We start from the raw sequence: 57671 nt of genomic DNA, 5'->3' as shown, positions 1-57671 counted from the left end.
CTTCCGCCTGCTGGTAAGCGGCGAGCCACTGACGGAGCGAGTTGGCTGCGAGCCGATGCTCAACATCCGTCACGTCGGGCATGAGTCGGGAGAGACTCGCAAGCACATCGATTGCGGGGAAGTGGCTCTGTTGAGCCAGTTTTCGGGACAGTACGATATGACCGTCCAACGTACCACGGACTGTATCGGAAATCGGTTCGTTGTGGTCATCCCCCTCAACAAGGACGGTGTAGAAACCGGTGATACTGCCCGTTTCCGTCCGGCCTGTTCGTTCGAGCAGTTTTGCCAGATGAGAAAAGACACTGGGCGGATATCCCCGGTTCGCCGGAGGCTCGCCGGCAGCCAGCCCAATCTCTCGATGAGCCAGCGCAAACCGCGTCACGCTATCCATCATCAGCAGGACGTCGCGCCCCGAATCGCGAAAGTATTCGGCGATTGCTGTTCCCAGGTAAGCTGCACGAAGCCTGAGGACCACAGGATCGTCGCCCGTAGCAACAACGACGACACTGCGTGCTGCCCCTTCGGGACCCAGGTCACGCTCGATGAACTCGCGCACTTCGCGCCCTCGTTCGCCGATGAGAACGACGACATTCACGTCGGCAGAAGTCGAACGGGCGATCTGCCCCAGCAACGTGCTCTTTCCCACACCGCTACCGGCAAAAATCCCCAGTCGTTGACCTTTCGCACACGTTATCAGCCCATCAACCGATCGAACTCCCGTCGCCAACGGTTGATCAATTCGTGGACGGCTCATCGGTGAGATGGGAGTTGCCTGAAGTCGAGCGTGGCACGGCAGAATCGCGGGGGGAAGCCCGTCGATAAAGTCGCCTCGGCCATTCACGATTCTTCCCAGCAGAGCATCTCCCACGCGGGCAATTTGAACCGACTGTCCCAGCACGGCTCGCGTTCCACGACGTATCCCCTGAGGATCCCCGTAGGGCAGCAAGAGTGTCTCTTCGCCAGAAAAGCCGATCACTTCCGCTTCCAGCGTGCTGCCGGCTTCAGTCTCGAGCTTTGCAATTGCCCCCAGAGGGGCGGGGAACCCGGAAACGGAGAGCGTCAGACCGACGATCCGGGTGACACGGCCGGTGAGGCTGATCGGCAGGATCGATCTCAGGTGGTCCTCGAGAGCCAGCATACGTGGTCCTGTTTACTGAGACAGTCAGTGCTCGACGAGTTCTTCGGCGATGCGATGCAGCATGGTTTCCACGCGTGCATCGATTTCACCATGGCGCGTTTCGATCCGGCAACTGCCTCGCATCGAAGTGGAGTCGGGGACGAGGACCGTGTCTGCGCAGGCCGTCAGCGAACGGACAATTTCCGAAGCTCGATCTCCCCACGCGGACAGGTCATCGGGGTGCAGATAGATGGTCAGTTGAGGTTGTCCCGCAGCCAGCCGCAAGGCATTCGTGATCATTTCCGTTGCACATTCCGGACGAGTTGCGATCTGACGCTGCATCAGCTTTTCTGCAATCGCAACACCCAGTCGGACAGCTGTCTGTTCCCATCTGACCAGCCAACGGTCTCGCTCGGCCTGCAGTGACTCGGCCGCGGAGAGCAGGGCGGGGAGGGCTGTTTTCAGTTGTTCAGAAATTCGCTGCTCTGAGATTTCGACCGCTTTTCGAGTGATTTCAGCCTCTGCTTCTCGAAGTCCTTCAGCAAGACCTCCCTCTCGGGCAGATGCCACAATAGCCTCGCGCAACTGATTTGCTTCCTGTTGTGCTGTGGTGACAATCCGTTCGGCTTCCGTTCGCGCAGCAACGATCATGCCCTCAGCCTGCTGTTTCAGGTCGACGAAATTAAACGTTTCGGCCTGAGACAGGCTGGACGTCGCAGTTGATTTGATGATGCGAACAGACATGACATCACTGAATTGCGGATTATTGACGGATCTAACAGTGGGTACCCAGATGCTCCATGAGGAGTGATCGCTACTGTTTCATGGGTTTACGGGTTCTTATGGAGGATTTCTCTGTAGCGGCTGCTTTGCTCGGAAGAACAATGTCTCCCTCTGCGGCGAGTGCGTGGATTGATCTCAAAATTTCCTGTTGAGCGGCGGTAATTTCACTGAGCCGTAATGGGCCCAGTGACTGAATGTCGCGGGCCAACCCTTTTCCCTGTGGAGCAGGCAGAGCCCGCACGACTCGTTGTCGCAGTTTGTCTGAGCAGCCTTTCAACGCGAGTGCCCAGGAACAATTCCTCGTCTCGTGCAGGATGATCGTGAGAGAGTCATCTTCGATGTCGATAAGGTCAGTGAAAGCGAACATCGATTCACGAAGCGATCCTGCCAGGCCCGTGTCTTTCTGATCAAGCGACTGAAGCAGATCACGTGAGACCGCCGGTGGCGATTCACGCAGAATCGCCGCCGCGGCGGAAATTCCTCCCAATCGTAGCGGCGCCTGGCCGATTCTCACTTTCAGAATAAAAGCAATTTCATCCAGCAGTTCGGCGTCCGTGGGGCCGAGTCGCGCCATACGCCCCAGCACGTCGACTCGTAAGCTCGGCTCCAGTCCAGCCAGTACCTGAGAGGCAAGCAACGAGGGAAGCTTTGTCGCAATCACCGCAATCGCTTGGGGATGTTCGGTCTCAATCAGTTTGCGGATGTCGTCAGGATGACGCGAATGCAGGAAAGCGAACGGACCGGCGTGAACTCGTTCCTCCAGTCGCTCCTGGATCGGTTCAATTTCATTCTGGTCGATCGAGCGTTCCAGCAGTTCACGAGCCGTTTCCGAGCCGGCCGGTTGCATGAGAGGACGCGACTCAAAAGCGGTTTTGAATTCACTCAAGACCGCTTCCTGTTGTTCTCGCGTCACAGTCCCCGCATTGGCGATGGCCAGGGCGATCCGCTCGACCTGATCGCGAGGTAACCGGCCAAGCAGATCTGCTGCCATCGCCTGATCCAGGCTGAGCAGCAGGATGGCCGTCTTCTGCGTTCCATCCAGAGATTCGTGATTCATTGGGGCATCTCGCTCAACCACTTGCCGATCAATTCTGCCGATGCAGCAGGATCACTGGCGACCAGCGATCGAATCTCGTCCCGAAGATGAGCCATCCGGTCGAGGGAGGTGATGCGCGTTTCATGCGATTCGAGGACGGGCGCGAGGGGCGCCGGAGCAAAATCCTCGACTTGTCGTTGATCAGCGGACTCCCCGGCTGGTTTGACCGACGTCATCACATACTGGCAAGCCCAGATCCCCGCCAGGCCAGCGAGCGTCAGTGCCAGCGACCCCGCATTCTCCTGACAGAACTTGGCAAGTGTTGATTCCGCGATGACGGATTCGGGAATCGGGTTTCTTTCGGGCAACTCGTCGCTGAGTGTCACTGAAACTCCGGACAGGTTCGAATCCAGAGGCAGCAGTGAGGCCACCGTATTTTCCACTTTTGCGAGGACTTCTTCTTCGATTTCCGCGGGGCTGAGCGTTCGGTCACCGCTCATTTCCCGCTGTTTCGCAATTCTCTGCAGGTATTCACGCGGGATTGATACGCTGATCTGGACAGCGGAAGGAATGGCCTCGTGCATATCCTCTTCGCTGGGCTCGCGGGTTGAATCACTGACCAGTTCGGTAGAACCTCGGAAAGCGGTCGCATGCGTATCGCGGGTCTGGATAGCGGCAGGCCGATTTGCGAGTTGGACGATCTCTGGGCGTGACCGCAGATTTCGGCTTCTCACCATCGCCGACTTGACTTGGTCCGCCTCGACCTGAACGAGGATTTCGACATGGGGAATGTAGGCCAGGGCCTTCTGAAGCCGTTGCTCGTAGTAAGCCGTGGCTTCCCGGATTTTCTGGGTGAGGAGACTCTCGCCTGACTCGTGAATTGTCTCACCGGAATAGGCCCGTCCCCGCGTCACGTCAAAGATGGTCACGTCCTGCGGGTCGAGGTCTGGCACCATACTCGCCACAACCTGCCGTAAAGAATTGACGAGACTCGGAGAAACGTCCCGCCCCTCACGAGGCTTGAGCATGACGTTGGCCGTTGCACGGGATTTTCTGTTCCAGGTTTGTTTCCGCTCGGGCGAGGCGATGGCCACCCGGGCATCTTCAATGTCGGGAACGGCCTTAATCATTCGTCGCAATTCCTGAAGCATCAAAGCTTCTTTCATCTGCGATCGCTGGCGATCGGTCGTGAAAGGGCTTTGCGATTCGAGTTGCTTGAGCATCTGTGCCCCCAGGTCAGCGGGCAGAGCATCCGTTTCGAGCAGAACCCCGTTGTAACGATCGAGTTCGCTGACGGGGGCGAGCAATTGGTGACCATCGCGGCGAAATTGCCGCAGTCCTGCCGCTTTCAAAGCCTTTTCAGCAGAGGTGAGTTCCTCTGTCGTGAAGGTCTTACCGAAGGAGACAGGCTGAAATGCCTGCTTCTGATTAACCATTATCAGCCCGCCGAATCCCGCGCAGACGACAAAAATCAATCCGATCGAAAACACCCTCTGAATCAAAGGCATCTGACGGAACTGATCAAAAAGCTGTCCGGTGAATCGCGGCAATACGTCCATGTAAAGCGAGCCGTCGAAAAGTAGACGAATCAAGCCAACGCACGGCGCGTCTTATACTTGCGACCGGCAATTCGACGCAATCCAAATCGTGGGCACTTCGCTTGTCCTGAAGAAAGTCACTGCATCCGTCATATCCCCTCTCACCGTAACTCCGTTCAGACATTGCTCATCAGCCCTAAAGCGTAAACCATCGGAGGGTCCGGTTACGGTACTGGCAACTGTATTGACTCGGTCTATAGTTTCAGGACAATGCAATATCGACAAAGTTGTCTCTCCGCAGCCCGTTGGCAATTTTGGAGCCTGTCGGACGATTGGTTGGCTGGTATGGAACGACGAAGTCTGAGTCTTAACTTCTGAAAGCGGTGTCAATGCGTGCACATTTAATCCCGCTTAAGGGAGGTGGAGCTCCAATTCAGATTACACGGGATATCACACTCGTCGGTCGACAGGATGACCTGTGTGACATCTGCCTGGAAACGACCAGTGTCTCCAAGATGCATTGTCTGATCATCCGAACCGACGGCCTGCTTTTCATTCGCGATCTGGGCAGCACGAACGGCACGAAAGTGAACGGACAGCGAGTCCTGCGAGGGGCATTGTTGCCCGGTGACGAACTCGCCTTCGCAGGCGAAAAATTCCGCGTGGAGATGGGCCCTGGTGAGCCGGATATCGAACCCGATCCAGAATCCCAAGATGCCCACACGGAAGAGATCACGATTCCTCCACAGCAATTGGTCGAATACTTTGCACCGTATGTCCCCGAAAAGGGAGACGACGGCAGCAGTGACAGTGACGTCCGGTTTCTCGACGATGAGGAATAGCGCCGCCGAATCTTGAGCCAGAAGCACCAGAGACTGTTCCCGAAGGAACATCTGACGGATGCCGCTCGGTGTAGCTCGATCCAGGGCGATACGAATACGCATTTTCGGTTCCTTCGATCCCTCACGGTAACCTGGCGACGGCGAGCATCGAGCGTTTTTGTTCCCGGGCTAAGTGTTTAACACACAAGACTTAAAGACAGCATGGCGTTCGCTGCTGAATTGCATTTCTCAGATGCCCCCAATACACTTCGGGCACTCTGCGGACGATGTTCAACGCGCCCTAGTTCGTCGTGCTGCCCAGACGAATGTGCCTGTCACAGTCAGACGATCAACTTGTTCCCCATTCTGCCGTTTCCGCATGAACGTCGATCTGGGTTCTTGAGCTTCGTCGGTGCGTTTTGACATAATCACGATGCCGTACGGACTCGTCACCAATGATTGTGGCTTCTGTAGCCCGATTGCGAAATTGTCGAGGAGGAACTGACTTTTGTCTTCGCAAAATGATAGCGCACCGAAAACCCTCGCCGGTTGGCAGTCAGACTCCTTTGTTAAGAACAACCTCGACTTCTGCAGATTCTGGTTAGCGGTTCTCGTGATTTTCTCGCACTCGTACGCACTGGCGGAAGGGCATGAAGAAAACGAACCCCTGGGACTTTTCACGCACGGGCAGCTTAATTCAGGTCCGTTCGCTGTCTGCTGCTTCTTCATCATCAGCGGATTTCTGATCACACATAGCTGGTTGCGTTCAAAGTCAGCGGTCGATTACCTGAAGAAACGGGCCTTCCGTATTTATCCCGGATTCATTGTTGTCGTTCTTCTGGGTGTGTTCGTCATCGCTCCATTCGTTTCAGAAAACCTTCATTTCGGAGTCAAAAGACTCCTCACGATCCCAATCTCGCTGCTGGCGTTGAGAAACGTCGACCTGCGTGAGGCATTCGTCAATAACCCTTACCCCGGCACGATGAACGGATCTCTCTGGTCAATTCCCTATGAATTCAAGTGCTACCTGGCGGTCATGGCGATTGGAGCCGCTGGCATGCTGACCAGGCGTCGCGGATTGGTTCCGTGGCTGTTCCTCGTCACGCTGATTGCCGGGGCCCTCTATCCGTTCTTCCCTGTTCCGGCGCTCGATAAAGGTCCATTTGCTGCGATCGTCGGCAGTGCCGAAGCGTGGAGCCGGGTGTTTCCCTACTTCATCGCCGGATTGGCGTTTTACGTCTACCGCAAGAGCATTCCGTTTTCGACGCCGCTGTTCGTAGCTTCGGTCATCGCCTTCGTCGCGGCATCTTTTGCACCACCGGCCGGCCGGTTCGTCTTTCCGTTCGCCATCACTTATGCCCTGTTCTGGTTCTCGTTCCATCCTGCCATTCATTTCGAGAACTGGTCACGTTACGGCGACTTCTCGTATGGGATCTACTTGTACGCGTTTCCCATTCAGCAATTGATTGCTTTGTCGATGCCCGGTGTCTCCGCGATCACAATGTTCTTCATCGCGACCCCATTGTCGATCCTTGCCGGGGCCATCAGTTGGCACCTCGTCGAAAAGCACTTCCTCAAGATGAAGCACCGACCGGCAAAGCCTGTGGAAGTGAAGCAGCCCGCCGTTATCGACAATGCTGCGACATTGAAGAGCGAGGCGACCAATCTCGGCAGCGGTGTCGTTGCCAAGTAGTCAACGCGGACTCGTCGGCCGCGTGCTCTACGAACGAGTCCCAATCGGCCCAGTCCGGGCGCGGAGTTTGGTCACTGGCCTGACGACTGCTGAAGCGTCGTTACTTGAAGAACGATTCGTGCACACAGCGCCGAGCGTGATTGTGGAACACCTGAAGACAAAGAAACCGCACACCGTGTGGGGCCAAGACTTCCACACGGCGATGCGATCTCTTCACTCGACTCAGGCGTAGAAGAAGACTTTTTCTGCCGTCTTACGCAGCAGCCACTCCCGATCGTCTTTCGATGTGAAGCTGAGACGGTCCCGCACCAGGCTGATCGAGGCCTTGTAGTTGTTCTCCCCCTCGATCTGGTACGGCGAGTCGCTTGCCCACATTAACCGCTGGGGACCGAAGGCCTCGTACAGTCGCTTGATCATGGGAATCAACTCGTCATGCGGTGGTTTCTTCTTGCCGAGCGCGTAAAAGGCAGAAATCTTAACGTGACAATTCTTATGACGAGCCAACCGACTGAGGTTAGCCACGTCCGCGTCGCGGACCTGTCCATCAACGCCGATACGTGCGAAGTGATCAATGACGACCGGCGTGTCGGGATGTTGCTCACACATGCGGTCCGTCGCCGGCAAGTCAGAGGCATCAATGAGCAGGCACATTGCCTGTCGCGTCTTGGCCCCCGTTTTCCACATTTCGATCATGCCGGGCGTTTCCAGCCACTTGGAACGCTCTTCTTCCTTACGCACGAAGGGAGTGATACGAAATCCGGTGACCCCGTGCGGCAAGAGGGCTTTCATAGCTTCTCCGGGCTTCGGCTGGTGGTCGTCGACCATTCCCTGAATCCGGAACAACTTTGGATGCCGCTTTACCGCGTCGATCAGGTATGAGTTGTCGAACAGGTGATAGACCGAATGCTGGATTAACACGACTCGACCCACCCCTTCAGGTCGTGCCACAGCCATCAGTTCGTCATCCGTGAAACTGGCAGGCTTGAGATCCGCTTTGGTGAGTCCTGGAACGAGCGGATATTTGTCGGTTTCGGCTGGCCAGATGTGCGAGTGCGCATCGATCCAGGGAAGGTCGGCATCAGCGGCAAAAGATGACTTGGTCATCAATCCTCCCATTACGGCAAGACTTCTCGACACGAACTGGCGTCGGCTCACGCGGAGACGTTGGGGCATTTGAGTTCCTGGGATTGGTACTTGAGATTGTCGGTCAAAGCGAGCCTCGATTTCTCTCGACACTTGGCCGAATGTATCAAGAAATGCTGGTTTGAACTACGAAGTGCAAAGGGAGCGCAGCAGAGATATCGGAAACAGGAACGTACCGGTCGACCGCAGGTAAGTGCAGACCAGCCGTGATCCGCGAGTTCCCTATCAGCAGGAGACCGAAGGGGGAGGACGGAGATTGCCGAGCCTGACCAGCTCTGCCCCACCTCAACGAGTTTCCGCTGCCAAGCATGCCGGAGGGAATATGGGGAATCGAAGGGGTTAGCTTTCTTGTCTACGGCTTCGTGCAATGTGTACTGGAAATGGATATAGTTTTCCGAAGCGAGTTCTCGCTTCCGGCAGCACAGGCGTCCAAACTTCCCTTCGGCGATGATATGAAAATCGTAACGATTTGTGATCAGCTCAGTGGCTCCACGGCCCGAATTCTGCCCGAACTGGGATTCAACTGCTTTGAGTTTCGAGCGTCTGTCGAGGGGACCATGGTCGATGTGCTCGACGCGGTCCCCGGATTCGAACAGGGACAGCAAAAGCCTAGCGGAAGTGGCATTCCCATCTTGTTCCCGTTTCCCAATCGGATCCGCGCAGGACGTTTCAACTGGAAGGGCAAAGAATATGTCCTGCCAGGAACAGACAAATGGGGTAACGCGATCCACGGCCTGTGCATGGACCGCCCATGGCGCGTCGTCCGGCAGGAAGCGAATTCCGTGACAGGGCAGTTTCACCTGAGTGTGGACGCTCCCGATCGACTTCCTCTGTGGCCGGGGGATTTCATCATTGAACTCGTGTACGAACTAGTTCGAGCCCGATTACTGTCGCGATTCCGCATCTTTAATCCCACCAGCGATCCTCTACCGTGGGGACTCGGGACACATCCTTATTTCAAACTCCCGCTCACCTCGACCAGCCGCTACGAAGACTGCCTCGTCGAGGTACCGGCCCGCGAGCGATGGGAACTCATCGACTGTCTGCCGACCGGAAAGCGATTGGCCGTTGACGAGTCGACAGACCTTCGGGACGGAGCCTATCTCAGTACACTTAAGCTGGACGATGTTTACACCGGCATTGACTGTCATGGCCCTCAGTTCGAATGCCTGGTGATGGACGAGAGTGCCGGTCTGCAAGTCACCCTGACCGTCCCACCTGTGTTTCGTGAAATTGTGGCGTTTACTCCTCCGAATCGTTCGGCTGTTTGCCTTGAACCGTATACATGTCCAACTGATGCGGTAAACTTGCAGACGACAGGATTGGATGTCGGCTGGCGGGTGCTGGGACCGGGCCAGGAATTTCATACGTGGATCGACTTGTCGGTGGGAACCGTCATCGTATGAGGAAATGAGAACACTCATGTCGAAATGCAGCTTGCGAACGATCGTTGCCGTAACCGCTTGCGTCGGTTTTTTCGCCGGAATCGCCGGTCCTTTCCACTCCAGCATCGCGATTGCTCAGCAGACGCAACCGAAGACAGAGCCCTCGACCAATCCAGAGGAATTCCGAGCCCTGGTCGAACGGATCAGCAAGCTGGAATCGGAAGTTGAGCGACTGAAAAAGGGGACGCCAGTTGCTGCCGGGACAGATGCGCAGGTTCTGGCCATGCTCGACGTGGCACACCTGGGTCTGTTCTACTCTGGCAACGGCCAGACCCGTTTTCTGGCGTTGCACGTCCTGCTCGCCAATACGACCCGAAATTCCTATACCATCGCTCGGGACCAGATTATTGCCGAGATCGACGGAGAAGAACGGAAACTAGTCGATCTGCCTCAGCAACTGCAGAACTACACCGTCCAATCCGGCAAGCAGCATTTTCAAATCTCGGCCATGAAACCCCAGAAGGAGTGGAAACTCCCTTCAGGCGGTCAGACCGGGATCTGGCTCGTCTACGCTGACTTACCGCTGGGCCCCAACGTCCCCAAGTGTCTCATTAAAGTGAAGCTGGGAGACGACACTAAAGAAATCAACGTCAACGAATTACAACGGGCTCAACTGAGTCTTGAGGTAGAGCGGATTGGTCCGCGTGAGTCACTGGCCCTGATGACCATTGGCGGGGCGATCAACAGTTTCAATGCTGGCACATTCGTCGATGAACTCGACAAACTCGTCGCTCAGAAAGTCGCTCGCGTCGTCGTCCGCTGGATTGATGGTGCGAGTCCGCCCGACCCACAGTTGATGAATTGGCTTCAGTCCGCCGCCGCCGGCAACGCAGGCAATCCGAACGCCAACCAGATGTTTCCCATGATCCCGTCAGCGATCCGTGAGTTTCACCTGACGGAGTTTCCTGTCAGTGATGAGATAGCAAGTCGAGGGGGATCAGGATACGGATTGAGGTCCACTGGTCAGGTACGTCTCCACAAATCATCGGCGGAAGCCGTCGGTGCCGCGCTCAGGACAGCATACCTCGCACTCCCCAGAGACGAACTGCTCAACGAAATTCGTACTGGTAACCCGCTCTCCCGAGCGGCCGCACTGGCCTACGGCGGTGGACGGTTGAGTGTCGAAAATCTGCCGCAGATCTTTGAATGGGCCGAAGACAAAGATCCGGAGTTGCAGAAGGCCGCCCTCCAGGCGCTCAGTCACTTCGGCGAGCCTGAAGCGATTGAGAAACTGGTTCTCTACGCCAAGCGAAATGTCGACCCGTTGTCGATTTCGGCGATTGAAAGTCTTGCAGGTTCGCGTTTCGGTGCCGCGCACGATGCACTTCTGGTGCTATTGAAAAATGAACCCGCTGAGTCTCGCAAGAAAATCGTGCAAGTGCTGGCGAAGTACCCACGTCCGATCTGGTCTGATGCGCTCTATGAATTCGTGACGAACGCACCGGCCAATATGGATGTGGAATCATTAAAAGCCCTGGTCCAGGTTGGACACCCCCAACTGGTCGAAGTGCTGGAGCGGGCCCTGCGGTCGCCAGACAAGCAAATTCGAGATCTGGCATTCCAGACCCTGTCGCAACGGAACGATCAACGCAGCGAAACACTCGCGATCGACTATGCGCTCAAAGTCTTGGATCAAGGACCTCCCGATTCGAACGTCGTTCAGTTGCTGTCACGCACACGGGATGTCCGAGCGGTCCCATTGCTGCTGAAGCAACTAGATTCAGGAAACGATCGGGTCACGACCATCAACCTGCTATTGCAGTTGGGTGATCAGGACGTCGCTGACAAGCTGGTCGCCAAGTACCCCTCGTTGAACAACAACGAGAAAGTCCAGGTTCTACAGGGACTGAAGCTGTTTCGGCATTCGAAGTTCCGTGACCTTTGCGGCGAGGCCCTGCTTTCAAACGACAATCAGCTTGTCTCAACCGCCGCAACCGCTTTGACACTCGACGGGCATCCGGACGGAGAAAAACTGCTGATCAGTGCGGTGGAAAAGCAGCGCATGAATCACCTGCTGGGCAATATCATGAACGCGCTGGCGAACTTCGGAACGCCAACCGCTCGTGCGGCACTCATCAAGGCACGCGATTCAGGCGAAACCAACAAGCGGAACTACGCCAATTCGGCACTGCTCACGCTTCGTCAACGCTCTCCCGGATTTCAATATTCCGCCCAAGGGGACATGTTCAGCAAGAATCAGCAGGAAAAAGAGGCGATGGAAGCATACGACCTCGCCCTGCAACTCGACTCGGAACTTCCGGAAGCCTATCTCGGGCGCGGCCAGTTGCTGCTGAAGAAAGAGAAATTTGCGGAAGCATGCAAAGATTTCGAGAAGGTCATTGAGCTGAAGCACGAGCCTCTCTTTCCGGGCGAATTTGTGACCAGTCTCGCGATTGCCCGCATCGGCGATGGGCGCGTTGAGGAAGGTCTGACTTACCTCGAAGAACATCGCCCCTCGGAAGAAGTCCGTGACCCCAATCGGAAAGCACTTCGCGCACTGTTCCTTTACAACGCCGCGTGTGCCTATTCGCGAGCGTTCGAGCAGGCCGAAAAGCGAACCGACCTGCCCGACCGGGACACTCTTCGCGAAAAGTATCGTACACAGGCGGTGAAGGACCTCCGTGAGTCCATCAAGAACGGCTTCGACGACTTCGCCTGGATGGCCAAAGATCCTGACTTCAAGCCAATTCACGAAGATCCCGAGTTCAAGAAAATTCTGGCCGAAAAGCCGCAGGACAAGACGGAAAAGAAAGAAGCGGAGTAACTCGCGAGCGGATCCCGCAAGTGTCTTATACGGATCCTAATTTGAAAGAGCGCGATCGAGCCAAGGTGCGGCGCAGACAGTTTTCATCAGTTCAGGATCGAGAACGCTTGCTCTCCAAGCCTCTTGGGACGCCGCTTCTAACGCCGGGTAGTCGGGGTAGGCCCGATTGCTCCAGTGGTGTGACTTCAAATAATGCCACAGGTTCTCAATCGGGTTCAGTTCAGGGCTGTAGGCCGGTAGCCGGATCAACGTGATATTTTGTGGAACCCGCAGGGTTCCACTGCGATGAAAACCGGCGCCGTCCCAGATCATCACCGCGTGTTCGTCCTTCGGGATGCGCGTAGAAAACTGCTTCAGAAACACGTTGATGACAGCGGTGTTCAATCGCGGACTGAGCAATCCTTCAGCGTGCCCCGTCTGGGGACAGACTGTTCCCAATACCCATAAATATTGGTACTCGGTCTGACGGACGACCTGAGGACGTGATCCTGTGGGAGCCCACACATTTGTCGTGGTCCCCTGTTGACCGAACCTCGCTTCATCCTGGAAATAGATCCGCAACTTTTTGTCTGGCTGCGCAGCTTGAATCTGCTGTATCTGCTCCTTGAGACCCGTCTGAAACTCCTGCATCACCTGCGGGTTGGCTTTGTAGTGCTTTGGACGAGGACGCAGATAGGAATACCCGAGCCGGTGCAGCAGCCAATAGATACTGGAGAGTGACCGCACGCAGCCAAATTCCTGCTGAAGTATTCGCTGCAGATCCTTTCCTCGGAGGGAACAGACCTGATCTTCGGGTTTCGGCCCCGCATCAAGTCGCTGTCGTAACTGTTGCTGTGCTTCCTCGCTGAGCGGGACACCCGGAGTCCGTCCACGTCGATCATCCAGCCCCGGCAAGCCGAGTTCGTTGTACTGATAGACCCATCTCTGACAGACGCGCCGTGTGAAACCCACCGCCATGGCAATCGCGGGAGCAGTCCACCCCTGCATGGCAAGAACCACAATCCGCAGTCGCTTGGCCCGGGCGGCATCCTTCTCCTGGCGTTCGAGGGCCTGTAATTGCTCCAACGAATGGTGTCTGCTGCTGACCTCCATTGAGACCTCTCTGTAAATGAGTGTCTCGATAGTATGATAGGTGGTCTGGGAGGGCGCAAGGGAATGCGCGCTATCTCACGTTGGGATCCGTATTAGTGGCGCATTAATATCGGCGATCCATGTTTCCGCAGTATCCAAAGGGCGGGGGGATCGACGGGGCACTGTGAGTCTGTTCGTTGCATGGAATTTGGACAAGAAACATGCTTGCCGAGATCTTGAAGAAGTTCCCCCTGCATTCGTCGGAAGGTTCTTTCGCGTAGTCAAGAACCGCGATTGACTGCCTTTCGACGGATAACCGGCAGTCAATCGCAGCAGTTGCTAGGTATTTGCATCACTCAGCGGGCTTCGTCGCCGGCTCCGTCTTGAGGAATGCCAGCGAAAATGTTTCACCCGACTTGATCGTTCCCGGTTTGATCAAGCCAATCTCTCCCATCTGGTCGGTCAAGGTCTGCCAGCGTTCGGCTGTCATCATGCCGAGCTGAGTCTCGTCAAAACCCGTTGGCAGACACAGCGGCCGCAATGCGTTAACCCCATAGGCGAGGATCTCCATTCCCATTTCCGGATTTTGCTCGTGAATGTACTTGTTCGTCTGGTCGGGTTCAGCGAGGTACTTTTTCCAGCCCTTGATGGAAGCCCGCGTCATTCTGGCTACCAGATCAGGTTTCTGGCTTACGGCCTCTTGACGGGCAATCAGCAGGCTGGTGTAGGCGTTAAAGCCGATGTCCGAGAGCATCAGACACAGCGGATCACTCTTCTCACGTTCAGCCAGAAAGGGTTCACTGAAACTATACGCCTGCTGGCCATAGTCGGTCTGTTCAAGAAATTGCGCTACGTTGCCCGGATAGTTAACAACCTGCACACCATCCAGGTTGACGACCTTTTTGAGGTATTGTGCGAAGGGCTGTCCCGAATTCATCGCGAGGGTGAATGACTTTTTCTGGGCCAGATCTTCGAGCTTCGTCAGTCCGCTCGACTTATGGACCATGATACAACGGGGACTGTTCTGAAGCGGGCTCATGACGGCTACCACTTCCGCCTGTTGCGCCCGTAACAGCAGCAGTTTGTCCGCGTTGTCGACTCCGAAATCAACCTTTCCTTCCGCAACGTCCGAAATCACCGGCACCTTGGGGCCACCCGGTCGAATCGTGACTCGCAACCCTTCTTCCTCGTAGTAGCCATGTACGAGCGCCGCGTAGTAGCCACCGTGCTCGGCTTCAGGGAACCAGTTTAGTGCGAGCGAAACGTCAATCAATTGGCTCTGGCCCGACGAGCCATCGTCGCCCCGGTCCGATAGAGAAGTTGGCTTCTCGGCCTGGCAGCCGATTGCCAGACACAGAGCGACTGTCAGCCATCCGCGTGAGACGTTCATTCGTGGTCCTTGTTCGTGAAGAAGAATCCCGCAATTGAAGTGGCGAACCAGCCCACTGCGACTGAGCTGATTGAAATCGACTGGCAACCCTCGGATCGACTCCATTCCGACATCGTTCACTCTACCTGTTCTCAGACATGCCACAGGCACAGGAGAATCCCGCCGCAGTCCCAGTCATAACACAGCGCCAGCAAGTCTAACTATTTTCGATCCTCAACGGGACCGTCATACCAGCGACGCAAGATTGTCACACTGATCAGGTTCACCATTCCAAATATGGCGATGCCGAAGAGAGTTGATGTCAGGACGGCGGCAAACAGTCGGTCTATCTGCAACTGATCGTTGGTCGTATTGATCAGGTACCCAAGGCCGAACCGCTTCGAACCGTACCCAACGAAAAATTCTCCGACGATCGCCCCGACGACCGCCATCCCACTGGATGTTCTTGCTCCGGCAAGAAGCCCCGGAACCGCGCTGGGGAATCGCAATTTGATCAGCGTCTGCCAACGAGAAGCATTGTTTAACCGGAACAGGTCGAGCAGATTCGGATCGATCTCCAAGAGCCCCTGAGTGCCGTTGGACAGGATCGGAAACAGACTCAGGATCAGTGCGACCAGGACCACACTTTGAAAGCCGTTACCACACCAGCGAACAATCAGCGGAGCAATTGCGACAATGGGGACCGTTTGCAAGAAGATAAAATACGGATATCCGCTGGACCGGATACGCCGCGACTGGGCAAACACAAACGCGATCAATGTCCCCAGCACCAGACTCGCCAGAAAGCCGCTCAGTGCTGCCGTCCCAGTATAAAGAACTGCTCGCCCCAGGATGGCGGCATCATTGTAGAGTGCTCTTCCCACTGCCAGGGGGGACGGAAGCAGATAAGGCTTCAGTCGAAATGCGATGACGCACCAGTGCCATACCGCGACGACGAGGGCGAACAGGACAAGCGGTGGAAGAACGACGTCGACCAGCCAGGACTTCAGCCGTTTCAGAATCATCGTGCCGCCTCCCGTACCCGCTGGCTCAGTTCTCCGCACAGTCGAGCAAAATCACGGTCGGCACGTAGTTCAGGACCGCGCGGAAAGTCAAACGGAATTCGCACCTCATCAATGATTCTGCCGGGCCGTTTACTCATGACGAACACCCGTTGAGAGAGAAAGACCGCTTCGGCCACGTTGTGAGTCACGAAAACTCCCGTCCAGCGACGACGCATCCAGATTTCGACGAGGTCTTCATTCAATTGCTGTCTGAGAACGTCGTCCAGCGCCGCAAATGGTTCATCCAGCAGCAGCAGTTCCGGGTCTGTCACGAGGGCTCGAGCAAGTGACACGCGCATCCGCATCCCTCCCGAGAGACTACGAGGAGGCTTTTGCGCGTCATCGTCCGTGAGGCCAATCAGCCGCAACGAATTTTGAATGAGTTCGGCGTGTTCGGCTCGCGGAACACCGAGTAATTCCAGTGGAAGGCGAATGTTTTCTGTGACTGAGCGCCAGGGGAGCAGATGAGCTTCCTGAAAGACAAACGCCACGCGGCACTTCGTCCGGCGGGCATCCTCAGGAGTCAGACCCGCGACGGTGATCTGCCCCGAGGTCGGTGAAATCAACCCCGCAAACAGCCTCAGCAAAGTTGACTTACCGCACCCTGACGGTCCCAGCAGCGAAACAAACTCACCCCGCTGCACGGCACAATGGATTCCCGTGATGGCCAGCCGCGACTCACTGAATGCCATCGCAACGTCATGGGCTTGGATCAGGTTCGGCGGCTGTTCTGTCACTTCCACAATTCTCGCGTCGAGTCATTCGGGGGGGAACGGGCGGAGGGACAGGATTTGACGCCATTCCAGGCGATCTGTCCAGAAGGTGCCAATCTTTTCTACATTGTTAATATCAGATCCGCTTTCGACCATATCGAACGGTCGATTCTTCTGCCGAATCTCTCAGTCACGGTACTCACGGGATTCCCCAGATCGCCCGGTTCAAAAATTGGCTATGCAGGCTCGCCTTGAAAAGAGAGTCCTGCGTTGTGACGCTGCTCGCTTGTTCCTGCTTAATGTCGGAGTTTGTTGAATGTCCTTTCCGCTGCTGGCCATTGAAGCAGGAAACAGTCGACTCAAGTTTGGGTTCTTCATTCCTTCGCAGACTACGTTTTACCGAAAACTCGATGGACGAGTTGTCAAAACAAAGAGAGTCGAGGGGGACTGGCCACACTGCCACCGCTTTCTGGCGATTCCCGTCGGCGAGGCAATCCCCTGGCAGACACTGATGAGCTGGAATCCGGACGGGGCAATCATTGCTGGATCAAATCCTCGTGCCGTCGATCGCGTGCTCAGCGATTGGTACCAGACCGGGCTAAAGCCCCCGATAATGGTCCGGGAACGATCCTCGATCCCCGTTGAACTGGACGTCGATTCCCCCGATACGGTCGGTCTGGACAGGCTCTTGAACGCGGTCGCTGCCAACGCACTTCGTCCCGCTTCAAGGTCGGCGATCGTCATTGATTCGGGAACAGCGACGACCGTGAATTACGTATCACAGGCCGGAACGTTCTGCGGCGGAGCCATCCTGCCGGGACTCGAAATGTCCGCGAAAGCGCTGAATTACTACACAGCAGCACTTCCACTGCTACCCGTTCAGGATCTGGGGGGAGACGTTCCCGTAGCCCCCGGTCGCAATACTCGAGAGGCAATTCGTAACGGGTTGTTCTGGGGGCAGGTGGGCGCCATCCGGGAACTGGTAAATCAGATTTGCCAGCAGAAGAAACTGGCCGTCCCTGATTTTGGGGGGGCGATTGATTCGCCCAATGCTCCCTGGATGATTTTGACCGGAGGAGGGGGACCGATTCTTTCCCCGCAATTCCCCGGTGTACTCGCCGTTCCCTCGCTTGGAATGCACGGTCTCGTCCTGACCGCATGGACGCATCACGTCTAGTTTGGCATTCGCACCATTCGTTGACTCATGTCCTTACTCGAGTGCCGCGATCGGGTTCAGAAAGGTTCCTGGTCACAGCGGGGGAACTGTCAGTCCAAACCAAGGTGGAATGGGACGGAGGATCCCCTCGAAATTGACTTACGATAACGCAAAGCTGTGGCGTACCTGCTCTGCTGCGCCGGCTCACCTTGATGCATTCCGGAGCTCCCGATTCGTGATGTTTCTGTCAGAATTAACCGCCATGAAGCGGTTTCTATTCCACTTCTGCGCGGACCTGCAAAATCGTTAACAAACTTACAATTCCGTCGGGTTTGCACTTGTCTAACGCAAAAACCGCCGTTAATTTCTCGAACGCACTCATTTCTCTTAATAACTCAGTTTCAAATCGCAACTGACGTTCTTTTGGGAACTCGCCGGCATGATGCCCCGCAGTGACTTATTCCAATTCTGGAATGAGCCGTTCGACATTCTTTTCGCGAAGGAGCTCAAGGATGAGCCGACTCAGCGTGTATTGGCCTGAAGAGGCGAATTTGTCTGATCATTCCGCTGACGAGCCACGGATCATTCCGTTTCGGCGATCGAGTCAAACGGCGGAATCTGAGCCACGTACTCTGGATGTCGTGACCCGCGCTCGATTGCTCTTTTCGAATCGCCGATGTCAGGACTGCAGCTATCCGGTTGTCGAGCCCATCGAACTCGCTGATTCCGTCAAAAATCGAAACGGTCTGGCAATCCCCGGCACGGCGACTCTCGTCGGCTTCCGCTGCTGCGGTTGCAAAAGCGAATGGTCAGTTTAAACATCTGACATCGCGCCTGATCCCCCCGGTTCAGTCGAGAATGTGCCTGCCATCCCAGACGTTGTGCCACCATTAGCAACATCCGATGCTTGCAAGGCCAAGGACAATTCACGAGGTGATCACCTCGTGAATTGTTTGCTTGTTCTCCTCTGATTTCCGGGACCGATCGTGAAAAGTCTGGCGACACTTCTCAATACCATTCCGCAAGTCGGAACGCTCTGCTGGATCGGACTACGAACTGAGCGGCAGGGCCCCATCAACATTGTGGCCGAGGCTGAACTCGTCGCTGACCGAGGGCTGAAAGGCGATCGGCGCTTTACGGGCAGACCGGGCGTAAAGCGCCAGGTCACGCTGATTCAATCCGAACACCTTCCCGCGGTGGCTTCTTTACTTCATCGAACAGAGATTCCTCCGGAACTGTTGCGGAGGAATCTTGTCGTTTCCGGTGTGAACCTGCTTGCCCTCAAAGGAAGGCGTTTCTCCATCGGGGATTCCCTGCTCGAATTCAGCGGTCCATGTGAACCCTGTTCGAAAATGGAAATCGCACTCGGCCCTGGCGGGTTCAATGCCATGCGAGGGCATGGCGGAATCACCGCAATGGTGCTGCGGGGTGGAATCATTCGTCTGGGCGATGCCGTGCAGGTCATCCCCCAGAACGAATCCCAAGATTAACCAAGCGACTTTCTGAGTCGTTCGAGGTGATACTGAAGCCGTTGTTCGGACGTCATTTTCGCGAAGTCCGGCTTGTCATTCTTCCTGGTGTCGACCGTCACAGCGGGCTCGGGTGACTTCGCGGCGGCATTGGATGCGGGCTTTGTTCCTTCCTCTTTCGCCGCCGGTGCGGGAACGCTGATCGTCGTTGTCGAACTTCGACCGTAGCTCATGACCGCCGTCTGGAACGTCAGATCCTCTTGCAGCGTGCGATGAGGTGTGACACCGAGCTTCTGAAGGACGGAGTGATAGGCTTTCACTGCTTCTTCAGGCTCAATCACGCCATCTGCGATCAGTCTGAGAAACTCAATGAAGGCGAGTTGATTCTCGGCCTGGTTGATTTTGCGTCCAAACAGGGCTGCGCGACCGCCGTATTTCTTCGTCTGGTGAAGCAACTGGAACGCATCGAGTGTCGTTCCTGCCGCGCCCCCGAGAACCCCGACGACCAGATGAGGATCGTAGGCTACAAGCTCTTCCATGGCTTTTGGACCGTGGTAGACCATCTTCAGGAAGACCGGGCGGCCCGCCTGTGGCACCCCCGCCAGCGTTCGGGCGATCAGGTCGTTGATAAAGGCCGGGAGCAGTTCCGGGGCGACAACATCAGGCACATTCGGGTCGAAGATTTCAAGAAAGTGTTTGAAGTTCTTTCGCTCTGCCTCTTCGCGAAATTCCTTGTAGCGATTCAGCGTTTCCAGATCACGTTCCTGATCATTCAGGAATGTCACCGAATAGAGCCCCAGGTTCGCACCGAGTTCTCGCTGTGCGGTCGTGCAGTCCAGATGACCACACTGCATATGGTCGATGTGGGCTGTGCGAAAGGGTCGGGCAGGCTGAGTGAAGACCTTGCCACCTCGGGGGACATGCACATCAGTGGCATCGTTGGCACGGGCGGCGGGGGTGATCGGTGAATTCTCAAACAGCCGTTCATTGATGGCCAGCTGTTCGCAGGTACTGGCTGACATCAGAACGATGTCGACGATCTGCTGGTCAATGACCTGGCGAATCTGATTGCGGTATTCGGCCAGCGTCTTGAACCGCATCTCATGCGAATGTCCTTCAGGAGACCCCTCTTTCCGTGTTTCACCAGGGGCAGGAACTCCGAACGCCATATCTGCATCCTTGGCGTCCGCAATGATGAATTCTTTCGAGCCATGTGGATCTGCGTGAATCGACTTAAGCTTCTCGTTCAGAGTCTTGGTGACCGCCATTCGCTGTTTTCCGAAAAAGACCAATCATTCTCAGTATGTAGTTCACGCGATTCCGCGAACTGAACCTTCACGTAGCCGATCCATGACAATTTCTGCCATGAGAGGATGTAATCCCAGGTGAGGGCAGAGCACAACCTCGACCTGTGGAAAATCGGCGCTCAATTGACGTTGAAACTCCTGTAAGTCCGTCACGACGTGCACGCCCGCCGAAAGAAAATACGGCAGCATCAACACCCGGGTTGCCCCCTGTTGAATGCATTTCCGACCACCGTCGATAATCGTGGGAGTCGCCAGTTCAAGGTAAGAAACTTCAACAATCTGGCAGTCTCCGCGAGATTTGAGTAACTCAGCGAGTTGCACCAGATCATGGTTTGCTTCGGCCCGTCTGCTTCCGTGTGCAATCAGTAGCACGGCATCCTGGCTCTGGGAAGGGGGGGTGATTGTCATGCTGTTGTTTTTATTTTCCGGCAAGTGTGGACATCCGAATCACAGATCGATTCCAAGCTCTTCGATCTTTCGATAAAGACTCGATAGCCCCAGCTTCAGTCGTTTAGCTGCTTCCCGTTTATCGGGGAACTGGTCAAGAACTCGCAAGATGTGAAGTCGCTCATAATGGCGAAGGGCAGAACGCAGATCGTCGGTGTCCGGCAATGGCTGTTCGGCGCCTCGCAGATCGGGCGGAAGGTCACTCGGACGGACAACGGTCCCTTCACTCATCATCACTGCACGTTCAATCGCATTATCCAACTGTCGCACGTTGCCCTTCCACTGAGCCGACATCAGCAGGCGAATAGTATCGCTCGACGAAATTGTGGCTTTGCGCCCCATCGCCCGGCCGTGCTTTCCGATGAAGAACTCCACCAGTTCCGGAATATCGTCCAGGCGTTCGCGAAGCGGGGGAATGCAGATTTTGACTCCATCCAGACGGTAGAACAGGTCCTCCTGAAACCGCCCCGCAGCGATTTCGAGAGTCAGATCGTGGGTTGTCGCGGCGATGACCCGCGGGTTGACCGCAAAGGTTTCAGTTCCACCGACGGGTGTCACCTCCTGCTTTTCGATGGCACGCAGCAGCTTTCCCTGTGTGGCCAGTGGCAACTGCGTGACTTCGTCGAGATAGAGAGTCCCCTGGCCCACATGGCGGAACAGCCCCGGTTGCTCTCCGGCGGACGTCACTGTCCCGAACAGCAGGACATCCAGTTCGCTCTCAGGACGGGTCGCGCAGTTGATCACGACGAAGCGTTCGTTCTGTTTCGGACCCCACTTGTGGATCGTACGAGCGAACAGTTCTTTACCGGTGCCCGACTCACCCACTAGCAGTGCGTTCGCATTCGTGACAGCGACTTTGCGAATGGCGTCGCGCACCTGCTGAATTGCTTTGCTGGAACCGATGATCTCGTCGCTGTCCTCGCGCCGCGAGAGCTCACGTCGCAACGCCTGATTTTCCAGATACAGCTCACGATATTCGAACAACCGTCGCAGTTTATTGGCCAGGTCATCAAAGATCACTGGCTTGATGAGAAAATCGAAAGCGCCCGACTTGAACGCTTCAATGGCATTCTCGACCGTAGCGTAGGCTGTGATGATCAACCCCGAGATGTTCGGATTGATCTGCTGCAACCGGCGAAGCAGAACCAGACCATCACCGTCAGGAAGCTGTACGTCGCAAATCGCAACATCATAGTCACGCTGTTTTGCCTGATGCAGGGCAGCAGCGACCGAGGCAGCGACGGCGACTTCGTATCCTTCGTCAATCAACATCTCACGCAGCGAAGTGCGTATAATGTCTTCATCTTCCACGACCAGAACAGAATGCGCTCGCTTGAACATGGTTGGGAACTGCCTACAAAGTTATTTTGGACGGACACCCCGCACTGCTGAACGAGATCAACCCGTGTCATGCCGCTGCAAGTCAATGTACCGTCCCGTGCCCGACCACTGCACGACCGCCCGTTCGACGCACCGAACATGCATGAACGTGGTCTCCTGTTTCGGTAACTTCCATTCTAGTGGAACAGAAGACGATTTCGGCAACTCTTCTGGCGGTTGTTGCGTCGAATTATGGTATCGTGGTGAAGCCGCAGAAATCTCGTTCCAGGAGTACCGGCAAAGACTCGCCAGTGTCGGACTCACCGGTAAAAATTCTGCGGCCTTGAGTCTTTTGTTTGCTGAGGGCGTTTGAAGATGACGACCACGACCAATTCTGGCAATTACGTCGACTTTGACGAATATGTCGGCCTTAAGCTGGAAAAGACTCAGTCGACGATTCGCACGACGGACCTGCTGACCGCACTGGCGGGCGTGGCAGCGATGTTCCTCGGCTACCTGTTGCTGTTCGTCATCTTTGATCAATGGATCCTCCGTGACGGATTTGGCCAGGCGTCACGCTGGGTCCTGCTGTCGACGCTGATCGTCGCCACCATCGCATGGCTTGTCTGGAAGGTCGGAATTCCGTCGTTTCGGAAAGTCAACGGCCTCTTCGCGGCTCGGCAGATCGAGAATGCCGAACCGGGACTGAAGAGTAACCTCTTAAACCTGATCGATCTTAAAGCCGCGGGACGCGCAGTCAATCCTGCAATTCTGAAAGCCATGGAGCGGCGCGCCGCCGTACGGCTGCAGCAAGTCGATGTCAGTAATGTCATCGACCACCGTCCGCTCGTAAGGACTGCCTACGTCTTGCTTGCCGTCATCGTGCTGTTCTGCCTCTACGCCATTTTCTCACCCAAAAAGATCTCCAACTCGATCTGGCGCGGGTTGCTGCCTGCCGCTAAAGTCCCCGTCTCCAAACGGACCGAAATCGTCTCCGTCACTCCCGGAGACACAACGGTCCCTGCACATACCCCCGCAGTGGAAGTACAGGTCGATCTCGCCGGAGAAATTCCGCATCAGGTATGGTTGGTCTATACATCCGCAGACGGCAAGTTCACGCAACAGCCCGTCGAACTGCGGCCAGACGATCAGGTTCCAACCAAATTTAAAGGGCAGCTCATCGGTGAAACCACCCAGGGATTGATGCAGGATCTGACGTATTCCATTCGGGCGGGAGATGCTGAGTCGGAAGACTACAAATTGACCGTCGAACAGCCTCCCTCAGCTCAGATCGAATCAATCCGAATCGAGTTTCCCGCTTACATGAAGCTCGCTCCGATCGAGCAGCAACACCACGGTGAGATCGATGCCTGGGAAGGGGCCAAAATCGATCTGCAGGCTCGTACGAACATGCCCATCCGGTCTGCGCTGGTTCAGTTTCTGGACGATCCGGTAGTCGGCCCCACGGGCGAAGAAATCGTCACGACAGTCAAGCAGAATGGTCGGTCTGTCCAGACCGACTGGACACTCGCACTCCGTTCCGACGGGAGTTACCCCAAGTTCTATCGCATCGACTGCCGGACTGAAGACGGCCGGCGTGATACGTCACCTGCAAATTACGGGATGACCATACGAGCTGATCAACCACCGGAAGTGGCGCTCGTGCGTCCTGAACAGGACATCGAAGCCCCGATCAATGCCACCGTACCGCTACTGATTCAGGCACAAGACCCCGACTTTGAACTCGGATACCTCTATCTGAATATCGAAAGAGCGGGGCAGAAGATCCTGCACGAACAACTTTCAGAAGGGCGCCAGCCGAGACTGACTCTCAAACACGACCTGCAACTGTCAAAACTGAATGTCAGACAGGGAGAAGTTCTCGAACTCTGGATTGAGGCTTACGACAACAAACAGCCTCGCCCGAACTCGCGGAATACTCCCAAAATCAAAATTACCGTCCAGGAACCGGTCAGCCGTAAGCAGGCCGATCAACAACTGGCCGCAGAAAATCAACGAATCGACGACCTTCTCGCAGAAGCGGAACGCGACCAGAATCCAAATCCGGGTGAGCAATCGCAACTCTCAGAGGAAGACGATTCTGACCGGGACCGAGACAGGGACAACAGCGAAAAGCGGTTGACGGATCCTGAAACGACACGCCAGGAAAAATCAGACCCCGAGCAGCAGAAAAAGCAAGAGCAGAACAACCAAACCGGCGGCGACGAACGCCAACAATCCGGCGACAAGAAGGCAGGGAACGGCGGCCAGTCCGAAACGGGTCAGTCAGGCCAGGGGACGCAGGAGGAACGAGGCCAATCCGAAGGGACAAGAAAAAGCGAAGGTGGAAAGGACCAGTCGGGCCAGCAGCCGCTCAACAGCGATGGCTCGCAGGATGACGAGGCGCTGAAACGTCTGCTTGAAAAATTTGAGCAAACGTCGAAGAACGACGCACAGGATGCCCCCTCTGCGGAAGGAACGAACGACCGACGTGACTCGCAGGACAAACAGTCTGCGGACGAGCCGTCCGATTCCCAAGCCGCAGACCAGAACCGCGAGTCCCAGCCACAGGACGACGTAAGCCGAGACGATGGCAAGAATGGGGCGGATGAAACTGACAAGAATGACGCAGGTGCGACCGGTGATCCGACCGCCGAGCGAAAGCCGGCTCCGATGCCAGATAAGGAGGATGGACGAAAGCCACGCACGTCAGAGAAGGATCAGGAGAAGCTTTCAGGGGATGAAGGAACCCGAAAGGACGGACTGAAAGATCAACCTGAAAAGGGAAAAGAGGAATCATCGGCCGAGAAAGAAAAGGGCTCAAAAGGTCGCGGTAAGTCTCCGGACAAAAAGCCGGCCGGGAAACAGCCTGACGCCGACGAATCTTCACGCAATCCCGAGCAAGACGCCCAGAAAGATCGGGCCGAGACCGGCTCCGATCCTTCCTCCCCCAATTCCAAGCCAGACCCCAAGTCGGAAGCTCCTGGAGGCAATAACGACGACTCCCCATCCGGTCCCACTCCGGCCGACGACGCCAACGCGGGTGGAGAAGGCAAGGAGGAGGGGGATGACGCTCCGTCGGATAGCTTGAACGAAACCAGCCCGCAGCAGAATCCGTCCAAGAACGGAGCGAAATCGAAACCCAAGGGAGATGGGACGGACTCTTCAGAGACGTCTGGCGAACAGGAACCTGCTCCTGAGTCACCAGATTCGATCAAGAAGCGCGCCGACGGCTCAGAACAAGGGACAGCAAAGCCTGATCGTGATCCGAAGAGCAATCCGGATCGTGTCCAAAACGACAAAGTGAAGCGCGATCCCCGCGAGATGCCTGAAAAACGCCAAAGCCAGGGAACGTCCGAGGATTCGGCCCAGGACCCGCAGCGCAAGACGCAAAAGCAAAACGAGAAAACTGATTCCACCGCTGACGAACGAAAAACGGCAACTCCAGACTCAGTTAAACAATCCGATGAGCCCAGTGGAGATGAGAAAAACTCGCTGAAGAAGCCCCCCAAATCGGATGCCGGAAAAAAAACGAATCCTGAAAGGACTCCCCAACAGACGCCAGGCGATCCATCGAAGGGATCTGACGACAAATCAGACTCGTCATCGGATCCAGCAGGTGCCAAGACAACGCCTGAGTCGGAAACCGATGTGAACGAAGGTTCTGACTCAGATAGCGAACCGTCTTCACAAGAGTCGGCAGAGCCGAAGCCCGAGAGCTCGAGCAACAGCAAGTCCAAATCGGGTGACAAGGCGAAAGCGTCCCGTCAGGATCCCGCCGGCGAAGCCACAGCCGATCAAGACTCACCGGCCAAAGAGGGTGAAGAGAAGGTGGATGGGGAATCGGGACCTGGAAAAGGGGCCGAGGGACAGAAACCGGGAGCCCCGTCAAGCGGTGGAGACAAATCCGCCGACGACGCCCAGGGCGAATCCGATGAATCATCGGACCAAGATAAACCGGCAGGGAAAAAGCCTGACGCAAACAAAGCCCGGAACGGTCTAAATAAAGAACAGAATAAGGAAGGAGCGAAAGCGGGAGACCAGCCGGGAGAAGGAAAGAAGTCCGATCAGGGGCAAAAGTCTGATCAGGCTGGTGCCGGGAAAGGGGACGGTGAAGAACCCGGCAAGGGGGATTCATCCGGTAAGCCTTCGACGCAACCGGGGTCCAAGACTCCCGGCCGTCCCGGCAGCAATCCAAACGGCAGTGGAGGAGCCATCGGCAACGACGGGGATCCTTCCGGCCCCTCGGGCGGAGAGGCCAACCCCGAAGCGGGTGACGAAGTCAATCTCGACTACAACAAGCAGGCGACAGAGCTTGTGCTGCAGAAACTCAAGAAGGAACTGGACCGGGGCGACGTCGATCCCGAGTTGCTTGAGCAACTCGGCTGGACGAAGACCGAAATGCAGCAGTTCGCCGATCGGCTCTCGCGGTACCTCAACGAGTCTAAACAGACCGAAGAGTCGCCGGAAGTGACAGCCCGGCAACAGCAGTTCAACGAGATGTTGAAGAATCTCAACCTGCAGAAGTCGGGGTCGCAACGCACCGGCGAACAGCAACCCCAGCGAGAAGTGATCCAGATCGAATCGCAACGGAAACCTGTTCCGCCTGCCTACCGATCGGCGTACGAGAAATTCACCCGAGACATGGCACGCCAGAAGGCGACCGGCAAAAAATAGCCCGTCGCGAAGCGGACGAAGAAACCCTTACAGCAGTGTTTCCAGCAGCATCCGGATCTTGCGAAGTTCGAGCGCTCGATCCTGTCCGTTCAGCAGCTCGGGCAGAATTTCGACAGAAAGTGCGCGGTTGTAATTGAACCGGCGCAACTGGCTGATGATACGGCTGTAGTCCACTTCGCCGAGGCCCACAGGGACCTGAACCTGGGTCGGCGTCGTGTCGCGCAGATGGGTGTGATAGACGTATGGAAAGACCTGATCGTAGCCCTGCCCGGCGTAGCGGCCGCAGATGTAGTAGCTGACGTCCAGTGTCAATCCCAAGCCTGGTACCGCCTGACACAGTTCCACTGCTGTCTGAGGATCTTCCGTCAAATGGCCAGATTTGGTCTTCAGTGACAGTCGGATTCCGGCAGAGTTGGAAGCGGCCAGTCGGCTGCGCAGCCGGTCAATTTCTTCGTTGAACGGAGTCCCCAGCGTCGCGGCAGGAATGGTAATCTGGGTGATCTTCAACATTTTCGAGACTTTGCACAGGTCTTGAAAAACGTCGAGCTGGACATCTTCCTGAAGGTTCAACGCGACTGGAGTCAGCCGGGTGGTCTCTCGATAAACCTGAAAGAACTTCGTGGGAGATGCCACGATCTGAGAAGGCTTAAGATGATCGCTCGCCTCATTGAGCCAGAGTTCGATCTTGTCATATCCCAGATCAGCGGCCTGCTGACAGGCAGCCGCAAAATCGGTATTGGAAAAACACTGAGATGAGATGGCGACGAACACTTCCCACACACTCCTTTGCTCTGGGCAAGTCGCAACAACTCCGACTCCGAAAATCAGTCCTGTGCTGATCGTTGTTGCGACACGAAAACCAATGTCAAAATACTCCGTTTAGGCGATTTCTGCAATAACGTATGGTTCGTCTCAACGTGCCATTTGCAGCTTCTTTGTGGAATCGCCGTACTTTGATGGGCAAATCGCCGATAGATACGCAAAGGAAACTCGCTTCGTTCCTGCGCGAAGTGGCGTCGTCAGCCTTTAGGGTCGGAGAGACAAGATGCAAATTCGCGGATTTGTTGGACTGATTGCAATCGTCGTCGTCAGCTGTTCGGTGGGCTGTTCGATGTCCAAGTCCACCGTTCGTGGTCAGAATCCCGATAATAACGGGCCAATCATTGGATCAGCCCCCGGTTATGGAGACTTGAAAAAGACTCCTTACCTGGGCCGCCATGGTCACCACGACTTCAAGCCTCTGGGAGGAACCGTCGACCATAACTTCGGATACGACGGCGGCTTCTACTCGGGCCCCGAGGGGTACTACACCGAGGGTAAACAGGCCTACATGGCCGATGCGTCTGGTTGCCCTCAGTGTGACAACGGACATGCCTGCCCGCCAGCAGGTTGTCGCGGTTGTGGACGGGGCTGTGGATACCGCAATGGGATGCCACAGCACGTGCAGACGTACCAGTTCGAATGGCCTGAAAACATGGTCTATCCACCTCAGGTTGATCCTGCCGGTGGTGCAGGGGCTGGTGGCGTTCCCGCCGGAATGGTTCAGTATCCCTACTACACCCTCCGCGGCCCCACTGACTTCTTCATGAAATGATGCGGCCTCGTCCGGCCCACGAGTGACTGACAAAAGCGATCACATGCCTGTGCGTGTGATCGCTTTTTATTTGTGCCACATTCGCAATCCAGCTCATTCCGACAAAGAGTCCCTCTTGGTCGTCTCCGAAGAGTTGGAACGCACTCGGCGGAACAGACACTGCCCATCCTGCTCAACCAGTCGTTCCCAATTCGGGTCCGCTTCCAGATTCATAATGAGTCCGCTCCGAAAGGCCCGGTCAACCACGATCAGGTCTACTTCGTACCGATCCAACGACTCTCTCCAGCCGCTGCGCAACTCAATGACCTGCATATACGTCCTCCAGACGTCCGGTGGAACGAGGTGCGCATGCGAGTTCACCAGCAACTTCATCCCTGGCGGCCCGGCCCATTGCAGATAGTCGCTCCATTCATAGGTTGCAAAGACCATCCCCGTCGGCGGATTTTCTGAGAGATACCGGGCAGCAATCAGTGGTGTGTAACTGGAGACCGTGACTGACGGATCCCGATGCCGATCGGCAATCACCGCTTGTCCCAGGGGACTTACCACCAGACATGTTGAAGCCGTGGCGATGGAAACAATCGTCCACCGGAATGATCGCGGAGTATCCGGCAATACTGGCCGGTAGGCCCACGAATTCCAGAGGGCCGACGCGTGCCGGGGAATCAGCAGACTGCACACGGGGATCCACCAGACGAGCATCCGGACGCTCCACAGGGAAGCAACTGCAAGGCCAACCGGCAGCAGGAACTCCCAGGCTCGAATACGTCGCGGCGTCTTGAGACCCAGCCAGGTGAGGATCACAACCGAAGCAATAAATGCCTGTCCCGCAGCATCCCGTATCGAGAGCGCGTGCCACTCGGTAAGGTCCCGCAGGTTCGGATTCGCAGAAAACCGAAGTACCTCGCGATGCAATTCCTGTCCGTACGGATTGGCCAATGTCGCGACTGCGGAAACCAGGGTCAGCCCAAACAGGCCCCGCAGTCTTCTGTCCCGACCAAGAAGTGCGAAGGAACCTGTTTTCTCGAACCGATCGACGATCCTTCCTGCACAGAGGCAGCCTAACAATCCCAGACCGATCGGAAAGGAGGGATGAAGGTTGGCCCAGAGCAGAAAGATGCCGGGTATCAGGATCCAATCCCATCGCTGCGGCCGCATTGGTGACAGACGGACCAGGACGAGTACGTAGCAGATCAACCCGGCCAGTTGCGGTCGCAGAATCAGAATACAGACCCATGGCGGGACAATGAAAACCCCCAAACCGACAAGTGCAAAAACAGCGCTTTGAGTTTGTCGAAATAGCCAATAACAGAGCATGCCTCCACAGCAGGTTACGGACAGCGCGTACAGTCCCTGCAGCCCCGCCATCTGCAATCGTGGCATGCTGATCACACCAAATCCGATCAGTTGGCTGAGCCAGGGTGAGTCGACGAAACGGATCTCACGCGAAAGGGGCAGCAGCGGTTCCGTCTTCGGAATCGACTTCTTGTCCCAAATCACTTTTCCATAACTGAGATGTCCCCAGACATCGGTGTGCCAGATCGGTTGATTGCAGAGGTGGAGAAACAGCAGACTCAATACCATCACAATCGCGGTGGTGGAACGGGTCAGTCGCAGTCGATCAGTCCAGCCCGTGGAAACGGAGTCGTTCCTTGACAGGTCGCGTCGACGGGGTGAGCATTCGTCGATCGTCTCATGAGACGTCATAATTCGCCTGCCGACTTCGGAACATTCTTGCTGTTCATGAAAAAGAGTTCTCTATGCACATTCTTCTGGTGAATGACGACGGAATCCATGCCCCCAGCCTGCACGCCCTGTACGCAGAATTGCGTCAGTGGGGAGAGGTCACAGTCGTTGCTCCTGCGATCGAACAAAGTGGGGTAGGCCATACGATTACTTATCTACACCCGCTCGTCGCACACAAGGAATACAGAAACGGGGAATTCTTCGGATGGAAAGTGGAAGGAAGTCCCGCAGACTGCGTAAAGCTCGGGGTCCTCGAGTTTTGCCCGAAAAAACCGGATGTGATCATCAGCGGTCTGAACGCCGGTGCCAATATCGGAATTAACGTCCTGTATTCGGGAACAGTCGCGGCAGCGATTGAAGGAGCCTTCTTCGGAATTCCGTCATTCGCTCTGTCCCAATGGATGGACGGTCCCCCTGATTTCGCAGCCAGTTCACGTCGCGCGATTCCCTTATGTCAGCACCTGCTCCCCAAGACCAGACCGGGCCAGTTGTGGAACATCAACTTTCCTCCCCCGCGGCCCGGTTGGCCACGCGGCGTTCAGTTTGTGGCGATGGGCGTGAATCGCGTCAACGAAGAAGTGGAAAAGCGAACTGACCCACGCGGCAGGCCGTACTACTGGAGCGGATTGAATCCGATTCGCAGTCATCTGCTGGATGACGGCACGGACATCAAACAACTTCAGGAAGGGGACATCACCGTCACGCCGCTGCACTTCGATCTCACCGAGCAAATCTTTCTGAAGCAGTTACAGGCTGAAAAGTGGGATCTCCCCTGCAGTCCCTGACGGGACGTCGAAACCCCTGCCAAGTCAGACTCACACTCTCAACACTCGTCCCACAGAAGTCTCGAGAACGCATTCACGCAAAGGCAGGTACCGATTCGATCCCGTACCTGGCTTGTTTTTCGTCCAGCACTTTCTCAGAAAGAAAACAGTCGACGAACCGCGACAATTTGATCGATTGAGAACGGTCCCACTTCGGCTGGAGGCCCGTCGTGAGAGATCTCTCCTCCCAGCAGTGCCAGTTCACCACGCTGGCTGTTCCGTGAATTTGGAAAGCCAATGAAGATGCGCCCGTCCTGAAGCCGGACTTCCACTTCAGAGGTCTCTTCGATTCCCAGACTTTCATGGACCAGTTCCGGGAAACGGGACCAGGCCCACAGCCACAGCGTCTTTTCAGGATCGACCTTACCTGCCAGATCCACCCATTCCGCTTCGGCCTTCAATAATTCCTTCCGGGAGGCCTGACCGCACCAGGGACGTAGGACGTCATTCAGCCAGTTCTTGCGGGACGTGACGATTTCTTCAAACAATTGCATATCCAAACTTTCGAGATTCCAAACCGAACGTAGTCCAGGCCCAACCGAAATTGTCTGCCTCGCGCACGGGTCGTCCGCTGCTTTTGTGCGCCAGCAAACGAGTTTCCTTGGCGGGCACGTGACTTCAGTCCCTGCATCGCCCCGCGACGACAGGCTGTTCCAACGAACAATCTTCAACCGGAGAACCAACCATCCCGCTCAATGCGCGATACGTTCCTGATCATCCTTTCCGGCAAAGTAGCGGCCGAACGCGAAAAAGACCACTGCCATCAAGAGATACCCGACGGCAACGTTCCCTGAGCGGTATATCGTCGCCGACTCCACTACAGGTCGGGCGAACGCAAATAGAAAATCCACCACGTTCCCGTTGAGCTGGTAAGCATGGGTCAGCCCGATCGCCGCGAAGAACGCTCCGAACAGAGACCAGACTCCGGCGACGAAAAACTTGCGATCAATCAGAAAGGCCGAGATCGCGGCCAGAATCATGCACGTGAAGATGTAACCCTGCTGAAGTGAGATCATCCCATGGAGCACAAAGTCGTTCACGTTGGCACGTGGATCAACCAGCATCTCTTGAAGCGTCTTCCCTCCGGATTTGAAGATCGCTCCTTGCGTTACAGTAAAGCCCCAGGCCGCAATCGCGGGAAACAACCCAACCGCCACTGCGGGAGCATGTTCGCGAGGTACAGCCGAGAATGCCTGCGCGGTAATGATGATTCCAATCCACAACACAATCGCAATGCCGGATTCAATCGGAATCAGGCTTTCAATCAGGCTGACGGCCCCCGTCAGGCAGATCGCCGTAACGACGATTCCATTCAGTGTCGAGTATCCCGCGCGAGCACCCAGTGCTTTCCAGCCCGGGTGACCGATGTAGATCGTTGTGGGGAAGCAGCTGCCGAAGAAGGCGGCACAGATCGTTCCGATGCCGTTTGCGGCCAGTGATGAGCGGGTATCGTACTTATCCCCTGCTGCTTCTGACGACTCGATGTTCTGGAGACTGCCGATCAGATTAAACAGGCCCATCGGGATGATGACGGAAAGCAGCCCGATCCACTGACCGGGATCCGCCAGTCGTGCCAGAATCGCCCCCCCTGCGAATGCGGGAACATAGAAGCTCAGTTGTTTCGTCGCTTCCTGCACAGCCTGAAGATTCATGGTCGACTCAGTCATCCACGGAACGGTCGCCGGAAATACGGCAGCCAGTCCCGCCATCAGCCAGGCGATCCCCGTTCCCAGTACCACGGCGACCAATCCACCAGGCAGGTGAAACGGAAACGGCACCTGAGAAAAATAGGTGATCAGCACAATCGCCAGCGGCAGCATCGCAATCAGTGGCTTCTGGAAGATCTGCAGCGCGAAGCTCATCGAAATGAAGCCAATCGCGATGCCGGCCAGTGTCGACAGCAATGCCGCTCGTGGGGTCCGCCGCCGCACGGCCTCAGCAACAAAAGCCCCGAAGAACTCGATCAATCCGCTTCCCAGACACGCGACGAGACCCATCTCCCACGCGAATCGCGCAGCAGCCTCGGGAGTCTGCCCCTCACCCAGTGCTTTCCCGAAGGCGGGATTCATCACGAAGAAGACATAGACCAGCAATGAGGGGGTGTTGATTCCATAGGGGAGTGCGGTCACATCGTCGCGACCCTCTTTCAACGCCAGCCGTCGCGCCTGCCAGGCGTAGAACACGTTTCCGATCAGGATGCTGATCGCCGCCCCAGGCAGGATATGCTGATACAGCAGGTAAGCACCGTCACCTGTCATCCCGCACAGCCCTTTGCAGAGGGCCAGAATCAACAACAGTTGAATCAGATTGTCGACAAAAAGCCCGAAAAAGCCGTCCAGGTCACGACGAACGAAAAAAGGATATTGCTGCGTCAAGTGTTTCTTCCAATCAGCGGAGGGCGGATTCCAGACCAGTCTGCTGAGGCGGAGCCTTATTGAACGAGTCCAACGAGTTCGCGAGCAAGAGGAACTGAGGTCGAGCCACCTCAATTCCGCGTCGACAGGACGTTCACAGACCGTCGCAGAATATCAATGGAAAGAAACAGATGCGAGAGAACCGACATTGAATCAGACTATTCGGGGGATGACGGATGAGGCAGGTGCAGGTTGGCCCTTTGATTTTGAAATGAGGGCTCAGTAGATCGAGATCGCCCGTGCGCGGACATCACGTCAGTCCCCGTCAAGGGGAGTCGGATACCCTGGTTCTGGTGATTCACGCGGGCGTAATTCGGCTCGTGCATTCCCGGGGACGCAAAATCCACCCGATCGAGCATTCCGACCAGGAACGTCATCCCCCGACGACCGGTCCCGATTCCCAGTTCAAGTTTGAAATCGCATACACGCCGCAATGCAACGTTTACGGCCAACTATGCCAAGTCAACTCGGTCGATCCGGGTCCCTTCTGGCAGACCATCGATCTGCTGCCTGATTTGGGTACTGAAAGACCAGTAAACCTCCATATCAGTGATTTCCTGGTTGGAGGGATCGTCGATTCCCCCCAGTCTTAATGGCTTAATGTACGCAACGCATTCTTTCGCCGCGGGAGCAGGGCCATGATTCGCAATCCAGTCTTCGAAGAGTTCGACCTGCAACGATTCGTTCGCGTAATCCACCAGTTCAACATCAAGGAACCCCTCAAACGTTGCAGGGACATTCAGATTTTCATTCGTCGCAGGATCCAGCAACTGAATCTGAAACTGGTCGCCATCCTTGCGGCCTGTGTTGAGGGCATAAACCTGCCCTCTCCAATCCGAGGCAATCACCAGAAGCTTCCCCTTTAACTCGGGAAACATCTCTTCCGCAATCAATGTCCATTTCTTTACCTGATCCAAAGGGAAGACCCGGAAAATCCCTTTGTTGAATGTCATGCCGCTGTACTTGTCAAAGAACGACTTAATGCCAGTGGCGTGCAGTTCAACCTTGTCTAGCAGAGCCGTCTCGGGAGGTGTAGCCAGCCCCGCATCATCGCACGTATAGACTTCCTCAAACTTCCGCATCAGGCGCCTCCCGGTACTGGATGAACTCGACCTCACGTTCGTCCGCAGTCACCATAGCATCATCCAGAAGGACTTGGGGGATTGCAATCAGTAAGTGACAATCCAGCATGTGCCATAGCATTGTTCCCCTGCTTCCGGTAAGGAAATTTCAGCTTGCTTTAAGCTTTCGGGGATGAGCTTTTACTAATTCCTTGAACCCACTGTACAACTCAAGCTCGGCATTCATGGTTGATAGAGTGTGTTTCAGATGCACAATCCGAAGATCGTCGCAGCTATCGCTATATTGTGAGAATCTTCTGGAAACGTTCCCTGCGCGACACGATCACAGACAGAGTCGACAGTCCGCTTAGCCGCCACCCGCACGATGCAGGATTGCTGCAGTGAAGTAACGAGCGAATCGATTGCCGGAATCACCGGCCGGACGAACGAGGGGCGTCAGAGACGCAGGCAACGAGCGGCAGTTCCCGCCGGAGAAGCGGCAGCAGACATGAATTCGCTTGAGTAAGAGAACTGCGAGTTTCAGAAAGCGTCTGCTGATGCGTCGTTGGTATGTGTAGAAAAGGTGCGAATTTGCAGCGAACCAGAGCCTGCTCGTACGGTTTAGTCCGGCATGAAAGTCGCGTTGATCCTCTTCGGTTCCCTTCATAAAACGCTGATGTGGACTGTGAAGTCGAAAGGGGACAACGCGCCGCTGCATCCTTTGAATGGTTGAGTCACTTGGGCTCGTCGATCAAATGCAGTTGCGAGAGGCGAAAGCAATTCGAATGAATCTACGCGGCGGAAACCACGGGTCTCTGACGAAGAATGCATCACTCAGTCGCCACGTCATGCGCCGTGGGTTTTGGAAGCGAACTCACCTGCTGCACCCCGTCGCTGCGATGATGGTCGCATTCTGCGCCGGCCAATTCAGTTTCGCAGAGACTCTCGATATCGGCACCTCGGCCGACTTCCTCAACGCGATTCAGGCCGTTGATACCAATCCGGACAAAGACTACACGCTCAATTTCCTGAACAACTTCACGATGACGCAGCAGTCGCTCAACATTGCCAGCGACTCCGTCGTGAAATTGGCAGGCAATTCAAAAACGGTGGATGGAAATTCCCTGTTCCAGCCACTCGTCATTAACAAAGGGACCCTGGAACTGCATAGCTTTAATGTCATCAATGCAGGCCAGCCAGTCACGGTAAACGGTGGAACTCTGGTCGATAAAACGGGCAGCCTCAAAGGCGATGTCCTCAACAACGGGGTCGTTGCCTTCGATTCACCGAACCCGCTGAACTACAGTGGGAATATGTCGGGTAACGGTAGTGTTCAGATCCTGGGCGAAGGCCCCGTCACGTTCATCGGAACGAACACTTATTCCGATGGGACGTACATCGCCGAAGGAGCCTCTCTCACAGGAACGACCAGCAGCCTCCAAGGTAACTTTCTGAATTTTGGAAAGCTGGAGTTCAATCAAGACACGGCAGGCACCTATTCCGGCTCTATTTACGGCCATGGCGGCGTCGTGATCAGCGGCAGTGGGCCCGTTACTTTCACCGGCCTGAACGCGTATGACGGCGGCACGTTGGTGAATGCGGGAAGTACGTTGATTGGTTCAACCGACAGTCTGCAGGGTCCGATTCTCACTGACGGGACGGTGCAGTTTGATCAGCAGCAGGCGGGAACCTTCAAGGGGACGTTCTTAGGGACGGGCCACGTCCAGATTAGTGGAAGCGGTCCAATCACGTTTACGGCACCGAACTCTCACACGGGTGGGACATCCATTGATACCGGCAGCACCCTGATCGGAACGACTGCGAACCTGCATGGTGCCATCGAGAACGACGGAACAGTCGAGTTCAATCAGGTCGCAACAGGCGCATTCAGCGGAAATATCTCTGGATCGGGGAAGGTCCTCATCAGCGGCAGCGGCCCCGTCGTCTTCACGGGACTTAATAGTTACACCGGGGGTACCACCACCGAAGAAGGAAGTACGCTGCTGGGAACCGCCAAGAGCCTGCATGGTACGATCCACAACGAGGGCTCCGTCCAATTCATCGCGGGCGGAAACGGAACCTACAGTGGAGACATGTCGGGGAAGGGAAGCCTCACGGTTGCCATGAGTGCTGCAATCAATCTGACCGGTAACAACACCTACACCGGCGGAACAAAGGTTGAAGACGGGGGCACTCTGATTGGCAACGCCAGCAGTCTGCAGGGATCAATTGATAACGACGGGACGCTTGTCTTCAAGAGTATTCCCAGTCCTTTTCAACTCCAGCAGGTCACCGTGGAAGGTCCCTCAGTGACTCCGCCGATTTACCGTGTGGCGCCCGGGTACCTTCCGCCCGTGTCGAACATTTTCGAAGGCGCTATTTCGGGATCCGGACACGTAGAAGTGGAAGGACCTGGGATCACGGCCTTCACCGGACAGAACACCTACATCGGCGGCACCACCGTCAAGAGCGGTGCTACGCTGGCAGGCTCGACGCGAGGCATTCAAGGAAACATCACCAATAACGGTTTCGTTCAGTTCAATAATTCACTGGGGCTGGAAAGTATGACTTTCCCCAGCGGTTCTGATCAGACCGGCGAGTATTCCGGAAACATGTCGGGAACAGGTGGCGTTGAGATCAGCGGGATCACTCCCATTCGGTTCACCGGGACGAACACTTACACCGGCGGGACCTATATCGATCATGGCAGTTCGCTGATTGGGACCACGAACAGCGTGCAAGGGGCGATTGCAAACGATGGTCTCGTAACGTTCGACCAGAACTTCGGAAGCACCTATGCTGGGAACATGGCAGGTTCAGGCGCCGTCTTGATCACGGGCGCGGGCCCGGTCACGTTCTCGGGGACAAACACCTATCTTGGCGGCACTGCAATCCATGCAGACAGCACCTTGATTGGAACGACGAGCAGTTTGCAGGGAGCGATTGATAACAGTGGGCTGCTACGTTTCCATCAGAGCACGTCAGGCCTGTTCACCGGCACGATTTCCGGTGACGGTGACGTCGAGATCGCAGGGACGGGGCCCGTTGTCTTTCAGTCACTGAATACCTACACCGGCACCACAACAGTGGGAGACGGAAGTACCCTGATCGTCAATGGATCGATCGTCGGCGCCGTCGATGTCGAAAACGGTGCCAAACTGATGGGTGCCGGCAAAGTGGGAGATACGACAATCAAAGCCGGGGGCACAATCGCATCCGGCACCATTGGATCCCCACTGACGATCCAGGGAGATCTGACTCAAAAAACAGGCAGCAGCTATGTCGCGGATCTGAATGCGACGGGCAGTGATCTCATCATCGTGAAAGGAACTGCCGAGATCGAGTCAGGGACGAAGCTGAATCTGAACCTGGGAAATTCCGTGCTGAACGTCGGCAAGACATATGAACTTCTCCGGGCTGAGGAGGGAATTGAGGGACATTACGACGGCATCTTCGCGACGCAGACGAACCAGCTTATTACTTTTTCACCTGACTATTCAGACGACAAGATCACATTGACGGTCACTTCAAACCTGTCGCCCTATGCCGGAACCACCAACCAGAGAATCCTGGCGTCGGTCATTGACTACTCCAGCGGGTCGGCGACCGGAGATTACGCTGACGCAATTACCCACCTGACGCTGGTCAATCCTCGCGGTGTGCAGTACGCACTCAATCAGCTTTCCGCAGACCTGTACCCCTCGCTGACCACGATCGAAAAGCAGACCTCTACGGTCCAGCTTCAACTGATCAGTAACCGACTGGCTCGCCTCAAGTCACCCGGTGTCATGGCGTCAGCGGTCGCACAAACTTCTAGTCCCTTGCGGCTCGTTTCCAGCCAGGCCAACGAATTTGCTCAGGGCCACAATCCAGCGGGAGTATTCCCTCCCGCGACATCTCCGTGGTCGACATGGGCTCAAGGCTACGGCCTGGGTGGCAGTATTTCCAGCGATGGGAACGCGGGTGGATCCAACTACCGCCTCGGCGGGACCTTGTTCGGTGTCGAGCGGTGGCTTGGTGAACGGTTTCTGGTTGGTCTGCTTGGTGGCTATGCCGGGACGTCGGTCGACAACGGACTGAACAGTTCCACAGCACAAATCAATTCCTATCAAGTCGGTCTGTACGAGTTGATTCGTGGTGAAGAAGCCTATCTCTCGAATATGGACTTCTACGGGAACAACAATTATGACCTTTCACGCCCGATGAATCTGGGGGACATTCACCGCACCGCCACCGGTACAAGTCGTGGCAATCAATGGTCTCACTATACCGAGGGGGGCATTAACCTCGATTTCGACGAACTGCGGCTTCAGCCCTTCATTGGATTCCAATACGTCTACATCGATCAGCAGGGTGTGAACGAATCAGGGGCGGGCAGTCTCAGCCTGCGAACAGATGGTCAGTCGATCAACAGCGTCCGGAACAGTTTCGGAGCGAGAGTCTACGACGAACGGATGTGGGGGGATGTGCTATTCGTTCCATCGTTTGCCGCCAGCTATCAGCACGAATGGGGGAACGGAACACAGATGGTGTCGTCGTCGTTCGCCGGGGCCCCCACCGTCCAGTTCGCCACGGCAGGAAACAGCACCGGGCGCGACTTCGGCCTGCTGTCATTGAACGGGACGGCCTACTTCACGGACCGCTTCAGCGTCTACGCAGCGGTCGACGGACAGTTTGCCACGCGGTATTCAGCCGTGATCGGCTCCGGAGGGCTGCAGTACTCATGGTGAGACGCTGATGATCCATGCCTGTCGTTCTTTCGACTGCGGGTTCGCGCAGTCGAAGTCCAGAATCGTATCACGAACCGCCGCCGTAGCGTTTGGCGTGTGAGTCGTTTCGTGAGAAGGCCAGTACACACCCCCGTAGGTGTTCAAACAAAATCCCCCACTGACTTTTGTCGACGACAAGGTCAGTGGGGGATGACGATACGACGGAAATTCGGATTCGCCTGGTGACCGGTTACTTGTCTTCACTCAGGCAGTACAGCAGTTCCTGACGGTGGCCATGCTTGAGTGACGCAACGCGGAAATAAATGCGGTTGCCACAAATTGTGGGTGTCGCGAAAGCCTCATCTTCCAGCTTGTTCTCACCGAGGTCTTCGAAACCTTCGGGTGTTGCTTTGAAGATGTAGGTCGTTCCTGTTTCGTTCGTTGCGAAGATCTTGTCGCCAACGAGAACAGGCGAGGCACTGAAGGTCCCTTCGATCCGTTGCTTCCATTTCTCTTCGCCGGTGTCGCTCTTCCAGCAGATGGCGACTCCTGCATCCAGAACGGCGTAGAGGTAACCATCTTTGTGAAGTATCGACGGAACGTAAACGCGGCTTCCATTTTCCCACGCCGTCTCGCCCGAGCCGTCTGCCCGAATCGCACTCAGGTGGTTTCGGGGATATCCACCACTGGTATAGATCAGTTGGCCGTCTGTGACTGTCGACGTGACACACTCTTCCGTAGATCCTTTGATCTCCCAGAGCTTTTCACCGGTGAGAGGTTCAAAGCTGGTGACGAGGTTGCATCCGCTGAAGATCAACTGATCCTTTCCCGCGACATGCAGGATGATGGGCGACGTGTAGTTGGGCAGCTTGGGCCGGCCCTGCTTCCAGACGATCTCTCCCGTTTTTCGGTCGAGTCCGGCGATCGCACCGGACCCTTTGTTATCGGCCGAGACAATCAGCAGCGGACCATACACCGTGGGCGATGAACCAAATCCCTGATGAAGGATGTAGTCGGTGATTTTCGTCTGCCAGAGCTGTTTTCCTTCGAGGTCAAGCGCACTGGCATAGATGGCACCATCATGCAGAAACGTCGCGAATACGCGTTCGCCGTCGCAGGCCATGGTTGAGTTGGCCAGGGTGCTTTTCGTGTTCCCCTTGAGGTTCAATCCACCCTGGTGCAGTTCGGTTTTCCAGAGCTGCTTTCCGCTTTTGCGATCATGGCAGAGGACGGACTGGTATTCACTGTCATGTTCGGCGGTCAGCAGAAATACTCGATCGCCGACGAGGATCGGGGAGCCGTGCCCCTTTCCGGGGATTTCGACCTTCCAGACAACGTTCTTGGTGTCGCTCCAGGTGAGCGGGGGTGACTGGTCAGCCGCCGCTTCGCCGTTTCGGTGCGGCCCGCGCCACCAGGGCCAGTCGTCTTTCGCGAACTGGAATGTCTCTTGTCCGGCCTTCGATTGAGGTTCGTTTGCCAGACCCGACAGAAAGGCCATCAGGCCCGCTGTTGCCATTACACCTGCCGTTATCAGTCGTCGCATAGTTAAAAAGCCCAGAGATGCACTTAAAGGATCAATCGTTACCGGGAGCCAAAGTAAAACAACATAAAGCCAAGAGCGACTCGGTGGAATTCCGGAGGAAATCCTCTGCTTTCGCCACCCAGAAATTCAGGGACGGCGACGAGCAGAACCAGAAGCAGCGCAGCCAGCGCCTTCAGATCACCCCAGGTCCCTGACGTGCGGACCCGGCGGCGATTCCACCAGTTGCTGATGGTGCGAACCGTCACCCCCAGCAGAAATGCGGCCATCATTCCCAGTAGTGATGCAGCATGATGATCGGTGAGCCGATGCTGCGTGTAGAGGTGGTAACCCAGCCAGCCGAAGGCCCCGACGATCACGATCCGAATCGTGTTTCGCGGCAGGAAGAGCGGGTTACGCTCTCGTTCAATGATTCCGTCTTCCTCTAATTCGCGCCGAACATCGGACGAAAGAGCAATGAATCGTCGAGACGCGAAGTAGTGCGTCAAAGAGATCAGCAGCGTCACGAACCATAAAAGATCCTGCTCTCGATCGAATGCATCGTTTCGAGCCAGTTTCAGGATGACCACACCCACCACCAGCAGGACCAGAAGCGCGCGAACACTTCCTGTGGGCATTCCCAGAGGAGGCCAGGTCTTCGGTGACCCATCAAATTCGTTGGTTGACATAATTCCGCTCTAAAATTGTCGGCGACCCATGGTTGGATTATCAGCAGCTTCCCTGGAGAAGAACGCTCAAAGGGTACCTTCAGTTCACACGACGGGCTCCCATCCTTTGCGATACTCGCGTCCCCAGAGTGCAGTCGCTTCTTCGTCCCCGACAATCGATTTCGTTTCCGGGTCGAATCGCAACATGCGTCCCAGTTTGTATGAGATATTTCCCAGATGACAAAGCAGGGTGCTGCGCTGACCAACTTCGATTTCCGAATTCAGGGGTGCACCAGTCCGAACTGCTGAAAGGAAATTCTGGATGTGTTCCTGTTCACCTCCAATACCGCTTCCTTTGTCAATTTCTTTGCCTTTCGCGTCCAGGATCTTGTAGCCGGGATCGATGATATGCAGGCTTCCTTCCGTTCCATAGAAAATGACAGAGGCCAGCTTTTCGTCGCGACGTGGAAGACAACTGCTCACCTCCCAACTGCACCCTTTGTCGCCGAAATGAAAGACCGCAACCCCCGTGTCAGGGGTTTCCTGATCATCGTCGTAATGGTACCGGCCCCCGAGGAAACTGATCTGCGTCGGGTAGTCGACACCCAGACCCCAGCGGGCCACGTCGAGTGTATGGATACCATTGTTCGCCAGTTCCCCACCCCCCCAATGCCAGCGCCAGTGCCAGTTGTAGTGAACCAGGTTATCAAGGTAGGGACGTTCAGGAGCGGGGCCCTGCCACAGCGAATAATCGAGATAGTCCGGAACAGGAACCACTTTGCCGCGACCAATCGAGGTCCGATCCGCGGTGTACCAGCACCGTGCAAACAGAACTTTTCCGATGACTCCATCGTGAAGCTTCTGGATGGCTTCTCGAATTGCCGGCCACGTACGGCGTTGATTTCCCATCTGAACCAGTCGCTGGTTCTTCCGAGCGGCCTGAACCATCAGTTCCCCTTCACGCGCGTTGTGGCTCCCCGGCTTTTCCACATAGACGTGCTTACCGGCAGTGCAAGCGAGAATGGTCGCAGGTGCGTGCCAATGATTGCAGGTCGCAATGAACACTGCGGCCAGTTTGGGATCGTCGAGCATTCTGCGGAAATCAGTGATTCCCTGCGGCTTGGCTCCGCGACCTTCGACGGTTTTCATCGCGAGCGCCAGGCGGTTTTGGTCTACATCGCAGACGTAATCAAGTTTGACTCCCGCTGCATTCAACGCGGCGTTTGCATGAGCCATTCCACGGCCGGTTCCGATCACTCCCACCGACAGTTCGCGCTCAGTACTTTCCTGAGCGGCGGCTGAGGTGAAAAGCGCCGGTGCAAGGACTGCCGCTGCTGCCAGTGTCGAAGAAGTCTGGAAAAACTCACGGCGGTCGATCGCACACATAATGGAATCCTCGGCAAGCAGGTTCACAAATGACCAACGACGTAAATCAACGACGAAATTGCCCTGTCCTCAGCGGCGACAACATCATTGCGGCTTGATGCGAAAAGTCGAAGTCATACAGGAAAGAAATTGCTGATGAATGGTCCGAAAAGTTGCAGAGGAATGCTTGCGCAGTTTGCGGTAGGAACGGACGATCCTCGGACGCTTTTCCTTTCATTTCCGATGGATCAACCACGATGAATCTAAAGATCGAAAGAAATCGAATGGGATCGGTGCGACGTCGCGTTAACGCCATGACGGAATTGTGAATCAAGTTTTCTCGCGATAGCATGCCTTCCGGTCCTTTGACGACATTCCTGGAACCAGTCCACGGTGCCTGCCCCCGGAGTCCCAAATGGGTTTCATTGATATCTCACAGTTTCCTGCCATCGAACCGGTACCCGGATGTCGCATGCGAACTCCGTTCGGCGAAAACATGATGCTGTCATATCTGGAAATGGAGGACGGGGCAGAAGTTCCGCTGCACTCACACCCCCACGAACAGGGGGGAATGCTGATCCGGGGAACCATGCAGTTGACGATTGGGGACGAGACTCGAATTTGCGAAGCAGGATCAATGTTCCTGATTCCGCCGAATGTTCCCCACCGCGCGGTGGCCGTTAATGGTCCGTGTCTGGTGATGGACGTTTTCAGCCCCGTCCGCGAAGACTACGCCGCTTTGGCCAATCACTACATCCCGCCGCTTGACTCAGGCGCTGAAAAGCCCGCCGGCAACCAGTAATCTGTCGGCCTGAAATCAGCGCAAGCAGGAAGTTGAACCCCGACCAACCGAACTTCATTGTCTCGCCAGGGTTTTGTTGGTGTTAATCGGCCACACGCTGCGCGCGAACGGGGGACAGACGAAGCCCCCCTCGCCGTTACCGCAATTCGCCCTCATGAATGACCTTCGGGTGCCGAGTGACCGACCGGGTCCGCACCCGTGTCCTCCAGTTCCAGCCCTGGCGAAGACTCACGAGATTCGCGGTCCACGTAGCTTTCGAGCCACTCCGCTGCGGGAGGGGAATAAGGGCGAAGCTTCTCAAGCGTTCCCAGGTCACCGCGATACAGCAACGCTCGGTTTTCTCCCAGTCTTCCCGCCAGCGGGCTATCGACAAGGCTGGCGGAATCATTCGCGTTCATCGAAAAGAGAATCCGGTGTTCGAATCGGTTCATCTGGTCGCGTGCCAACCAGCGTTGAGCCGTTGCGTAACTATCGACCCAGGCCAGCGTGAAGATGCCGACAGAAGGTCCATCGCGCAAAATTTCGCCGAAGACCTGAGCCGAGTTCGTCGGTTTATCGCTGCTCGCCCCAAATCCGAAGTCGTCTTCTGATTTGCGTAGATCGCGGAACCGTGCCAGGTCATAAACGAACAGGAAAATGGGGGGGCCCGGTTCATCCGCCCGTCGACGCAATTCGGCCAGAATGTCAATCATGACCGTCGCTGTATCACGAGGAGACGCGATTCGCATCAGGCTGGCGTGTTCGGGAATGTTCTCGCGTTTCGCCGCAGAGTCCCTGGAAGATGGCCGATTCCAGAGCGACACTAACTGCTGCCAGGTTTGAACAGAGGCGTTGTTCGGTAAACTTCCATCGAGCAGATGGACAGTGTGAGTATGAAGTCCGTGTCCCGCGGCCTGTGCACAAAGCGCAAGCGCACTTGCGGCCATCACCCCCAGCGCCATCGTGTCGTCCCTGCCGACGATCAGAATATTCGCCCCTTCGCGAAGCCCAAATCTCAATTCGATGGGTCCACTCATCGCAACCGAATCACCAATCCAGCAGGTCCATGGTTCCGGGATCTGCTGTCGCTCGGCCCCCAGTGCAGGGGACACCAATCGACTTTTCGCTAGCAGTCGCGTTAAACGTCGATTGGACTTGATGTCTGCAGGAACATTTCCTTCAAACACCAGCGGCGAAATGCCGCTGGTCGTGTCGTGAGGATCACGTCCCGACGCTTCGTTCGGCATATTGGCCGCTTCGCGGATCCACTTCAATCGTTGCCCACGCTCGTCTTCATCAAGCCAGACAACCTGAAATGGATGGTTTCCTTCGACCAGTCCGTTAGCGTCGTTGTAGATCGCTTCGCCCGGTCGAGTCAGCAGGCGTGCCGCTGTGTTTTCTTCACTCAGGATCAGATGCGCATCGGTTTCACTGCATTGCAAGGCGATGCGCACGGCCACTTGCCCGAGAGTGCTTCGTGCGAGGGAATATGCACCGGCCAGAGTCTGCGATCCGAGTAGCACGTGCACACCGAAGGCCCGCCCCTGTCGAATCAGCCGGTCCAGCAGCAACGACGCCTGCTGCGACAGCGCATCGTCTTCGATGAAGAACTCCTGAAACTCGTCGATCAGCAGCAACGTTCGGGGCATTACGACGTCGGGGCGCGCATCCCTGAAGGCAGCGATATCCTGAGCTCGTGCAGCACGGAACCGCTCACCCCGATCTCGTAAAAGTGCATCCAGTCGCTGCAGAACGCTCACACCAAATTCACGGTCGCTCTCGATCGCAATCACGCGAGCAGAAGGAAGCTGCTCTTCAGCGTAAACCTTGAACTCGACCCCTTTCTTGAAGTCGATCAGATAAAACTCCACCTCGGCCGGACTATAGTACAATGAAAGATTTGTGATCAGTGCGTGAAGCAGCGTCGATTTGCCCGATCCCGTTTTTCCGGCGATCAGCACATGTTGCGAAGTTCCTTTTCCCAGCCGCAAATACTGCAGTTTGGTGGCTCCGGCCCGACCAATCGGAACATCGATTCCCTTGCGGCTATCACCTTTCCAGAGTTCGCTGTCCTGCGGCGCGACTCGAGAGAAGGGAACTTCCACCCTTCGCACATCACGAGCCAGCTCTCCTGCGGATCGTACAATCTGGCCAAACACCTCTGAGGGGGGAGGCAATTCAAGGGCCAGCGGCCAGGCAGCAAGGTCACTGTCAGTCAGGCGGAATCCATCACCCTTCCACTGCAGTACGGTGGCTGATTTTTCCAGGTTTGCTAGTGAGAAGCTGCGGGGAAGCTCTTGCGACTGATCGACGCTCATCAGGATAAAGACACCGCAGCGGCGGCCCCCCTCAGCAATACTGACCAGTCGACGCAGTGCGACGTCCGTGAAGTTTGCGGGAAAATTGGCAATGACCAGCAAGCGATACGGCTCGGCAACTTCTCCCGCAAACTGGTTGTAGTCGTCGATCGTCGGAAACTCGTTCCGCAAGTAAGTTTGCAGGACCGTTTCCATATGTTCGGTCAGCTCGCCAAGTTTCTTCTCGATGTGAGCGGGCTCAGACCAGATCCGGCTCGAGACGAGCAGTTCATCGTAGTCGGCCAGATGCATGAACGCCGCAAAGTTAGCACCAAGACCGACAGGATCCAGAATCGTCAGTCGGACTTTACCCGGCGGCAACGATGTCAGGAAACGAAGGACTGTGGACTGAAGGACGCTCACCGCCGCGTCGCGACCGCTGCCCGCCCCCTTCAGCACCAGTGAAGGTCTCTCTTGTAACGGCAGCAGCAGAGGGAGGTCAAAGCGGGGCTGATCAATCGACAGGCGGGGATCGGTCGAGACTCCCCCATCGATCATGTCGAGATCCACTTCAATCCGTCCCAGACTCAGCACCGCAGGGGAGGACTCGGGTGGTGGGACCTCTCTACTGGCGAGGGACTCCCACGAAGGGCACAACGAATCTGCTTTCGTGAGTAGACCGGAACTTTGCTGTCCCAGTTTTGCGAGGTCTGTTTTCCAGGTATGGATCAATTGGAGCCAGGCCTGCTGGTAGCGATTACGCCCCTCAGCGACGCGTGAGTCAAACTCTGTCTGTAACTGACGGAAATCGGATTCACGACGAAAACGGAGGGCGTCCATGTCGAGCCGATAGGAACGCTGCGCGGCTTCCGTTTCCTTCTGCCGATATTCTTCGACTTGTCTGAGCAGCACGGGAAAGGTTGCGTTGGCCTGATCGACGGCCTCCATATACTCGCGTTGCAGTTGGGTAATCCGGGTTGTCAGCTTATTGTCGGCCGCAGAAATTGCTGACTCGCGGCGTTTGGCCCGTTGATCGTTCAAATCCGCGCATTGAGCGCTGAGCGTATTCAGTTCTGACCGGCCGTCCTTGTCCCACACCGAGTAGGCGTAATGTGCATTCGCACGATGTTGGACCAGTTGCTCGTAATCCGGGTATGTGCGACGGGATGCATAAAGGTGCAGAAACATGATCAATACTAACCCGGTCGCTGATGCAACGCCTGCACAAATCCACATCCAGTCACGGTCGGTCGCCTTGAGCTTCAAAGTCACGAGTGATGGATCAACGACACCGTACAACAAGCCAAAAAGCGTGCCGGCAATCAGCAGGAACAGAAGCAGCGGAAATGGTCCTGCAAACAGGCGAGGAAGAAGTCGCGCCAGGATTCTCTGTTGAAGAGGTTCCGCCGCAGCGACCTCAGCGAGACAGGCTGACTTCATCACTTCAACAGACGACAAGGGCAGGGTGGGCGTCACCTCACCCGGATCGTTCCAGATGCGGCACCGTTGCAGAAATCGAACCACCCGGTCGTGACCGTCATCAAGTCCCTTGAGTCCTGCGGTCAACTCGTTTCCGGTCGCCGTTAACTCTCGTTCGGTCTGCTTGAGACGAACCAGAGGACTGCCATCAGAGTCTTCGTCGAGGAGCGATGAAACGAGCCATACGGCTTCGTCACGCTCTTTCTCTGCAAGTTCGGTCTCACTCGCCAGCCGGTCTTCGGCACGGGTCAAGCGTGAAGAATAGTCAGATTGAATCTTGCTGGCATCTGCGTCACACCGCTGATGCAGAGTTGCCAAGTGTGACCGAAATGACTGTTCCCGCTCCGTCTGTTCATTTTCATAAGTCTCGGTGAGCAGTTGCAAGACGTTCTGATACTGCTCTTGCTCGGATTGCGCTTCGTCTGCGTGGCGAGCTTCAATCTCCTGTTCGCATGCCAAACGGTGACTGACTCGTTCGAGCAGATTCTTCAGGAGTTGTCGTTCGTTTTCCAGACTCAGTTGGTCAGACAAAGTAATCGGCCCGAGTAACGATCGTTCAGCACTTGGAGACAGGACACTTTTCATTGCACACGAAATCCCCACGAACATGGTAATCCGGCGCACAGAAAAGTGTTATCGCACAACCCCCTGTGCGAGTCCTGTCATCACATTACACCCTGCGTCCACCCAGACAAATCGTTCAGGTTTGGGAAGGTAGAGCACAAACGAACAGAGCCCCCAAAGGGCTCTGTTCTCCGATCGTCAGTTCGGCACAGTCTCTTCTGTCTTCGCCTCTGGGGACCCTCCTGCACCTTCGGGTTCTTTTCCAGGCAAGGGGGCCTCTGGCAGCCTGCGGTCCTCGTCTGGTGCTGCAGTGCCCCGTCCGCCATTTTGGGGACGTTGCCGCGGAGGTGGCCCGAATTCGTCCCTCTCGGGTCTGCCTCCGGGAGGCCCTTCGCGATCGGGAGGACCGCGTCGCCCTCTCGGACCACCTGGTCCTTCTGGCCCTCCAGGGCCGCGTGGTGGGCCAGGAGGTGGGCCCATCATGCCGTCCATACCACGCGGTCCATGATGATTGAATTCGTGGAACTGCTCGAGTTGATCAACGGTCAGTATTTCCGACAGCTTTCGATCGACATTGCGCTGAAGGTTTTCAATCCGACGTTTCTGAAGGGGGGAAAGCTTCAGAGAATCCTGAATCGGCTCAGGCATAATCTGGCCGATTGGGAGGGGTCCACGAAATGCGGGTCCAAAGTGCATACCTGGCCCAAACGGAGGACGGGGCCCTGGCCCGCCACCGGTGCCTCCCGGTCCACGCCTTCCGGGCCCCCCGGCTTCTGGCCAGCCGCCGGGAGGTCCGTCCCAAGCGGGACCGTTGTCTTGGAGAGTCTCAGCCTCCTTCGTCAGGTAGGTCGTCAATTCCTCCCGCGTGAGCTTCCCATCCTTGTCGGCATCAGCACTTTCAAATAGTGCTACCAGTCGAGTGTCAGTCACTTCTTCCTTCATCAGTTCGCCGTCTTTGTTCGCGTCAAACGTCATCATTCGCTCGACCGAACTGTGGATACCGATCGGACGTCCACGATCACGTTCCCGGGCACGGCCGGGGGGCCCACCAGGGAATCCACTACCCGGAGTGCCGCCCGGAGGTCCACCGGGGGGCTGCGCTAACGCATTCGTCGCCATCCAGGCTGCACCTGCGATGGACCCAACCAGACAGAGCGCAATCAATACTCGCATTGGAAAACCTCTTTATCAGACCAATGTTCGGTGCCGTTTCTAGACTGCTGAACGTTTCTCGACAGATGCTCCTGCCTTCCCATCGACGGCTGACGGATCGCAAATCGGTGTTGTCAAGAACGATAAGTTCACCCGACGATCTGGAACCGTATGGAACTCCGTCGGCGGCAAATTACCGGAGTCTGGCGTTATCATCCGGAGTACGACCAATGACAATGTCAAAGACAGCCGAAAGTTCTCCGATCGTGGATTCCTTGATCGGCTTGAAATCTGTCATGAGCAACTCGCGGTCAATGAGATCGCGAGTCCCATTAAAGACACCGTCGCGGACATTTCCTTCGTGACCTCGGATCATCAGTTGAGTCGTCAGAAGTTCTCGATCACCCTGCTTGATTTTGATGTGAATATGCGGAGCAGGTCGGCCGGGATAAGGAACGGGCTTGATTGTGCGGAATCGATACTCGCCGGTTGACCCCGTGGTGAAGCGACCGAACCCCTGGAAGTGCTTGTCCTGCGTACTCTTCTTGGGTGTGCTGTCTGCCGAATGCAGATAGACCGCGTTGGCATCGCATTGCCAGATCTCAATGGTTGCGTCCTTAAGAGGCGCCCCATTCGTGTCGAGGATGCGGCCGGTTAGATGCGTGATTTCACCGACGGCGGGGGTGACGCTGTCGTTGATAATCAGCAGATCATTATCCTGATCGAGCGGCAGCTTGTCCGGGTAGAAAGGCCCTTCAGTCAGAGCAGGGGTCTGGAACAACTGCTCGGCGAAAAGCCCGGGTGTTGTGAAAAGGGCCGAGCCGAAGGCAACGTTACGAAGAAAGCCTCGTCGAGAACGGATCGAAGACCATTGAGACATGAGCAACCTTTCAGCGGATTGACTTGAAGGGCGAGCGGTCGCCGGTTGGAAGGCCGAACAGGTCGCTCGCAGTACAGAAGACTCAAAGTGGTCGATCGAGTTCCTGGCACGAACAAAGGATTTGTGGAGGTGGAATGATCGATTGCCCCCGGGGCAACGCTAGCAGTAAATTCTACCAGGCGTTTTCCCTTTTTGTCTCGCTAAAAGTTTACGGAATCAAGCGGATCAGTCCATCCCCTGACATCTCTCGATTCAAATAAACCCGTCTCCCGTTCGCTCTGAATGGATAAAAAAGCAAGCATGGAATTGCTTCAGATCACAGACCGCTGAGGCAAACCGCTCGTCACAGCGGGTACTGAAATCGTGCGCCACAACGACAGTGCACCCCAGTCATGGGCCGCCGTCGCTGGCATCGATTATGGCGGGTTGAGGTCTGATCAGGCCTACCGCCGAAGGATTGCCGCAACCACATTGACCATCCAGCCGATCAGCATAATCAAAAGCGGTGTGTACAGAAGAAAGAGGCACGTCCAGAGAATGGGGCGCTTTAGAGATTGAAATCCGGTCAGGACCCCGTTCGCGCTGGAATCGTCGTCTCCGGTTCCTGTGCCCTCTTCGGCGTTGTCGTTGCCCTGGTCTGAATCCCGACCAGTGAGCTCTTGGCTCTCATCGATCTGTACGGGTGATCGAATATCGAGAAGCTGTTCTGCCTCCTCGACATCCGCCTTTTCGACAAGCAGCACGACCCCTCCGACAGCATTGGCATCGATCCACGATGTCGCCACAAAGTTTGCATTATTAAGTTCTGCCTGAATTCCGTGCGACTCCAAATGCAACTTTGCGAGGTGCGCTTCATCGGGTGACCAGTAAGAACGAAGCCGGACGAATCCTTCAGCCATAGCACACCTCGCGAGAGAGCGGTAGTCTAGCCCTGATCATGGGCAGGTAGATTGCTCAACAAGATGACCCGTGTCTTGCTGATTGTCGACTGATCAAACACGCTGACGTCCAAATCGGGTAATGATCAATAGGGTGGATTGCCGCAGTATGACCATCATGTTTATTTGCTTTGAACTTTAAGGCTGCCGTAATTCCCGAAAGGCCCGGTCACCGTCAATGTGTGCAACTCGAGTCGAAGTCGTGCAGGGGGACATCCTTGACCAGGATGTGGACGTAATCGTCAACACCTGGAATCGAAACTTCATTCCATGGTGGCTATTACTGCCGCAGGGAGTCTCAGGAGCGATCAAACGGCGAGGTGGAACAGAACCGTTCCGGGAAGTTGCCAGGCACGGCATGATCCCTCTTGGGGGTGCCGTTCTGACTTCTGCGGGAAAGCTCCCCTTCAAAGCGATCATCCACGTTGCGGGCATCAATTTACTGTGGGTGGCAACTGAGCATTCCGTGAGGCAATCGGTGACTAACGCTTTGCGATTAGCACATGAGCGGGGATTCAGTTCAATTGCATTTCCGGTAATCGGCGCGGGATCCGGCAGCTTCAATCACGAACGGGCGAAATTGTTGATGCTGGACGAACTTGGCAAATCCGACGTCCCCATCGCCGTAAAGGTCGTTGTGTTCAAGAAAACAAAGCACTGACAGTAGGGGACCCGAGATGCATTGAAATAGATGGGTTCGAGTTGCGAGGGACAGAACTCCATTTCCGATGCCAATTTAATAACGCGTGGTGCAGAAGAAAAATTCTGCACCACGAGTGCTCATGACGCGATAAGGTTGCGTTTTCTATTTCTGAACGGAGGATTCCCTGACGGCTGGGACAGCAATCGCATTTGCCGTCGAAACGTCGGCCTTGGATGTCGGCTGACGAGGGGGGATCTTGAACTCGTTGTCTCCTTTCAGCAGCCCAAACGTCTTCAGCAACTGCAGACTCGGAAGAGCCTGCTCCATCGCCGTACCTGAATTTTCTTGCAGCGATTCGGGCGACAGTATCACGGTGTCGGGAACCTGCAGCTTTCGCAGTGCCGCGGTAACCGCTTCAATCTCCTTGACCTGGATTTCCCCCAAACCGCGATCTCGGTCGGAAATCGCACCGGCGATTTCGATCTCCTGTTCCCGAGCCTTCGCACCGATCTCGGCCGCGAGCTTTTCGTTCTCAGCGATCTGCGACTTGACATCGGCGATCTTTTGAAGCGTCTCCTGGAGTTTCTTCTCCACGACGGCGACCAAGGCTTTTGTCTCGGCTTCGACGCGGAGTGTCTCTTTGATTGTCAGTTCTTTTTCCTGAGTCGTTTCTGCCTGTATTCGTTTCTCGGCCCGGTCTTTTTCCGCAGTCCATTGCTCTTCGGCAATCTCACGTTCCCCTTGGGCAACGCGCTTGAAGCGTTCCTGCACGTTCTGGATCGTTGCCGCTTTGGACTGCTCCGCCTGGAGATAGAGCTGCTTTTTGGCACTGAATTTCTTAACGGTCTCTTCGTCGTAGTCTGTGTCGAGAATGGAAAACTGGAGAACCTTCATGCCGTACTGCTCAAGCGCGGACGGGGACGAGATCACCCCCTTGCCCGTGACGGGATCACGTACGATTTCCGCCGCCATCACCGTCTCGGAAGCAGAGATCGATCTTTCTTCCAGAACACTGCCAATGGCCTGTCGACCTGGCTCTACTTTCGCGACGAGGACTTCCGTCGTTCCGCCGGTCGCAGGTTCGTCGGACGCCAGACTTTGCTCATTCCCTTTCTTCATCGCCTTCAGCATGGTCGAGACGCTGGTATTGGTCTTCAGCACCACCGGCTTCATCGCAAACATGCCATCTTTCAATTGTGAGTTGACTTCGTGCCAGAACTCCCCTTTGCGGGCACTCTGGTTTTCGGTGGAACTCATGATCGGTCCCGTTTGCTGAATCACGTTTCGGACGGCCGATCTCACGGCATTTCTCGCGTTGGCGACGTTACCCGTAAACTGCCGATGAAACTCTCGCTGCTTCTGTACCAGCGTTTCCATCAACTGTGGATCTTCCTCTTCCGCTTCAGAAGGGCAGGGGGTTGTTACTCGGACCACCCAAGAAAGATCCGCCGTTCCCCCATCGTTGAACCAGGCTTTGACCGAATCGTCACCGGGCGATTCCGGTCGCGAATCTTTCGTCCCATAAACGCTGATCATGCGGGGATAGGTGGTGATCCGCGCGAAATAAGTCGGGTACCAGCCCGGTCGATTACGAATTTCCACCTGCCCGTTCGGATATTGCAGCACCTGCCAGTGGTCGGCCTGGTTCTTGGCAAAGAAGGTCGCAAATAACACGAACAGAAACGTGATACTGAATCCAGACACGAGTACGCTTCGACTGAGAATGTGAGATTTCATCGCCGTAATTCCTTCGTGAGAAGCCCATTCAGTAATGCGCAACGGTTGACGCTGTCCGTCCGTCTGCTGACTTCAATGTCCCGATGGCAAAATATGCTGCCAGCACATCGCCCGCCGCGAGTCTGTCTGACGGAGTTGATCATTCAGTGACGATCCCGGCACTCACCCGGATCGTCATCGCCAACGCACTGGTGACTCGGAAGCACTACCTCAGGGCTGCGTGCGTCCCTCTGTTTTTAATTGCTGAAGCATGATGAGGTTCATCAGTGTCTCATTTGTCGAAGACCTGGATCCGCCTGGGCCTGATTTGCTGTCCCCCAGGATGACTGTCCGCGGCGAGGGTATTTCTGCGATCGATTTCGCAATCGCCGCATTGCGCTGCATCCGCATTTTCGCCAGCATCTGTTCCCGCTCAGATAGGGCTCCTCCCTGATCCAGTTTGGCTCGCGTTGCTTCGCTCAAGGAAATCAGGGACTTTGCTTCGGCTTCCGCAATCTTGACGGCGATTTTGGATGTCTCAAGTTCAGTCATCACCTGTTTCAATTTTTCCCCGGCGACTGCCACGGCCTGTTCCGCGACGGTGATCTGTTCGCGTTGATTGATTTCTTTCACGTCCAGGTCTTTCTGGGCACTGACCAGGATCCCTTTCTTGGTCTTCTGCTGTTCGGCTTCGACGTTCGCAACGGCAAGCCGTCCTTTCTCGACGACTTCCTGCAGTTTCTGGTGTTCCTTTTCAACCCCCGCCTTGGCCTCTTCTGCCAACTGATATGAGTTTCGTTTGGCGTTGATCTGCGTCACGGTGTCGGGATCGTAGATCGTGTCCGTCTGGTTGTACTGGACAACGGTGATACCGTACTCCGTCAAAGGAGAGACAGCAGCGAGAACTGGTTGGCCTTGGGCATCACGTTTGATTCGCGTCAGATACTGGACATCCTGATCGTCGCCGAACCCGTCAAGTTTCTCTCCACGCTCAATCTTCTGCTTCACCCTTTCCATCGTGTAAAGGCCTTTGCTCAACTGGTCGGAAACGACCTGGTAGAACTCCGCTTTGCGTTGGGACTGGTGCTCTGAACCAGACATCAATGGCCCGGTATTCTTCAGACAGTTGATCAGGTGGTGACCGATCGCTTCCCGAATCGCCGCTTCACCCCCTTCACCGAAATGACGGTGCAGCTGGATGCGTTTCTCTCGCGTGACAGGCATCTGGAACTTGAGGTGATTGGACATGAATCCCCAGCCACCGTCATTGAAAGTCACACGAACGGACGTGTCGACGTGCCGGGACGGTTCCTTACTCATCGGATCACCGGACTTCGAGAGATATGTGTCGACATAGCGGGGATAGGTAAAGACCTGCCCGAACGCCTGACTGTGAAAACCCGTGGTGTCGATGACTGAGATATCACCATTGGGGAACTCGACGATCTGATAATGCTCTTCATTGTTCCATTGGATCACCAAGGGAACACAAATTAGCATGATCAAGACTCCCAGCGTCGCTGCCAGGTAGGGTAGCCCAGCCTGTGCGAAGTCGAACCAGGAACGAGGTTGGTTCGCCATCGGGTATTCCATGATGTTCTCCATTAGGACTGCGATTTGGGTGCGGACGGAGCTGAAGGGAGGGAGGGATTCGAACCGCTGAGCGCCAGCTCGATCCGTTCTCTCATAAGTTGATCCAGATCGGGATCGAGGAGGTGATTAGCGAGTCGGGCCTTAGCCAGCTCGAACGCCCAGAGAGCATTTTCGGGAGTGGTGTCACCGAACAGGTCAGAGACGAACCGTTGAAGAGAGGGGCTGCGACGAAAGTAGCGAAGCATCATCAGCCAAAGGACAATGACCAGCAGTACGACCAGAGCCATGAGATGGGGAGGGAGCGACCGGAGCACTGTCGAGTTCCTGGAATGGCACTTTTGCGTGATGTGCAACTGCAGGATGCTCAACGGACACTTTGCGTTTCTGGCTCACAGAAAAATGCGCCAGAACGAAATTTCGCTTTACTAAGTTTCTCGCGGTAAATGGCTCTGTGACCGGGTCTTGCTTTGCACTGTGGCTAGGAACAGCCAAGCTGTCGAAATTGTTAACTTTCTATATGAGCCATGATCGTCTATCGGAGAGCACTATCGAGAGGAGAAGGACAGGAGCTGAGTCTTTTCTGACGCCACGCGCGGGTCGAGGTACTGCCCCCCTGTGAAGTTAAACACGGAACTTCGAGACCAGTTCACGCAGCGTATGGGCCTGGGCTCCCATTTCTTCCGCGCTCGCCGCCATCTCTTCTGCAGCGGTCGCTGTTGATTCACTCGTTTGCGAAACAGCCCGGATCGCCCCTTTGACTTCCACGGCACTTTGAGCCTGGGTTTCTGTCGAATCGGCAATCCGCGCGATCCCTGACGCCGTTCGATCAACGGCACTCACGATCAGTTTCAGTGAGTCACCAACTTTACCTGATAATTCCGCCCCTTCGATCACACGTCGCGACGAGGCTTTAATCAGTTCCGTGATTTCTTTCGTCGCACCGCTGGAGCGTTCCGCCAACTTGCGAACTTCGTCGGCGACGACGGCAAACCCCAGTCCATGTTCTCCCGCACGTGCCGCCTCAATTGCCGCGTTCAGGGCCAGTAAGTTCGTCTGGCTGGCAATCTCGCTAATGACCTGGATGATATCGTTGATCTGTTCACTCGATTTCTGAATCAACTGCATCGAGTTCACGGCCTCGGTCACGGTCACTCCGCCAGCCTTGGCCAGTGCGACAGTTTCCTCGGCCTGCGTTTTGGATTCGGCTGCATTTTTCGAGATGGTTTCGATCGATTCGACGAGTTGTGCCACCGCCGCAGTCATCTCTTCGGCCGAGGCAGCCTGAGTCTGCGCCCCTTCGCTGAGATTGGAACTGCTTTCCGCGATTGTCCGGGCACTCTGATTCTGCTGATCTGCCGCTTCGACGACTTCGGCGATCACATTCCGCAAATCTGCGAGCATCTGCTGCAATCCCGCAGAAAGCCGCCCCATTTCATCATCGCCCTGAATTCCGCTTTCGCGCGTCAGGTCGCCTTGCGCGGCCGCCGTGACGACTTGCAACAGCGAATTAACTTTCCGTTCGAGTTCGAGCTTCGCGTCGTTCTGCTGCTGCTGAAGCAGTTGTTCGCGTTCCTTTGTACGGGCCTGCTCAATCGCTGACGAGGTCACGTCAGCAGCAATTTTGAGTACCTTGATCGGATTTCCCTTGGGATCCAGGATGGGATTGTAAGTTGCCTGAATCCAGATCTCGCGATTCCCTTTCGCGATTCGCTTGTACTGAGCCGCGGTAAACTCGCCTCGATTGAGGCTTTCCCAGAATTCCCTATAGGCAGGACTGTACTGGAGGGCCTCTTCAACGAACATCCGATGATGCCGCCCTCGAATTTCATCCAGCGTGTAGCCCACGATTTTGAGGAAGTTTTCATTGGCGGTGATGATCGTGCCGTCCATTTCAAACTCAACCATCGCCTGCGACTTGTTGAGAGCGTTGGTGATGCCGATCTTTTCTGTGTACTCAAGGGTCTTCTTCGTCACATCAGTCGCGAACTTGGTAACACCGACCAGTTTTCCACTGTTGTTTCTGATCGGGGTGTACGTTGCCTGCAACCAGACCTCGGTTCCGCCTTTGGTGAGACGGCGAAAATGGCCAGCTTGAAACTCGCCACGCCGCAGGGCGTTCCAGAATTCGCGATATTCAGCGCTGTCGCGAGTCTCCTCGTCGACGAGGATGCGGTGATTTCGGCCCTGGATTTCGTCGAATTGATACCCCATCACGCTCAGGAACAGAGGATTCGCCGACAGGATCGTGCCCTCCAGATCAAACTCGATCATGGCCTGAGCGCGGATCAGCGCCTCAGCGATAGCCGCCTTTTGCTCCTGCTCCGCCTTGCGCACTGTGGCCGCTGAGGCGGATCTTGGCACAGGGGTTGCGCGGTTCGGGCGATCTGTCGTGGCCACACGTCTCTCCGTCTGACTATATCCGGGCGAACTATTAAACTGGCCACCAGAATCGGTGGTGCTCCCAGGAATCAATAGGTGCTCACCTACTAATTGATCCAGAATTCCAACCCTACCTCAAAAATACTTGATTGCAAGAAGTATGTGGCGGGACGAATCGCAATCCAGGGTGTCTGCGCAGGTTATGTGGAAGTGAATCCAGCCCGATGCATGTCGTTCCCGAGCGGATGGAAATCCACAACATTCGACTCAGACGAGTTTTACGCTTCTTACGGAACTCATTCTGCGAAGAGCAGCAAGCCCGGACGAGGGTAGGGCAGCCGTTCCCCATGAGGCCGAAATGCATTCCCCGGTACGTCAGTTGAGTCTGCAACAGACCACTTGAATTAACTTCCGGC

The 57671-nt window shown here is 55.8% G+C and carries 41 protein-coding genes (1 of these 41 cut by a window edge); 13 read left to right on the top strand and 28 right to left on the bottom strand.

Annotated elements, in window-relative coordinates:
* The 4 genes from ACGY09_RS00755 to ACGY09_RS00740 all read right to left on the bottom strand — a co-directional run.
* Nucleotides 1-1138: the 5' portion of a FliI/YscN family ATPase gene (locus tag ACGY09_RS00755; protein WP_397570107.1), read on the bottom strand. Its footprint begins 188 nt before the window's first position; the window shows 1138 of its 1326 coding nt (coding positions 1-1138); its start codon is at nucleotides 1136-1138; its stop codon lies beyond the left edge, outside the window.
* A gap of 24 nt (nucleotides 1139-1162) precedes the next feature.
* Complete coding sequence (locus tag ACGY09_RS00750; protein ID WP_397570106.1) at nucleotides 1163-1861, bottom strand: FliH/SctL family protein; 699 nt, start codon at nucleotides 1859-1861, stop codon at nucleotides 1163-1165.
* Between the two features lie 70 nt (nucleotides 1862-1931).
* Nucleotides 1932-2957 (bottom strand): flagellar motor switch protein FliG, encoded by a 1026-nt coding sequence (locus tag ACGY09_RS00745; RefSeq protein ID WP_397570105.1) that lies wholly within the window; start codon nucleotides 2955-2957, stop codon nucleotides 1932-1934.
* Complete coding sequence (locus ACGY09_RS00740; RefSeq protein WP_397570104.1) at nucleotides 2954-4372, bottom strand: hypothetical protein; 1419 nt, start codon at nucleotides 4370-4372, stop codon at nucleotides 2954-2956. Before ACGY09_RS00740 ends, ACGY09_RS00745 begins: the two co-directional genes overlap by 4 nt.
* Before the next feature lie 491 nt (nucleotides 4373-4863).
* On the opposite strand from ACGY09_RS00740, the gene ACGY09_RS00735 reads away from it, so the two are divergent.
* Together ACGY09_RS00735 and ACGY09_RS00730 are read left to right on the top strand one after the other, a co-directional pair.
* Nucleotides 4864-5316, top strand: coding sequence for an FHA domain-containing protein (locus ACGY09_RS00735; RefSeq protein WP_397570103.1), 453 nt, complete (start codon nucleotides 4864-4866; stop codon nucleotides 5314-5316).
* A gap of 487 nt (nucleotides 5317-5803) precedes the next feature.
* Complete coding sequence (locus ACGY09_RS00730) at nucleotides 5804-6988, top strand: acyltransferase family protein (RefSeq protein WP_397570102.1); 1185 nt, start codon at nucleotides 5804-5806, stop codon at nucleotides 6986-6988.
* 222 nt (nucleotides 6989-7210) lie between these two features.
* Here the strand turns inward: ACGY09_RS00730 and ACGY09_RS00725 are convergent, their stop codons facing one another.
* Nucleotides 7211-8092, bottom strand: a complete 882-nt coding sequence (locus tag ACGY09_RS00725; protein WP_397570101.1) for an amidohydrolase family protein — start codon at nucleotides 8090-8092, stop codon at nucleotides 7211-7213.
* A gap of 419 nt (nucleotides 8093-8511) precedes the next feature.
* Here ACGY09_RS00725 and ACGY09_RS00720 point away from each other — a divergent pair, with 419 nt between their 5' ends.
* Both ACGY09_RS00720 and ACGY09_RS00715 read left to right on the top strand, forming a co-directional pair.
* The gene (locus tag ACGY09_RS00720; protein ID WP_397570100.1) at nucleotides 8512-9537 is read left to right on the top strand and encodes an aldose 1-epimerase; all 1026 of its coding nucleotides are present in this window, start codon (nucleotides 8512-8514) and stop codon (nucleotides 9535-9537) included.
* A 16-nt stretch (nucleotides 9538-9553) separates the two neighbouring features.
* Nucleotides 9554-12340 carry a HEAT repeat domain-containing protein gene (locus tag ACGY09_RS00715; protein ID WP_397570099.1) on the top strand — a complete coding sequence of 929 codons (2787 nt, stop codon included), beginning with the start codon at nucleotides 9554-9556 and terminating at the stop codon, nucleotides 12338-12340.
* A gap of 36 nt (nucleotides 12341-12376) precedes the next feature.
* Here the strand turns inward: ACGY09_RS00715 and ACGY09_RS00710 are convergent, their stop codons facing one another.
* The 4 genes from ACGY09_RS00710 to ACGY09_RS00695 all read right to left on the bottom strand — a co-directional run bounded on the left by ACGY09_RS00710 (nucleotide 12377) and on the right by ACGY09_RS00695 (nucleotide 16581).
* The gene (locus ACGY09_RS00710) at nucleotides 12377-13432 is read right to left on the bottom strand and encodes an IS630 family transposase (protein WP_397570098.1); all 1056 of its coding nucleotides are present in this window, start codon (nucleotides 13430-13432) and stop codon (nucleotides 12377-12379) included.
* A 331-nt stretch (nucleotides 13433-13763) separates the two neighbouring features.
* Nucleotides 13764-14801 carry an ABC transporter substrate-binding protein gene (locus ACGY09_RS00705; RefSeq protein WP_397570097.1) on the bottom strand — a complete coding sequence of 346 codons (1038 nt, stop codon included), beginning with the start codon at nucleotides 14799-14801 and terminating at the stop codon, nucleotides 13764-13766.
* Between the two features lie 200 nt (nucleotides 14802-15001).
* Nucleotides 15002-15805 (bottom strand): ABC transporter permease, encoded by an 804-nt coding sequence (locus ACGY09_RS00700; RefSeq protein WP_373652004.1) that lies wholly within the window; start codon nucleotides 15803-15805, stop codon nucleotides 15002-15004.
* Nucleotides 15802-16581, bottom strand: coding sequence for an ABC transporter ATP-binding protein (locus tag ACGY09_RS00695; RefSeq protein WP_373652005.1), 780 nt, complete (start codon nucleotides 16579-16581; stop codon nucleotides 15802-15804). The genes ACGY09_RS00700 and ACGY09_RS00695 overlap by 4 nt, the downstream gene beginning before the upstream one ends.
* Nucleotides 16582-16873: 292 nt before the next feature.
* Here ACGY09_RS00695 and ACGY09_RS00690 point away from each other — a divergent pair, with 292 nt between their 5' ends.
* The 3 genes from ACGY09_RS00690 to ACGY09_RS00680 all read left to right on the top strand — a co-directional run bounded on the left by ACGY09_RS00690 (nucleotide 16874) and on the right by ACGY09_RS00680 (nucleotide 19203).
* Nucleotides 16874-17734: a type III pantothenate kinase gene (locus ACGY09_RS00690; RefSeq protein WP_397570096.1), complete on the top strand. Its 861-nt coding sequence runs from the start codon at nucleotides 16874-16876 to the stop codon at nucleotides 17732-17734.
* Between the two features lie 491 nt (nucleotides 17735-18225).
* A complete protein-coding gene (locus ACGY09_RS00685; RefSeq protein ID WP_397570095.1) occupies nucleotides 18226-18531 on the top strand; it encodes a hypothetical protein in 306 nt (101 codons plus the stop codon).
* A 168-nt stretch (nucleotides 18532-18699) separates the two neighbouring features.
* Nucleotides 18700-19203 (top strand): MOSC domain-containing protein, encoded by a 504-nt coding sequence (locus ACGY09_RS00680; protein ID WP_397570094.1) that lies wholly within the window; start codon nucleotides 18700-18702, stop codon nucleotides 19201-19203.
* Here ACGY09_RS00680 and ACGY09_RS00675 read toward each other — a convergent pair.
* From ACGY09_RS00675 to ACGY09_RS00665, 3 genes are read right to left on the bottom strand one after another with little or no spacing between them, the layout of a single operon-like run.
* Entirely contained in the window at nucleotides 19200-20450 is a 1251-nt protein-coding gene (locus ACGY09_RS00675) for a hypothetical protein (RefSeq protein WP_397570093.1), read from the bottom strand. The genes ACGY09_RS00680 and ACGY09_RS00675 overlap by 4 nt on opposite strands.
* Before the next feature lie 42 nt (nucleotides 20451-20492).
* On the bottom strand, nucleotides 20493-20897 hold the full coding sequence (locus ACGY09_RS00670) for a sirohydrochlorin chelatase (protein ID WP_373652010.1): 405 nt from the start codon (nucleotides 20895-20897) through the stop codon (nucleotides 20493-20495).
* A 39-nt stretch (nucleotides 20898-20936) separates the two neighbouring features.
* Nucleotides 20937-22277: a sigma-54-dependent transcriptional regulator gene (locus ACGY09_RS00665; protein WP_397570092.1), complete on the bottom strand. Its 1341-nt coding sequence runs from the start codon at nucleotides 22275-22277 to the stop codon at nucleotides 20937-20939.
* A 354-nt stretch (nucleotides 22278-22631) separates the two neighbouring features.
* On the opposite strand from ACGY09_RS00665, the gene ACGY09_RS00660 reads away from it, so the two are divergent.
* A complete protein-coding gene (locus ACGY09_RS00660) occupies nucleotides 22632-26933 on the top strand; it encodes a hypothetical protein (protein ID WP_397570091.1) in 4302 nt (1433 codons plus the stop codon).
* 27 nt (nucleotides 26934-26960) lie between these two features.
* Here ACGY09_RS00660 and ACGY09_RS00655 read toward each other — a convergent pair whose 3' ends face one another.
* Entirely contained in the window at nucleotides 26961-27704 is a 744-nt protein-coding gene (locus ACGY09_RS00655) for a sugar phosphate isomerase/epimerase family protein (RefSeq protein WP_373652013.1), read from the bottom strand.
* A gap of 340 nt (nucleotides 27705-28044) precedes the next feature.
* Between ACGY09_RS00655 and ACGY09_RS00650 the strand changes: the two genes are divergently transcribed.
* Entirely contained in the window at nucleotides 28045-28527 is a 483-nt protein-coding gene (locus ACGY09_RS00650; protein ID WP_373652014.1) for a hypothetical protein, read from the top strand.
* A 93-nt stretch (nucleotides 28528-28620) separates the two neighbouring features.
* Here ACGY09_RS00650 and ACGY09_RS00645 read toward each other — a convergent pair whose 3' ends face one another.
* A complete protein-coding gene (locus ACGY09_RS00645; RefSeq protein ID WP_397570090.1) occupies nucleotides 28621-30234 on the bottom strand; it encodes a hypothetical protein in 1614 nt (537 codons plus the stop codon).
* A 53-nt stretch (nucleotides 30235-30287) separates the two neighbouring features.
* On the opposite strand from ACGY09_RS00645, the gene surE reads away from it, so the two are divergent.
* Entirely contained in the window at nucleotides 30288-31058 is a 771-nt protein-coding gene (surE, locus tag ACGY09_RS00640) for a 5'/3'-nucleotidase SurE (RefSeq protein ID WP_397570089.1), read from the top strand.
* Between the two features lie 134 nt (nucleotides 31059-31192).
* Here the strand turns inward: surE and ACGY09_RS00635 are convergent, their stop codons facing one another.
* From ACGY09_RS00635 to ACGY09_RS00625, 3 genes are all read right to left on the bottom strand, one after another.
* Nucleotides 31193-31591, bottom strand: coding sequence for a hypothetical protein (locus ACGY09_RS00635; RefSeq protein ID WP_397570088.1), 399 nt, complete (start codon nucleotides 31589-31591; stop codon nucleotides 31193-31195).
* A 198-nt stretch (nucleotides 31592-31789) separates the two neighbouring features.
* Nucleotides 31790-33472, bottom strand: a complete 1683-nt coding sequence (locus ACGY09_RS00630) for an NCS2 family permease (protein WP_397570087.1) — start codon at nucleotides 33470-33472, stop codon at nucleotides 31790-31792.
* A 491-nt stretch (nucleotides 33473-33963) separates the two neighbouring features.
* On the bottom strand, nucleotides 33964-34593 hold the full coding sequence (locus ACGY09_RS00625) for a T6SS immunity protein Tdi1 domain-containing protein (RefSeq protein ID WP_397570086.1): 630 nt from the start codon (nucleotides 34591-34593) through the stop codon (nucleotides 33964-33966).
* Between the two features lie 704 nt (nucleotides 34594-35297).
* Between ACGY09_RS00625 and ACGY09_RS00620 the strand changes: the two genes are divergently transcribed.
* Nucleotides 35298-39302, top strand: coding sequence for an autotransporter domain-containing protein (locus ACGY09_RS00620; protein WP_397570085.1), 4005 nt, complete (start codon nucleotides 35298-35300; stop codon nucleotides 39300-39302).
* 229 nt (nucleotides 39303-39531) lie between these two features.
* Here the strand turns inward: ACGY09_RS00620 and ACGY09_RS00615 are convergent, their stop codons facing one another.
* The 3 genes from ACGY09_RS00615 to ACGY09_RS00605 all read right to left on the bottom strand — a co-directional run bounded on the left by ACGY09_RS00615 (nucleotide 39532) and on the right by ACGY09_RS00605 (nucleotide 42854).
* Complete coding sequence (locus ACGY09_RS00615) at nucleotides 39532-40797, bottom strand: PQQ-binding-like beta-propeller repeat protein (protein WP_397570084.1); 1266 nt, start codon at nucleotides 40795-40797, stop codon at nucleotides 39532-39534.
* Between the two features lie 65 nt (nucleotides 40798-40862).
* On the bottom strand, nucleotides 40863-41489 hold the full coding sequence (locus tag ACGY09_RS00610; RefSeq protein ID WP_373652023.1) for a hypothetical protein: 627 nt from the start codon (nucleotides 41487-41489) through the stop codon (nucleotides 40863-40865).
* A gap of 84 nt (nucleotides 41490-41573) precedes the next feature.
* Entirely contained in the window at nucleotides 41574-42854 is a 1281-nt protein-coding gene (locus tag ACGY09_RS00605; RefSeq protein ID WP_397570083.1) for a Gfo/Idh/MocA family protein, read from the bottom strand.
* 394 nt (nucleotides 42855-43248) lie between these two features.
* On the opposite strand from ACGY09_RS00605, the gene ACGY09_RS00600 reads away from it, so the two are divergent.
* Nucleotides 43249-43635, top strand: coding sequence for a cupin domain-containing protein (locus ACGY09_RS00600; protein WP_373652025.1), 387 nt, complete (start codon nucleotides 43249-43251; stop codon nucleotides 43633-43635).
* Nucleotides 43636-43787: 152 nt separating this feature from the next.
* On the opposite strand, the gene ACGY09_RS00595 is transcribed toward ACGY09_RS00600, so the two are convergent.
* From ACGY09_RS00595 to ACGY09_RS00580, 4 genes are all read right to left on the bottom strand, one after another.
* Complete coding sequence (locus ACGY09_RS00595) at nucleotides 43788-47975, bottom strand: FtsK/SpoIIIE domain-containing protein (RefSeq protein WP_397570082.1); 4188 nt, start codon at nucleotides 47973-47975, stop codon at nucleotides 43788-43790.
* 177 nt (nucleotides 47976-48152) lie between these two features.
* On the bottom strand, nucleotides 48153-49127 hold the full coding sequence (locus tag ACGY09_RS00590; protein ID WP_397570081.1) for a hypothetical protein: 975 nt from the start codon (nucleotides 49125-49127) through the stop codon (nucleotides 48153-48155).
* 172 nt (nucleotides 49128-49299) lie between these two features.
* The gene (locus ACGY09_RS00585; protein WP_373652028.1) at nucleotides 49300-49986 is read right to left on the bottom strand and encodes an intradiol ring-cleavage dioxygenase; all 687 of its coding nucleotides are present in this window, start codon (nucleotides 49984-49986) and stop codon (nucleotides 49300-49302) included.
* 443 nt (nucleotides 49987-50429) lie between these two features.
* Nucleotides 50430-50885, bottom strand: a complete 456-nt coding sequence (locus ACGY09_RS00580) for a hypothetical protein (protein WP_373652029.1) — start codon at nucleotides 50883-50885, stop codon at nucleotides 50430-50432.
* A gap of 217 nt (nucleotides 50886-51102) precedes the next feature.
* Between ACGY09_RS00580 and ACGY09_RS00575 the strand changes: the two genes are divergently transcribed.
* Nucleotides 51103-51585, top strand: coding sequence for a macro domain-containing protein (locus ACGY09_RS00575; protein WP_397570080.1), 483 nt, complete (start codon nucleotides 51103-51105; stop codon nucleotides 51583-51585).
* A 144-nt stretch (nucleotides 51586-51729) separates the two neighbouring features.
* Here the strand turns inward: ACGY09_RS00575 and ACGY09_RS00570 are convergent, their stop codons facing one another.
* The 4 genes from ACGY09_RS00570 to ACGY09_RS00555 form a co-directional block, all read right to left on the bottom strand.
* Nucleotides 51730-53304 carry a hypothetical protein gene (locus ACGY09_RS00570; protein WP_397570079.1) on the bottom strand — a complete coding sequence of 525 codons (1575 nt, stop codon included), beginning with the start codon at nucleotides 53302-53304 and terminating at the stop codon, nucleotides 51730-51732.
* A 210-nt stretch (nucleotides 53305-53514) separates the two neighbouring features.
* Nucleotides 53515-54864, bottom strand: a complete 1350-nt coding sequence (locus ACGY09_RS00565; RefSeq protein ID WP_397570078.1) for a hypothetical protein — start codon at nucleotides 54862-54864, stop codon at nucleotides 53515-53517.
* 23 nt (nucleotides 54865-54887) lie between these two features.
* Nucleotides 54888-55190 carry a hypothetical protein gene (locus tag ACGY09_RS00560; protein ID WP_397570077.1) on the bottom strand — a complete coding sequence of 101 codons (303 nt, stop codon included), beginning with the start codon at nucleotides 55188-55190 and terminating at the stop codon, nucleotides 54888-54890.
* 307 nt (nucleotides 55191-55497) lie between these two features.
* Nucleotides 55498-57273 (bottom strand): methyl-accepting chemotaxis protein, encoded by a 1776-nt coding sequence (locus ACGY09_RS00555; protein ID WP_397570076.1) that lies wholly within the window; start codon nucleotides 57271-57273, stop codon nucleotides 55498-55500.
* Nucleotides 57274-57671: the final 398 nt, after the last annotated feature.

It is taken from the genome of Schlesneria sphaerica, assembly GCF_044336245.1.
Classification (GTDB): domain Bacteria; phylum Planctomycetota; class Planctomycetia; order Planctomycetales; family Planctomycetaceae; genus Schlesneria; species Schlesneria sphaerica.
Note: the sequence above shows the minus strand (reverse complement) of the source record. Positions and strands in the feature narration are given on the sequence as shown.

What these genes read in the sequence shown, in the direction of transcription:
- ACGY09_RS00645 (WP_397570090.1), bottom strand. Translation starts at nt 30,234, where the DNA reads ATGACGTCTCATGAGACGATCGACGAATGCTCACCCCGTCGACGCGAC.
- ACGY09_RS00670 (WP_373652010.1), bottom strand. Translation starts at nt 20,897, where the DNA reads ATGACAATCACCCCCCCTTCCCAGAGCCAGGATGCCGTGCTACTGATT.
- ACGY09_RS00610 (WP_373652023.1), bottom strand. Translation starts at nt 41,489, where the DNA reads ATGTCAACCAACGAATTTGATGGGTCACCGAAGACCTGGCCTCCTCTG.
- ACGY09_RS00600 (WP_373652025.1), top strand. Translation starts at nt 43,249, where the DNA reads ATGGGTTTCATTGATATCTCACAGTTTCCTGCCATCGAACCGGTACCC.
- ACGY09_RS00660 (WP_397570091.1), top strand. Translation starts at nt 22,632, where the DNA reads ATGACGACCACGACCAATTCTGGCAATTACGTCGACTTTGACGAATAT.
- ACGY09_RS00650 (WP_373652014.1), top strand. Translation starts at nt 28,045, where the DNA reads ATGTCCAAGTCCACCGTTCGTGGTCAGAATCCCGATAATAACGGGCCA.
- ACGY09_RS00700 (WP_373652004.1), bottom strand. Translation starts at nt 15,805, where the DNA reads ATGATTCTGAAACGGCTGAAGTCCTGGCTGGTCGACGTCGTTCTTCCA.
- ACGY09_RS00715 (WP_397570099.1), top strand. Translation starts at nt 9,554, where the DNA reads ATGTCGAAATGCAGCTTGCGAACGATCGTTGCCGTAACCGCTTGCGTC.
- ACGY09_RS00690 (WP_397570096.1), top strand. Translation starts at nt 16,874, where the DNA reads ATGTCCTTTCCGCTGCTGGCCATTGAAGCAGGAAACAGTCGACTCAAG.
- ACGY09_RS00585 (WP_373652028.1), bottom strand. Translation starts at nt 49,986, where the DNA reads ATGTCTCAATGGTCTTCGATCCGTTCTCGACGAGGCTTTCTTCGTAAC.
- ACGY09_RS00750 (WP_397570106.1), bottom strand. Translation starts at nt 1,861, where the DNA reads ATGTCTGTTCGCATCATCAAATCAACTGCGACGTCCAGCCTGTCTCAG.
- ACGY09_RS00740 (WP_397570104.1), bottom strand. Translation starts at nt 4,372, where the DNA reads ATGGTTAATCAGAAGCAGGCATTTCAGCCTGTCTCCTTCGGTAAGACC.
- ACGY09_RS00725 (WP_397570101.1), bottom strand. Translation starts at nt 8,092, where the DNA reads ATGACCAAGTCATCTTTTGCCGCTGATGCCGACCTTCCCTGGATCGAT.
- ACGY09_RS00710 (WP_397570098.1), bottom strand. Translation starts at nt 13,432, where the DNA reads ATGGAGGTCAGCAGCAGACACCATTCGTTGGAGCAATTACAGGCCCTC.
- ACGY09_RS00580 (WP_373652029.1), bottom strand. Translation starts at nt 50,885, where the DNA reads ATGGCTGAAGGATTCGTCCGGCTTCGTTCTTACTGGTCACCCGATGAA.
- ACGY09_RS00595 (WP_397570082.1), bottom strand. Translation starts at nt 47,975, where the DNA reads ATGAAAAGTGTCCTGTCTCCAAGTGCTGAACGATCGTTACTCGGGCCG.
- ACGY09_RS00635 (WP_397570088.1), bottom strand. Translation starts at nt 31,591, where the DNA reads ATGCAATTGTTTGAAGAAATCGTCACGTCCCGCAAGAACTGGCTGAAT.
- ACGY09_RS00605 (WP_397570083.1), bottom strand. Translation starts at nt 42,854, where the DNA reads ATGTGTGCGATCGACCGCCGTGAGTTTTTCCAGACTTCTTCGACACTG.
- ACGY09_RS00745 (WP_397570105.1), bottom strand. Translation starts at nt 2,957, where the DNA reads ATGAATCACGAATCTCTGGATGGAACGCAGAAGACGGCCATCCTGCTG.
- ACGY09_RS00615 (WP_397570084.1), bottom strand. Translation starts at nt 40,797, where the DNA reads ATGGCAACAGCGGGCCTGATGGCCTTTCTGTCGGGTCTGGCAAACGAA.
- ACGY09_RS00570 (WP_397570079.1), bottom strand. Translation starts at nt 53,304, where the DNA reads ATGAAATCTCACATTCTCAGTCGAAGCGTACTCGTGTCTGGATTCAGT.
- ACGY09_RS00665 (WP_397570092.1), bottom strand. Translation starts at nt 22,277, where the DNA reads ATGTTCAAGCGAGCGCATTCTGTTCTGGTCGTGGAAGATGAAGACATT.
- ACGY09_RS00685 (WP_397570095.1), top strand. Translation starts at nt 18,226, where the DNA reads ATGAGCCGACTCAGCGTGTATTGGCCTGAAGAGGCGAATTTGTCTGAT.
- ACGY09_RS00575 (WP_397570080.1), top strand. Translation starts at nt 51,103, where the DNA reads ATGTGTGCAACTCGAGTCGAAGTCGTGCAGGGGGACATCCTTGACCAG.
- ACGY09_RS00620 (WP_397570085.1), top strand. Translation starts at nt 35,298, where the DNA reads ATGGTTGAGTCACTTGGGCTCGTCGATCAAATGCAGTTGCGAGAGGCG.
- ACGY09_RS00720 (WP_397570100.1), top strand. Translation starts at nt 8,512, where the DNA reads ATGGATATAGTTTTCCGAAGCGAGTTCTCGCTTCCGGCAGCACAGGCG.
- ACGY09_RS00590 (WP_397570081.1), bottom strand. Translation starts at nt 49,127, where the DNA reads ATGCGAGTATTGATTGCGCTCTGTCTGGTTGGGTCCATCGCAGGTGCA.
- surE (WP_397570089.1), top strand. Translation starts at nt 30,288, where the DNA reads ATGCACATTCTTCTGGTGAATGACGACGGAATCCATGCCCCCAGCCTG.
- ACGY09_RS00735 (WP_397570103.1), top strand. Translation starts at nt 4,864, where the DNA reads ATGCGTGCACATTTAATCCCGCTTAAGGGAGGTGGAGCTCCAATTCAG.
- ACGY09_RS00565 (WP_397570078.1), bottom strand. Translation starts at nt 54,864, where the DNA reads ATGGCGAACCAACCTCGTTCCTGGTTCGACTTCGCACAGGCTGGGCTA.
- ACGY09_RS00705 (WP_397570097.1), bottom strand. Translation starts at nt 14,801, where the DNA reads ATGAACGTCTCACGCGGATGGCTGACAGTCGCTCTGTGTCTGGCAATC.
- ACGY09_RS00675 (WP_397570093.1), bottom strand. Translation starts at nt 20,450, where the DNA reads ATGGCGGTCACCAAGACTCTGAACGAGAAGCTTAAGTCGATTCACGCA.
- ACGY09_RS00625 (WP_397570086.1), bottom strand. Translation starts at nt 34,593, where the DNA reads ATGCGGAAGTTTGAGGAAGTCTATACGTGCGATGATGCGGGGCTGGCT.